Genomic DNA, 50679 nt, shown 5'->3' with positions numbered 1-50679 from the left:
TCTGTTTCGGTGGTGCCGGAATGTCACGCGCCTCGGTCCAGCCTCCCAGCGGCCCGGGCAGCGTCGTGATCTTCCCCTTCCTCCCGGCGAGGAGCCGGCCGAGTCCGACGGCCTTCTGCGCGGCCGTCCACCGGCGCGACGACGACATCGCCAGCGAGGCCGCCTTCATCGCCGCGGCCTCGACCCCGAACGGCGCGTGCTCGACCTTCTGGTGCCGCAGTTCGACCAGCAGCGACGGGATGTCGATCTTGACCGGGCACGCGTCGAAACATGCTCCGCACAGGCTCGACGCGAACGGCAGGGTCGCGTTGGGGTCACCCGGTGTGTCCATGCCGGCGAGTTGCGGGCTGAGCACGGCGCCGATCGGCCCGGGATACGTCGAGCCGTAGGCGTGCCCGCCGGTGCGCTCGTACACCGGGCACACGTTCAGGCAGGCCGAGCACCGGATGCAGTGCAGCGCTTCGCGTCCCACCCCGTCGGCGAGCGCGGCGGTGCGGCCGTTGTCGAGCAGCACGAGGTGGAACTCCTGCGGTCCGTCGCCGGGGGTGACGCCGGTCCACATCGACGTGTACGGGTTCATCCGCTCCCCCGTCGACGACCGCGGCAGCAGTTGCAGGAACACCTCGAGGTCCCGGAAGGTGGGCAGCAGCTTCTCGATGCCCATCACCGTGATGAGGGTCTGCGGCAGGGTCAGGCACATGCGACCGTTGCCCTCGGATTCGACGACGGCGAGCGTGCCGGTCTCGGCGATCCCGAAGTTCGCGCCCGACACCGCGACCGGCACGGTCATGAACTTCCGGCGCAGGAACTTGCGGGCCGCGGCCGCGAGATGTGCCGGGTTGTCGTCGAGATCGGGGTCGACATCGGGCATCTCGCGCAGGAAGATCTCGCGGATCTCGGCGCGGTTGCGGTGGATGGCGGGGACGAGGATGTGCGACGGCTTGTCGTGACCCAGCTGGACGATGAGTTCGGCGAGATCGGTCTCGTAGGCCGTGATCCCCTGGTCCTCGAGATGCTCGTTGAGCCCGATTTCCTGCGTGGCCATCGACTTGACCTTGATGACCTCGTCCGAGCCGGTCTTGCGGACCAGGTCGGTGACGATGGCGTTGGCCTCGGTGGCGTCGGCCGCCCAGTGCACGACGCCACCGCGGGCGACGACCGCCGCCTCGAGCTCGATGAGCAGTTCCGGCAGCCGGCCGAGCACGTCGCGCTTGACGGCGGCGCCGGCGTCGCGGAGCTGCTGCCAGTCGGGCAGTTCGTCGGTCACGTTCAGCCGCTTGGCCCGGATGGTGTGGGTGGCCTTGCCGATGTTGCGGCGCAGCTGGGTGTTCGCGAGTTCGTGATGCGCTGCGGCGGGGAATTTCTCGGTGCCGCGCAGATTGCCGGAGCCGCGCGGGGGGACGGCAGGCATGCCGAGGACGGTCATGCGGGCACTCCCTTCGGCGCGACGGCCGGTTCGACGGAGGCGAGGATCTCCGCGAGGTGGATGGTGCGGGCCCCGGTGCGCAGGCGCGAGAGCCCACCGCCGATGTGCATCAGGCACGACGAGTCGCCGGCGCTGCAGTATTCGGCTCCGGTCGCGGTGATGTTGCACAGCTTGTCCGCGAGCATCGCGGTGGAGGTCTCGGCGTTCTTGATCGCGAACGTGCCGCCGAATCCGCAGCAGGAGTCGGCCTCGGGCAGTTCGACGAGGTCGATCTCGCGGACCGCCCGCAGCAGTTGCAGCGGTCTGTCGCCGACGCGCAGCATGCGCAGCGAATGGCAGGTGGGGTGATAGGTGACCCGGTGCGGGAAGTAGGCGCCGACGTCGGTGACGCCGAGGACGTCGACGAGGAACTCGGACAGCTCGTACGTCTTCGCCTTCACCGTGTCGACGCGGCCGCACAGCGCCGGCGAGCCGTAGCGGGCGGCGACGATCTCGTGCTGGTGCCGCACGGAACCGACGCAGGACCCGGACGGCGCGACGATCGCGTCGATGTGGGTGTCGCCGAAGGTGTCGGCGTAGTTCTCGACGAGGGGCAGCGCGTCGGGTTGGTAGCCGGTGTTGACGTGCATCTGGCCGCAACAGGTCTGGCCTTCGGGGAAGACGACGTCGTGGCCGAGCCGGGTGAGGAGCAGGGCGGTGGCCGAGACGGCACCGGGGAACATCGTGTCCCCGAGGCACGTCGCGAACAGGGCGATTCGCATGTGGATCTCCGCATCGGGTCTGTGTGGTCAGACCACAGTAACGCATGGTCGGTGCGGTGCGTCACCCCCTCGGCCGAAATTCTCCCGGATCCCTCCGGCACTCGATTGTGACCGGGGTCATGGTGTACGGTCCTGTGGTCTGACCACAGAACCCGCCGCGGTCCGCGGCGCAAACCGGGAGTTTCATGTGGAAACCGAACTGCTGGCGGTGACGTACACGCCGTCGACCACCGCCGTCGCCGGCAACCTCACCGCGACGGCCCTGCTGGGCCTGGTCCCCCTGCTGACGTTCTTCGTGCTGCTCGCCGGCCTCAAGCTCAAGGCCTGGTACTCCGGGCTCGGCGCGCTCGCCGTCGCACTCGTCGTCGCCGTCGTCGGCTTCGGCATGCCGGCGCCGCTGGCCGGACTGTCCGCGCTGCAGGGCATCACGTTCGGCCTGTTCCCGGTCATGTGGATCGTGGTGACCGCAATCTGGTTCTACGAACTCACCGTTGTCAGTGGACGTTTCGAGGACTTGCGGCACGTGTTCAACTCGGTCGGTCACGGCGACATGCGCATCCAGGCGATGCTCATCGCATTCTGCTTCGGCGGCATGCTCGAGGCCCTCGCCGGATTCGGCGCACCGGTCGCCATCACCGGCGCGATGCTCATCGCGATCGGAATGCCCCCGATCCGCGCCGCCGTCACCGTGCTCGTCGCGAACACCGCACCGGTTGCGTTCGGCGCCATGGCAATTCCGATCACCACCGCCGGCAACCTCACCGGCATCCCGTCGACCGAGATCGCGGCCGTCGTCGGCCGGCAGACGCCGGTCCTGGCGTGGTTCGTGCCGTTGCTGTTGCTGCTGCTGGTCGACGGCCGGCGCGGCGTCCGGCAGGTGTGGCCGATCGCGCTGGTCACCGGTTTCGCCTTCGCGGTCGCCCAGTACTGGTGCTCGAGCAACTTCTCGTACGAACTCACCGACGTCGTCGCGTCCCTCGTCGGGCTCGCCGCCGCCGTCCTCATGCTGCGGTTCTGGCGGCCCACCACGCCCGAGGACCAGCATTCGCACGTCACAGCCGAACCGATCGGCGCCGTGCGCACGGCAATGGCCCTGTTCCCGTACCTGCTCGTCATCGTGGTGTTCGGCATCGCCAAGCTGTGGACCCTCGGCCTCGACGTGCCGAAGTGGCTGTCGGGCACCGATATCAAGATCGAGTGGCCCGGGCTGTACGGGAATCTGCTCACCGCGAGCGGGGATCCGTCGACCGGGGCGATCTACACGCTGCCGTGGCTGTCGAATCCCGGCACACTCCTGCTGCTCTCGGGGATCATCGTCGGCGTCGTGTACACGGTGCGCAGCGGCGACGGGCGGTTCCCGATGACCGTCCGGCTCACCTTCCGCACCTTCGGCGAAACACTGTGGAAGATGCGGCTTTCCATCGCCACAGTGGCGACGGTGCTCGGACTGGCGTACGTGATGAACCACTCCGGGCAGACCGTCGCGATCGGTACGTGGCTCGCCGGCACCGGCGCGATCTTCGCGTTGCTGTCGCCGATCCTCGGCTGGCTGGGTACCGCCGTCACCGGCTCGGACACCTCGGCGAACGCGCTGTTCGCGCGGCTGCAGCAGACAGCGGGCCAGGCCGCGGGTATCGATCCGACACTGCTGGTCGCGGCGAACACCTCCGGCGGTGTCGTCGGCAAGCTGATCAGCCCGCAGAACCTCACCATCGCGGCGACCGCAGTCGCCCGGCCGGGCAGCGAGCCGCTGCTGCTGCGCAAGGTCGTCGGCTACAGCGTCGGGATGCTCGCGCTGTTGTGTGTGCTGGTGTATCTCCAGTCGACTCCGGTGCTGTCGTGGATGCTGCCGTGAGCCGGCACTACCGGGGGGGGTGCAGCCCGGTCAGCTCGTAGTGCAGTGTGGGCGTGCGCATGACCTTGTGGGCGGCACGCACCAGGTAGCGCTGCAGCACCGGATACTTGCGGTCGATCGCGCGTGCCGCGGCCACCGACTCGGCGCCCGACAGCAGCCGGGCGGTGGCCTCGACCGCGGATCCGGTGACCCGCCCCCGCCACGTGCACGGGCTGATGCGTACCTCGGGAAAGTTCTTCAACCGCTTGTTCTTCGATGCCCGCCCGGGCGTACGGAAATAGGCGCGATCGCCCCGCACCGCGATGTTGACGGGGGTGTCGACCCAGCTGCCGTCCCGTTTCCGGGTCTGCAGCAGCACCACCTTCTCGGCGACGAACGGTTCGAGCTCGGGAGGAATCGGTTCGGTCATGACTGCTCCTCACGACGATCACTGCCTCCCAGGATCCGCGCGTTCGGTGCGACCGGCAAACGGCATAGGCTCGCACCATGTCGCAGTCCGAGCCCCGCGCATGGGAGACCGTGTTGAACCACCTCGAGCAGCAACTGGTCTCGGGACACCTCGCCCCCGGCCAGCGGTTGCCCGGGGAACGCGTCCTGGCCGCCGAGCTCGGGGTGGGCCGTTCGTCGGTGCGGGAGGCACTGCGCGTGATGGAAGCGCTCGGGTTGCTCACCGCGCAGACCGGCTCCGGGCCCACCGCGGGCGCGATGATCGTCTCGCGGCCCACCGGCGGCATGTCCATGCTCATGCGCCTGCAGGTGGCAGCGCAGAATTTCCCGGTGTCGGACGTGGTGCAGACCCGTCTCGTCCTCGAGACCGAGGTGATGCGCGCGCTGGCCGCGAGCGACCCCACCCCGGACCTGTCGCACGCCGAGCAACTGCTCGACGCGATGGACGACGCGACGCTCGCCGCACACGAATTCCTGGTGCTCGACGCCCGGTTCCACATCGCGATGGCGGACGCGGCCGGAAACCAGGTGATCGCGGCCATGATGACGGGCCTGCGCGACTCGATCGAAAGCTACGTGCTCGCCGGCGCCCCTCTGACCACCTGGCCCACGACGTGCACCCGGCTGCGCTGCGAGCATCGCGGGCTGCTCGAAGCCGTTCGGGCGGGCGATCCCGAGCTGGCCCGCGCCCGTATCGTCGAGCACATTCGCGGCTACTACGCGGAGAGCCTGGGGCGCCCGGACGCCCCTGAACGCGAGCACCCCCGACCTCGTGTATAGTTGGCGATGCAACGCGGGGTGGAGCAGCTCGGTAGCTCGCTGGGCTCATAACCCAGAGGTCGCAGGTTCAAATCCTGTCCCCGCTACCACCACCGGCCCGGACTCTCACGAGTCCGGGCCGGTTTCGTTGTCCCGTGCGAACCCTGTGGGCCGAGCGAATGTATCGCTCATCTCGACAGCGGTAGCGACCGATACATTCGCTCCGAGCCACGGCGGGCAGGCGAGTACATTCCCGCTGTGTACGGAACAGTCGGGCGACCGCGGAGTGTGCGATGAGCGAGGACGACCCGGGCGGGCGACCGGCGCAGCGTGAGCACGCCGGCCGGCGTGCTCCCCGCTGGCTGCGGCCGGCGATCTTGTACGTGCTGTTCGCCGTCGCCGCCTACCAGCTCTCGGGTTGGCTGTTCCACAACCTGCGCGGGTTCCTGGGCCTGCTGTTCCTGGCGTGGTTGCTGAGCATCACCCTCGAGCCGGTCGTCGACTGGCTCGAACGCGTCGGCATGCGGCGCGGCGCCGCCACCGGCCTGGTGCTCTTCTCTCTGCTGGCCTTCGCGATCGGGTTCGTCGCGCTGTTCGGCACCCTGCTCGTCGAGCAGCTGGGCCAGCTGTTGAAGGCCCTGCCGGACGCCCTCACCGCGGTCACCGAATGGGCCAACCGCGTCTTCGACACGAATTTCGCCACCGGTCCGGAGCTCCTCCGCCTGACCCCGGAGACCGTCCGGGAACTGGTCCAGCGGTTCACCCCCGGGGTCGTGGGGGTGGTGTCGTCTGTGGTGGGAGTGGTCTTCCAGGCCATGACGATGCTGCTGTTCGTGTTCTACATGTCGGCCGAGGGACCGGCGATGCGCCGCACGATCTCGAGCTGGTTCCCGGCCCGGCAGCAGCAGGTGATCTCGACGGTGTGGGAGACCTCCGTCGAGAAGGCCGGCGGATACGTCGTCTCGCGGCTCATCCTGGGTGCGGTCAGCGCCGTGGGCACCGGCATCTTCCTGATGGCGATCGGTGTGCCGTACTGGCTGCCGCTCGCGCTGTGGACCGGGGTCGTGTCGCAGTTCGTGCCCACCCTCGGGACGTATCTCGCGATCGCGCTGCCGGCGATCATCGCCGCGGCCAACCAGCCGATCGACGGGCTGTGGGTGGTGTTGTTCGGCACTGCCTATCAGCAGGTCGAGAACTACGTGCTGCACCCGCGGATCACGTCGAAGACCGTGTCGATCCACCCGGCCGTCGCATTCGGTTCGGTGATCGTCGGCGCGTCGCTGTTCGGTGCGATCGGGGCGCTGGTGTCGGTCCCCGTCGTCGCCGTGCTGCAGGCGTTGGTCGAAACATACGGACGCCGGTACGAACTCGTCGTCGACCCCACCGGCAGGACGAAGCCCGAGCCGGAACCCCGCGACGACGAGGACGGCTGAACGTTACTGCCGCGGCACCCGGCCCATGAGATAGAACTCGGGATTGGGCATCATCCCGGTCACGCTGGCCATCTTGTTGCTCAGGCCGAAGAACGCGGTGATCGCGGCGATGTCCCAGGCGTCCTCGTCGGTGAAGCCGTGGGCGTGCAGGGCCGCGAAGTCGGCGTCGTCGACGTCGTAGGCACGCTCGTTGACCTTGGTGGCGAAGTCGAGCATCGCGCGCTGCCGCGGTTCGATGTCGGCGGTGCGGTAGTTGACCGCCACCTGGTCGGCCACCGTCGGCTTCTTCTCGTAGATCCGCAGGATCGCGCCGTGCGCCACGACGCAGTACAGGCAGTTGTTGGCGGCGGAGATCGTGGTGACGATCATCTCCCGGTCGCCCTTGGTCAGGCCGGAGTCCTCCCGCAACATGATCGCGTCGTGGTACGCGAAGAAGGCCCGCCACTCGGCGGGACGTCGCGCGAAGGTGAGGAACACGTTGGGCACGAACCCCGACTTCTCCTGCACTTCGAGGACGCGCTCTGCGATGTCCCCGGGCAGATCCTTCAGTTCCATGGCGGGAAAGCGCGTGCTCACTAGGTCTCCTGGGCCGGTCGGGACAACGGACCCTGAAGTTAACCGGAATTAACCGAGTTGTCCAGATCGCCGCGCCACGGCGGTCACCGGTCGAACCACGCCTGCGCATCGAGACGGAAGCCCTCGGCGCCGGCGACCGTGCGCAGATCGGCTTCGAGCTGCCGCAGGCGCTCGGAGCCCAACGTCCGGCCCCACCTGCCACGGAGTTCGTCGAAGATCGCCGCGGAGCGCCGGAGGCAGTCGAGGCCTCGGTCGGTGAGGACGACGGTCTTCGCGCGCGCATCGGACGGATCCGCCTCCCGCCGCACGTACCCGAGTTGCTCGAGCCGATCCACCGTCTTGCCCGCCGCCTGTTTGGACACGCCGAGACGGCGGCCGATCTCGCTGGCCGAGGCGCCGGCGGTTCCGATGGCCTGCATCGCGAAGCCGTGCGCGGGGCGCACGTCCGGATGCCCCTCCTCGGCGAGCTGCCGATGCAGAGCGTCGACCAGGGCACGGAATCCCGCGAACAGCAGGAGTGGCAGCTCGTAGCCGGGGCCTTGCGCGGATTCGACAACTTGGTTTACCGTTCCGTCAACCATGTTGTCTATCTTAACGGAGGACGGTTCGATGCCCACCACCTTCACCCGCCACAGCCCCGAGACCGCGCCGCCCGCAGCCCGGCCGATCATGTCGGCGATCGGACGAGAGTTCGGATTCGTGCCCGACCCCGTCGCGCTCATGGCCGAATCCCCCGAACTGCTGTCGGCCTTCACCCGCGCCAACGCACTGTTCGAGCGCAGCAGCCTCGGCGAGATCGAACGGGAGGTGCTGGTGCTGACGATCGCCACCCGCAACGAATGCCACGTGTGTGTCGCCCTGCACAGCGCGAAGCTCACCAGGATGGGCGCACCCGGGGACCTCGTCGACGCACTGCGCACCGGCCGGGCCCTCGCCGACGAACGACTCGAGGTCCTGCGGAGGTTCACCCTGGCGGTACTCGATTCGGCCGGTGCGTGCCCGACGACCGGTGGGCCGAGTTCACCGCGGCGGGGTTCACGGCGCGCAACGCCCTCGAGGTGGTCCTCGGCGTCGGCACCTTCACCCTCTCGACGCTCGCCAACCGCCTCACCGCCGCCGAGCTGGACCCGCCGCTCGCGCCGTTCGCGTGGCGACGCGAGGAGGTCGCCCCGTAAACGCAGACGGCCGAATGTCACACGGGTTCAGTCAGATCGAACCCGTGTGACATTCGGCCCGTCAGGGGAGGAAGGGTCAGACGATGAGCTTCGCGGCGGTCGCGGCCAGAACGTCGTCGACACTCACGCCGGGCGCGGTCTCGACGAGCTTCAGGCCCTCGTCGGTGACGTCGATGACCGCCATGTCGGTGATGATCCGCTGGACGCAGTGCTTGCCGGTGAGCGGCAGGGTGCACTCCTCGAAGATCTTGGGCTCGCCCTTCTTGGTGACGTGCTCCATCATCACGATGACGCGCTTGGCGCCGTGGACGAGGTCCATCGCGCCGCCCATGCCCTTGACCATCGCGCCGGGGATCATCCAGTTGGCGATGTCGCCCTTGGCGGAGACCTGCATCGCGCCGAGGACGGCGACGTCGATCTGTCCGCCGCGGATCATGCCGAAGGACTCCGCCGAGTCGAAGAACGAGGCCCCGGGGATGACCGTGATGGTCTCCTTGCCGGCGTTGATGAGCTCGGGGTCGAGTTCGTCCTCGGTCGGATACGGCCCGACACCGAGCACGCCGTTCTCCGAGTGCAGGATCACCTCGACGTCCGGGTCGAGGTAGTTGGGCACCAGGGTCGGCATGCCGATGCCGAGGTTGACGTACTGGCCGTCCGAGAGTTCCGCGGCCACGCGCGCGGCCATCTGCTCACGGGTGAGCTTCTGGATGGTGGTGGCTGCCTGGGTCATGAACGGACCGTCCGATTCTCGATGCCGACAGTGACGGGGCCGACGTGCACGACGCGCTGGACGTGGATGCCGGCGGTATGGATCTCGTTGGGGTCGAGCTCGCCGGGTTCGACGAGGTGCTCGACCTGCGCGATGGTGATGCGGCCCGACGTGGCGGCGGGCGGGTTGAAGTTGCGGGCGCTCGTGCGGTAGACGAGGTTGCCGTGCCGGTCGCCCTTCCAGGCGTGGACCAGGGCGTAGTCGGCGACGATTCCGCGTTCCATGACGTAGGTCTCGCCGTCGAACTCGCGGGTCTCCTTCGGCGGGGACGCGACGGCGATACCGCCCTTGCCGTCGTAGCGCAGCGGCAGGCCACCCTCCTCGACCTGGGTGCCGACACCCGCGGGGGTGAAGAACGCGGGGATGCCGGCGCCGCCGGCGCGCAGCCGCTCCGCGAGGGTGCCCTGCGGGGTCAGCTCCACCTCGAGCTCGCCGGAGAGGTACTGCCGCGCGAACTCCTTGTTGGAGCCGACGTAGGAGGAGATGGTGCGGCGGATGCGGCCCTTCTCCAGCAGCACCCCGAGGCCGAAGCCGTCGGTGCCGCAGTTGTTGCTGACCGTCTCGAGGTCGGTGGCGCCCTGCTCGAGCAGCGCGTTGATCAGGATTTCCGGGACGCCGACCAGACCGAATCCGCCCACGGCGATGGTGACGCCGTTCGGGATGTCGGCTACGGCCTCGGCGGCGGTGGCAACGACTTTGTCCATGCCTCTACGATAGCGGCAGTTGTGCGTAATGTGAACCCCCGTCCGTGATACGAACCATTTCTAGACTGTTTCATTTTGGAATATTGATTCGGCCAGGACGACCCACTAGCCTCGTACGCATAGCGTCCTTCCGTCCATATCGCGAACACGCATCGAACACCGAGGTCCCATGCTTCACCTGCCACCCCGCTTCGCCCGCCCCGACGGCGTGCACCCGCCGCTCGACTTCCCCGACTACCGGACCACCGCGCTGCGCCGCCCGGCGCAGCCGCTCACGCTCGTCCCACAGCGGCTCGGCGAGCTCACCGGGCCGGTCTTCGGCGAGGACCGCGTGCAGGAGGGGGACGCAGACCTGAGCATCGCCAACGGCGGCGAGGCCGCCGGCCAGCGCATCATCGTGCACGGCCGCGTCCTCGACGGCGACGGCAAGCCCGTCCCCCACGCGCTGCTCGAGGTGTGGCAGGCCAACGCCGCCGGCCGCTACCGGCACGTCGACGACAACTGGCCCGCCCCGCTGGACCCGTTCTTCAACGGCGTCGGCCGCTGCGTCACCGACGCGGCGGGCCGATACCGGTTCACCACCGTCAAGCCCGGGGCCTACCCGTGGCGCAACCACCACAACGCCTGGCGTCCCGCCCACATCCACTTCTCGTTGTTCGGCACGGCGTTCACGCAGCGGCTCGTCACCCAGATGTACTTCCCCGACGACCCGATGTTCTTCCAGGACCCCATCTACAACGCGGTGCCCGCCGAGGCGCGGCACCGGATGGTCAGCGTCTTCGACTACGACGCCACCGTCGACAACTGGGCCCTCGGCTTCCGCTTCGACATCGTCCTGCGCGGACGCGAGGCCACCCCCTTCGAGAACGAGGAGGACGACGATGAGTGAGTTCGCTCCTCGTTACCCCGTCACCCCGGGCGACCAGAGCACCGCCGCCTTCGGTCCCACACCGTCGCAGACCGTCGGTCCGTACTGGAAGATCGGCCTCGAGTGGGCCGACGGCGCGGACGTCGTCCCCGCCGACACCCCCGGCCGGATCACCGTGCGCATCACCGTGATCGACGGGAACCGCGAGCCGATCGCCGACGCCATGGTCGAGACCTGGCAGGCCGACGCCGAGGGCCGGTTCGGCGCCGAGGGCTTCCGCGGCTTCGCCCGCAGCGCCGCCGACGGCACCGGCACCGCCGCGATCCACACGATCAAGCCCGGCGCCCACGAGTCCGACACCGAGGCCGACGAGGCGCCGCACCTGAACGTCGGGATCTTCGCGCGCGGCATGCTCGACCGCCTCTGCACCCGCATGTACTTCCCGGAGGACCTCGCCGCGCACGCCTCCGACCCGGTGCTCACCGCACTACCGGAGTCGCAGCGGCACAAGCTGATCGCCGACAAGTCCGACGACGGCTACGCCTGGACCGTGTACGTTCAGGACCTCGATCCGAACGGTGTGGAGACGCCGTTCTTCGCGATCTAGACGGGAGCGTGCCTTGACCGTGCCGGCGCAGTCCGACAATACCCGCGGCGCCCTCTTCGACCCTGTGTTCGGGGCCGGCGACCTCGCAACGCTGCTGTCCGACCGGGCGTGGATCGCCGCCCTGCTCGACGTCGAGGTGGCGATCACGCGCGCCGCCGAGAAGCACGGTCGCGCCACCGCCGCCGACGTCACGGCCGTCGCCGCGGCGGCCGGGGAACTCACCCGCGAACTGGACCCGGCCGAACTGGGCCGGCTCTCCGCGGCCGGAGGCAATCCGGTGATCCCCCTGGTGAAGATCCTGCGGGAGCGCGCGCAGGCCCCTGCCGCCGCGGTGCACGTCGGGGCCACGAGCCAGGACGTCCTCGACACCGCGCTGATGTTGCTGGCGCACAAGGCCGGCCGGCTCGTCGTCGCCGAGTTGCGCGGCGCCGCCGAGGCGACGGCACGCCTGGCCCGCCGGCACCGTGACACCCCGATGGTCGCGCGCACCCTCGGGCAGCAGGCGCTGCCCACCACGTTTGGGGCCCTCGCCGCGACGTGGCTCGTCGCGCTCGACGACGCCACCGCCTCGCTCGACCGCGCCCTCGTCTCGCTGCCCGCCCAATACGGCGGCGCAGCAGGCACTCTCGCCGCAGTGCACCCGGACGGCCTCGCGTTCGCGGACACCCTGGCGGACCAGCTCGGGCTGGCCAGGCCCCTCGTGCCGTGGCACACCGCACGTACCCCCGTGACCGGGCTCGCGGCCGCCCTGGGGGTCACCGCGGGCTCGGTCGCCAAGCCCGCCACCGACGTCGTCCTCATGGCCGCAACCGAACTCGGCGAGGTCAGCGAGGACGCGCCGGGCGGATCGTCGGCGATGCCGCACAAGCGCAATCCGGTCGCGGCGATCACAGCCCGGGCGGCCGCGCGGCGCGTGCCCGGCCTCGTCGCGACCGCCCTCGCGTCGACAGACCACGAATTCGCCCGCGCCGCGGGCGCCTGGCATGCCGAGTGGGAGACGCTCACCGACCTGCTCCGGTTGACCGGCGGTGCGGCCCATCAGCTTTCGGTCAGCCTGACCGGGCTGCACGTCCACGCCGACGCGTTGACCCGCAACCTCGAACTCACCGGCGGGGCGATCCTCGCGGAGAAGGTCGCCGCGGCGCTGTCCGAGCACACCGGCTCGGCGCGCGAGATCGTCACCGCGGCGGCTCGCGCCGGCACTCCGCTCGACCGCGATCCCGGCATCGTCGAGCACCTCGGCGCCGACCGGGTCCGCGCCCTGCTCGACCCCACCCGCTATCTCGGCCACGCCGGCGACCTCGTCGACCGTGCCCTGGCCCACCACGACACCACCGCCGACCGGCCCCTTGGAGGACAGGCATGACCGTCACGCTCAACTACGAACAGCACGGCGACCCCACCGCTCCCCCGGTGGTGCTGCTCGGGTCGCTCGGCTCCGACCTCTCGATGTGGGCGCCGCAGATCACCGCGCTGTCCCCGATCGCCAACGTCGTCGCCGTCGACCACCGCGGGCACGGCAAGTCCCCCGTCGTCGCCGGTCCCTACACGATGGCCGATCTCGGCGGTGACGTCGTCGCGCTGCTCGACTCGCTCGGCCTCGGCTCGGTGCACTTCGTGGGCCTGTCGCTCGGCGGCGCCGTCGGCCAGTGGCTCGCCGCGCACCACCCCGAACGCGTCCGCACCCTGACCCTGCTGTGCACGTCCGCCGCCTTCGCCCCGGCCCAGCCGTGGCTCGACCGCGCCGCCACGGTCCGCGCCGACGGGCTGGCGTCCATCGCCGAGTCCATCGTCGGCCGCTGGTTCACCCCGGGCCTCGCCGAACGCGACCCCGACCTGGTCGCGCGGCACGTCGAGATGGTGGCGGGCACCAGCGACGAGGGCTACGCCGCGTGCTGTGAGGCGCTGGCCACGTGGGACGGGCGCCCCGACCTCGCCCGCATCGTCGCGCCGACCCTCGTCGTCGCCGGCGAGCAGGATCCGGCCACCCCGCCGGCCGTCATGGAGCAGATCGCCGACGGCATCGCCGGCGCCGCCTTCCACGTCGTCGACCCGGGCGCGCACCTGGCCAACGTCGAACAGGCGGGCCGGATCACCGCCCTGATCCGCGAGCACATCGCCCGCGCCACCCCGGCCGGCGCGCAGCGCACCGCCGCCTTCGAACAGGGCATGCGGGTCCGGCGCTCGGTGCTCGGCGACGCGCACGTCGACCGGGCGATGTCGGCGGCCACCGCGTTCACCGAGCCGTTCCAGGACTTCATCACCCGCACCGCGTGGGGCGACGTCTGGTCCCGGCCCGGACTGGACCATCACACCCGCCGGCTGCTGACGCTGGCGATCCTCACCGCCGTCGGCAACGAGCACGAACTCGACATGCACATCCGGGCGGCCCTGCGCGCCGGTCTCGACCCCGACGAGCTCGTGGAAGTATTCCTGCACACCGCGATCTACGCGGGAGTGCCGAACAGCAACCGGGCGTTCGCGCTCGGCAGGCAGGCGCTCGCAGACGGCGAGGGGAGCACCACACCATGACGATCACCGACGGCGACCCGATCGCGGCGACCGCAGCGTCGCCGGACTACGTGCAGTCGCTCGCGCGCGGACTGTCCGTCATCAAGGCGTTCGACGCCGAGCACCCCCGGCGCACCCTCAGCGAGGTGGCCAGGGCCACCGACCTGACCCGGGCCACCGCGCGACGGTTCCTGCTCACGCTGGTCGAGCTCGGATACGTACGTACGGACGGCTCCCAGTTCTGGCTGACCCCGCGCGTGCTCGAGCTCGGCTACAGCTACCTGTCGAGCCTGACGCTGCCGGAGGTGGCACGCCCGCACCTCGAGGCGCTGGCGAAGAACGTCCACGAGTCGACGTCGGTGTCGGTGCTCGACGGTGGCGACGTCGTCTACGTCGCGCGGGTTCCGGTCAGCCGCATCATGACCGTCTCCATCACCATCGGCACGCGCTTTCCCGCGCACGCCACCTCGATGGGGCGCGTCCTGCTCGCCGGGCTCTCCCCCGCCGAACTCGACGCCTACCTCGCCACCGCGACGCTCGAGCCGCTCACCTCCCGCACCCTGATCACGGCCGACGGGTTGCGCGCCGAGCTCGACCGGATCCGGCGCGACGGCTACTGCATCGTCGACCAGGAACTCGAGGAGGGGCTCCGCTCGCTGGCCGCGCCCATCCGCGACGCCTCCGGCGGCGTCGTCGCCGCCGTGAACATCTCCACCCAGGCCGCCCGCTACAGCCTCGACGCCGTGCGGAGCGAACTCGTGCCCGCCGTGATCGAGACGGCAGCGGCGATCTCGGCCGATCTCGCCCGGACCCAGAAGCACTGACCCCGAATATCGACAAGGAAACTGCCATGCGCGACGTAGTGATCTGCGAACCCCTCCGTACCCCCGTCGGCCGCTTCGGTGGCGTCCTGAAGGACGTCGCACCGGAAGACCTCGCCGCCACCGTGATCCGCGAGCTCGTCGCCCGCACCGGTATCTCCGGCTCCGACGTCGACGACGTAATCCTCGGCCAGGCCTCGCCCAACGGGGAAGCTCCCGCCCTCGGCCGCGTCGCCGCCCTCAACGCCGGTCTCGGCGTGGAGGTTCCGGGCCAGCAGGTCGACCGGCGCTGCGGCTCGGGCCTGCAGGCCGTCCTGCAGGCCGTCATGCAGGTCCAGTCCGGCGGCAGCGACCTGATCCTCGCGGGTGGTGCCGAGTCCATGAGCCAGGCCGAGTTCTACGCCACCGGCATGCGCTGGGGTGTCAAGGGTGAGTCCGTGGCTCTGTCCGACCGTCTGGCCCGCGCCCGGGTCACCGCCGGCGGCCGGGACTTCCCCGTGCCGGGCGGCATGATCGAAACGGCCGAGAACCTGCGCGCCGAGTTCGCCATCAGCCGCGCCGACCAGGACGCCCTGGCGGTCCAGTCGCACCAGCGCGCCGTGGCCGCGCAGAAGGACGGCGTGTTCGCGCAGGAGATCGTCCCGGTGGCCGTGCCCCAGCGCAAGGGTGATCCGCTCGTCGTCGACACCGACGAGCATCCGCGCGCCGACACCAGCGTCGAATCCCTCGCCACGCTGCGCCCGATCCGCGGCAGGATCGACCCGGAGTCGACCGTCACCGCCGGCAACGCCAGCGGTCAGAACGACGGTGCCGCGCTGGCGATCGTCACTACCGCCGAGAAGGCCGCGCAGCTGGGCCTGCGCCCGCTGGCCCGGCTGGCGAGCTGGGCGGTGGCCGGGGTGCCGCCGCGCACCATGGGCATCGGCCCGGTCCCGGCCACGGAGAAGGCCCTCGGCCGCCTCGGCCTGAGCCTGGCGGACATGGACGTGATCGAGCTCAACGAGGCGTTCGCCGCGCAGACCCTCGCCGTGACCCGCAGCTGGGGCCTCGAGCCCGACGATGCGCGCCTGAACCCCCACGGGTCGGGCATCTCGCTCGGCCACCCCGTCGGCGCGACCGGCGGCCGCATCCTCGCCACCCTGCTGCGCGAGCTCGACCGCCGCGAGGGCCGCTACGGCCTCGAGACGATGTGCATCGGCGGCGGCCAGGGCCTGGCCGCGGTGTTCGAGAGGGCGTAAACGCCCGTGTGTCCTTCGGGCTGTTCCAGCAGCCCGAAGGACACACCGGCCGCGTCAGCGGCCTGCGGGCACGGCCGCCGGTGCCGACTTCGAGAGGGTCTTCGGAGCGGTGATCCAGCCGAGCACCGCGATGAGGACCAGGGCGGCCAGGACCGGAACGCACGCCACCAGCACGATGGTGCCGGTCGGGACGCCGAGGCCGATGAGCGCGCCGCCCACCACCGGGCCGACGACCGAGCCGAGCCGTCCCATGGACGCGGACCAGCCGACCGCGGTCGTCGCAGTCCCCTGCGGGTACATCGACACCGACAGCGCGGTCTGACCGATCATGCCGGCCTGGATGCCGAGACCCACGCCGCCGAACACGATCAGCAAGAGCACTTTGTCGGGACCGAGGAACGCGGACACGACGAGGAAGACGATCGCCAGCGACGTGGTGACCAGGAGCACCGACGACATCCGGAACCGCAGCGCACCGATCATGAGGACCGCCGCACCGACGATGCTGCCGACCCCGAGCGCGGCCGAGCCCAACGGTGCCAGCCCCGCCGAGAACCCGTAGCTCGTCAGCAGCGTCGGCAACCACGACGAGAAGACGTAGTACACGGTGAACATCAGGAACGAGAAGCCCCACAGCAGCAGCGTGCGGCTCCGCAGCCCCGGGTCGAACAGGCGCGCGACGGACGCCTCGCGCACCGCCGACGCGGTCGCGGCGGCGGCCGGCGCGGGCTCGCCGGCGGCGCGTCCGTCGGGGAGGCCGATCCACAGCAGCGGCAACAGGACGGCCGAGGCCGCGGCGCCGACGAGGAACACCGATTCCCAGCCGAACGCGCCGATCAGGCGCGTGCCCAGCACCCCGGCGATCAGCGCACCGAGGGAGATGCCCATGGTGACGAACACGGCGATCGACTGCCGCAGCCGGGCGGGATTGAGGGCCGTCGCGTGGGAGACGGCCGCCGGCAGGACCGCACCGAGGCCGAGGCCGGTCAGCACGCGCAGGGCGGTGAGTTCGGTGATCGTCGACGCGAACGCGGTCAGCAGCGAGCCGACGGTGAACACCACCACCGCGGCCAGCACGACGCGCCGGGCGCCGAACCGTGCGACGATCCGGCCGCAGGCGAGGTAACCGAGTGCCACGCCGACGCTGGTCAGGGACAGTGCGGGGGTGAAGTGGGACGGGGCGACGTCCCAGTCCTTCGCGAGCGCCGGGACCGACAGGCCCAGGGCGATCGTGTCGTAACCGTCGAGGACGACGGCGACGAAGGTCAGGACGAGGACGGGCCAGTTCGGCGCTGCCTCGTCGGTTCGGGAAGTGGACGATGTGGTGTTGGGTCCGCGCATGGTGGCGTCCTCGGGTCGGTCGATGCCCTGCCAGGGGCGTCGAATCAGAAGGTTACGCGTCCGCCGTCGCGGCCGCCGAGATGATTCCCTGTGCTTCGACCTCGACGCTGAGGCCGTCCTCGACCAGGGCCGACACCGCGACCAGGGTCGAGCACGGGAAGTCGCCGCGGAACACCTCGGCGCGGGCCCGCCCGACGGCGGCCTTGGCTCCGATGTCCGTGACGTAGATGCGCAGCGCGAGGATGTCGTCGACCTGCGCGCCGCAGGCTTCCACCAGCGCGCGGGTGCGTCGGAACGCCTCCCGCGCCTGGCGGTAGACGTCGGCACCGCCGACGGGACCGTCGGGGGTGCCGGCGTGCATGCCGGAGACGAAGAAGTGCCGGCCGACGACGCGGGCGTTGCTGAACATGTCCGGCCGCGGCGGCTCCGGGACGGCCGGGTGACCCACCCGGGTCATCGGAGCACCGCGCCGCGACGTTCGTCGGATTCGCGGGTCAGCCGCTCCCGCACCGGCACGAAGTCGTAGGTCGGGTAGCACTCGGTGCGGAACACGCCCCACGCGCGGCGCTCGAGTTCGACGTTGACGGCGGCCAGCCGATCGGCGGGCAGCCGCAGGGTCACGATCTGCCCGATCCCCATCGCGACCACCCACGAGACGACCTCGCACCCCTCGGGCGGGAACCCGTGCCACCAGTCCGCGTCGTCGAGCCGGCCCTGCAACTGTTCGAGGTTCCGGCTCTGATCGTGCCGCAGGACCACGGTGAGCATCATGGTCCCGCCGCTCACGCCGGCACTCCCGCGAGCACCGCCGCCTGCTGCTTCGCGTCGGCCCGGTAGATCCGGCGGATCCGGGAGACACCGAGGTCGTGCTGGTAGAGGTGTTCCTCGACGTCGGCATCCGCGGCCAGCGCCTCCAGGACGGCACGGTCCTGTTCGAGCACCTCCCAGTGCCGTTCCTCGAGCCGGGTCCGGTACAGGAAGCGCCACGCCTCCCGTTCCCAGCCCGACACCCGCCGGGTGCGCCAGTGGAAGATGGCGGAGTGGTCCCGGTCGATCGGGGTGCACATGCCGACGATGCCGAACACGCCGCCGGGACCGGCATTGGGGGCGTAGGGGATCTCGAGGTCCACGTAGTCCATCGATCCGCGCACGAACTCGACCCAGTCGAAGTTCACGCCGCGCTGGTCGGTCTTCTCGAAGAAGAACCCGCGGTCGGTCTCGCGGATCCGGAACCGCGCCGAGGTGTCGCCCCCGAACATCGAGTGCGAGTTGCGGTGCAGGAAGGCCCCGTGCATCGGGTCGAGCACGTTGTCCATGTAGAAGCGCCACGGCCCGGCCCACTCCGCGTAGTTGGGGAACCACGACACCTCCTCGTCCGCGAGCCGGTCCGGCAGGACGAACGGCGTCGGCACGGAGTCGTGGGTCAGGGGCACGAACGCGAAGATCGTGTCGGCGGCCTCGACCACCGACAGCGAGGCGGTCGCGCGTTTGCCCTCGAGCGCGCACCCGGGCATGCCGGGCACGGAGACGACGGTGCCGGTTCCGTCGACCTGCACGCCGTGGTACAGGCAGGCGACGCGGTCACCGAGGTGCTGCCCCACCGACAGCGGGGCGCTGCGGTGCGGGCACCGGTCCTCGAGCATGTGGACCGCGCCCCGGGCGTCGCGGAACAGCAGCCAGTCCACGCCGAGGCGGGTGACCTTGACCATCGCGCCCGGTTCGACCATGCGCGACGGAAGGATCGGGTACCAGCGGTCGCGCAGGCCGGTCGCCGCGATCTCGTCGGCGTCCATCGGCCGGCGGGTGCCGACGGCGAACCGCGGTCCGGCCGGGCGCGGGGCGCCGCTGGTGGTGGTCTGTGCAGTCTCGAAGGTGGTCATGTCATCTCCCCAGTCGTCGCATTTCGGCGCGGAAGGTGTCCTCGGTCCAGGGCCGGCCGTCGGGGCCGTGCAGGCCCAGGCCGTTGAGTCCCTCGACGACACCGGGCAGGTCGTGGGTGCCGGTCCCGAAGATCTCCATGAGCGACCCGGCGAGCTTGTCCTCGTAGGGGGTCAGCGGATCGGGATGGGTCTGTCGTGGTTCCAGGTACGGTTCTGTGAATCGTGCCGTCGCAGTGCGGTTCACGCGAGAACTCCTTCGATGTGGGGGGTGGGGGCGGCGAGCCCGGACCGGTAGCGGGCGGCGAGTCCCTCGGCGATGGCGGCGAAGGCGCTCGCCCATTCCGTGAAGGACTCGGGCCGGGTGAGGTGGACGGGCGCCGGACATCCGTCGACGACGACGAAGACTCCGTTGTCGATCTCACCCGCGAGCCGCTGCGGTACGGACAGATCGGTGTCGTCGCCGAGAGCGGAGGCCACCACCAGCGTGGGGACGGTGATCCGGCCCAGGAGGCCGGCGACGGCGTCGACGTCGCACACGGGATCGGCCAGGATCAGGCTGCGCAGCAGGGCGCCGTGACGATCGGCCGCGCGCAGGGCGGGTTCGGCGTCGGCGCCCGCGGCGTACAGGTGCACCGCGCGGCCGTCGCGCAGCGCGGCGGCGGCCTGCCCGTCGGTCCACCAGGCCGCCTCGGCGCGAATCAGCGGGGTCATCGGGCACCTCCCGTCGGCACGTGCACCGGTGGCACGAACGGTCCGGGCTGCGGGTCGAGGGCGGTCACGTCGACCTCGACCAGCGCGGGCCGGCGCGTCGCGATCGCCTCCCCCAACGCGGACTCGAAGACGCCGGGCCGCTGCACGAGGGTGTACGGCATGCCCATCGAGGCGGCGAGCAGATCGAACCGCGGCGTGTGCAGGTCCACCCCGGACCGACGAAAACCGTTGGCCTCCTGCATGTTCCGGAGAACGCCGTAGCCGCCGTCGTTGAACACCAGCACGACGCACCAGGCGTCGGACCCGGCGAGCGAGGCGAGCTCGCCGAGGTGCACGGCCAGACCCCCGTCCCCGGCCATCACGACCGTCGGAACGTCCCGGCGGGCATGGGCCGCGCCGAGCCCCATGGCGAGGCCCTGCCCGATGCCGCCGCCGAGCGGGAAGATGTTGGTCTCGCGCTCGTAGAACGGCAGCAGGCGGTTGCCCCACTGGCTGGACGGGATCGTCACGTCGCGGGCGACCACCGACCGACGGGGCAGCACGCGGCGCATGCCCTCGCAGATCTCGGCGTAGCCGCCGATGTATGCGGTGAGCGCGGCCCGGCTGCGCTTCCGCGCCGCCTGAACCCGGGCCGCCCACTCGTCGCGCCGGACGGTGCCGTCGAGCGCGTCGAGGATGCCGCGCAGTGCCGTGCGGGCGTCGGCGACGATTCCGACCGTGGCCGGATACACCCGTCCGATCGCGGCGGGATCGATGTCGATCTGCACCTGCGTCGCAGGCAGCGCGAGGTGGTAGCTCTTGGTCTCGTTGGACCGGAAGTGGGTTCCGACGGCGAGCAGGACGTCGGCGTCGGCGAGGAGCCCGGCGACCTCGGGGGACGCCGCGAAGTTCCCGACGACGAGGTCGTCGTCCTCGGACACGATGCCCCGCCCGGAGTTGCTGGTGAGAATCCCCGCCCCGAGCCGGTGGGCGAGGGCGCGCAGTTCGTCGCCGGCGCCGGCGGCGCCCCCACCGAGCCACAGCAGGGGCCGCTCGGCGGAGGCGAGCACCGCGGCGGCGCGGTCCAGCGCAGCAGCATTGGGGGCCGGTGGCTGTGCGATCCGGGCCTCCGCCGCTCGCTGTTCGTCCGGCGACGCCAGATACTGCAGGTCGGTGGGCCATTCGACGCTGGCGGGTCCCTGCGGTGCCGACAGGATGCGGGCGATCGCAGCCTCGAGTTCCGCCTCGGCGTCCTTGGCGTCGGTGATCGTCGCCGCGTACCGGGAGACGGCGTCGAGCATCTGCCGTTGCCGGGGGAATTCGTGGATCACGCCGCGGCTCGACGCGGCCGGTTCGGGCGTGAGGTATTCGCTTTCGATCTGGCCGGTCACGTGCAGGACGCGGCTGCCGGCGGTGAGGGCCTCGATCATCGATCCGGCGGCGTTGCCGGCGCCGGTGCCGGTGCTCGTCAGCGCCACGCCGATGCCGCCCGAGGCGCGGGCGTACCCGTCCGCGGCGTTGACCGCGGCGGCCTCGTGCCGCACCTCGACGAAGTTCAGGTCGCGGGCGACGGCCTCGACGAGGGGAAGGTTGTGGATGCTGACGACGCCGAACGCGGTGTCGATGCCGTGCCGGCGCATGACCGACACGAGGACGTCGCCGCCGGTGGCGCGCCGACCCGGCGCGGATGAGGGGGTGTCCATGTTTCCTCCGATGCAGATGACCACTGGCGGGTCAGACGTAGCGCCCGACACCGCCGCCGACGTCGACGGTCGCGCCGGTCACGTAGCTGTTGCGGGGCGAGAGCAGGGTGGTGACGGGGAAGGCGACCTCGTCCGCGATTCCGAAGCGGCCCAGTCCGATCCCGCGGTCGGCGGCGATCTCGGCGCTCCACTCGTCGAAGGCGCGGCCGTCGCCGGATTCGGCGTGGCGGCGCTGCCACTGACCGGTGTCGACGAGGCCGAGCAGCACGGAGTTGACGCGGATGCCGTCGGGTGCGAGTTCCCCGGACAGGGACTGCGCCAGGTTGAGCAGTCCGGCACGGGCCGCCGAGGTGACGGCCAGCCGCAACTCGGGTTGCCGCGCGAGGATCGCGTTGACGATCACCACGGAGGCCGCATCGGACTTCGCGAGCGCCGGCCGTGCCGCGCGGATCAGATGCAGCGCGCCGAAGATCTTGAGTTCGAACTCGTCCCGGATCTGCTCGTCGGTGGTGTCGGTGAGCGTCGACATCAGCGAGCGCCCGGCGTTGCACACCACCCCGTCGATCCCCCCGAACCGGTCGACGACCGCATCGGCGAAGGCCTGCACGGAGTTCCGGTCGGTGACGTCGCACGCGACGGTGAGGACATCGGCCGGGTCGGCCGCCAACGTGCCGGCGGCGGCGCGCAGGCGGTCGAGGTCCCGCGCGCACAGTGCCACTCGGGCGCCTTCGGCGGCGAGCATCCGGGCGGTGGCGAGGCCGACACCGGAACTCGCGCCGGTGACGATCACCGTGCGTCCGGTGAGGTGCAGGTCCATGGGATCTCCGTGGGGTTCGGGTGCTCGCCGGGCGAGCAGGTCAGTTCAGGACGAATCCGCCGTCGACGACGACGGTCTGGCCGGTGACGAAGGCGGCGTCCTCCGACAGGAGGAACCGGACGACCCCGGCGACGTCCTCGGGGGTCTGGTCACGCGGGAGGGCGCGGCCCTGCGCGTAGGTGGCATAGCGGGCGGCGGGAACGGATTCGGTGGCCTCGACCCGGACGAGCCCGGGGGCCACGGCGTTGACCCGCACCCCGTGCGGGCCGGCGTCCCGGGCCATCGAACGGGTCATCGCGACGACGGCGCCCTTGGAGGCGACGTAGTGGATCAGCCGGGGCGATCCGTAGAAGGCCACGTCGGACGCCATGTTCACGATCGCGCCCCGGTTGGCGGCGAGCAGCGGCCACAGGTGCTTGGTCACCATCCAGGTGCCGCGCACGTTGACCGAGGTGATGCGGTCGAATTCGCTCTCGGACAGTTCCCAGAACGCGTCCCCGCCGACGCCGTCGGCGATGGCCGCGTTGTTGACCAGGCCCGTCAGCGGCCCCTCGTCCGCCAGTCGCGACGCGAGAGCGCGCACGGAGCCGGCATCCGCGATGTCCGTGACCACCGCGATCGCGTCGCCGCCGCGTTCGCGCAGGGCACGGGCGGCACCCTCGGCGGTGTCCGCGTTGCGCTCGGCGATCACCACCCGGCGTCCGTCGGCACACAACCGCTCGGCGATGCAGTAGCCGAGGCCGCGGCCGGCCCCGGTCACCACGACGGTTCCGCTCATCACGCGGCTCCTTCCCAGAATCGGACGAGTTCGCAGGCGACCGTGCGGGGCTGCTCCTGGATCGCCGCGTGACCCGCATCGGCGACGACGACGAGCCGCGCCCCGGGGATCGCGTCCGCCAGGAGCTGCGATTCGGCGACGCCGGTGACGACGTCGTGTTCGCCGACGAGGACCAGGGTGGGGACGGTCAGGGTGGGCAGGATGGGCCCGTGGTCGGTGGTCGCCATGGCTTCCGCGGCCGCCGCGTATCCGGCGAGGCGCACGGCGGCCATGTCGGCGGCGACGCGTGAGCGGACGTCGCCGGGCGCTCCGGGCGCCGTGAGTTTCGGTGCCCGCTCCGCCGCGAACCGGTCGGCGCCGGCCTCGCGCAGGGCGCGGACACGGTCGCGCATGGCGGCGGCGCGTTCGGGCGACGTGCCCGAGCCCCGGGTGCTGTCGGCGAGGATGAGCGTGCGCACCCGGTCGGGCCGGCGCCGCGCGACCTCGAGTGCGACGACTCCGCCCCACGACGTGCCCACCAGGTGCAAGGGCCGGACCGGGTCGATGTCGTCGAGGACGTCCAGGACGTCCGTCGCGTGGTCGTGCCGGACGTCGACCGGGTCGGCGGAGCGGCCGTACCCCGCGGCGTCGAGCCGGTACGTCGCGTGTCCGCGGGCGGCGAGTTCCGCCGCGAGCGGTGCACACGAGTTCGCGTTGCCGCCGATGCCGTGCAGCAGGAGCACCGGCTCCCCCGTCCCGAGCCGCGCGACGTGCAGGTGCCCGGTCACCGCGGCGTCCGCGGTCACGACGGCGCTCCGGCCGCGACGCCGGCCCCGTAGAAGTAGTCGGCGTCGCGGGCCTCGACGCGGTCGCGGTGACCCGGGTCGGGGCTGCCGGCCATGGCGGCGCGCACGGTCGTGGTGGGTGGCCCGGCCGTCCCCCACTGGTCGGACAGTTCCGGTGTGCGCTTCCACGTGCGGCACAGCCAGGCGTCCTCGTCGATCTGGGCGACCTCGGAGGTGTACTCGCACACCAGGCCCGCGGGGTCGGTGAAGTAGGAGAAGGTGTTGTCGCCGGGGCCGTGCCGGCCCGGGCCCCACTGCGGCGCGATGCCGTGCGCCCGGAGCCCGCCGATGCCGCGCATGAAGTGATCGAGGCTCTGCATCTCGTACGCCACATGGTTGAGCGAGGGCCACGACGCCCGGTTGAGCGCAATGACGTGGTGGTCGGAGTTGCAGCGGAGGAAGGACATCTGCCGTTCCGACCAGTCGGAGACCCGCATGCCGAGCACCTGCGTGTAGAAGGCGGTGGTGCGTTCGATGTCGGTCGTGTTGAGCACGACGTGGGCGATCTTGCGGGGGATGGCCCGGCGGCCGGCCGGTTCCTGCTCGGTCACCGCGTGGGTGTCGGCCGACAACTCGAGGCACCGCCCCTCCGGATCGACCAGTTGCAGGCCGTAGCCGCCCCCGGCGTCGTCGAGCGGGCCCGGCGTGCGCAGCAGCGGGATGCCGAGCCGGTCGAGGGCCAGTGCGGCGGCGTCGACCTCGCGCGGGGTGGCGAGGGCGAAGCTGATCCGTCCCAGCGCGTTGACGTCGGCCCGTTCGACCGCGAGCACGTGGTGCTCGGGTCCGGTGGCGCGCAGCCAGAATCGGTCGCCGTCGGCCTCGACGGTCGTCAGTCCCCAGGCCTCGTGGTAGAAGTCCCGCGACGCGGCGGGGTCCGGCACCGAGAGGGTCACCGAGCGCAGGGCGCGCAGCCGGCAGACGGGCGAGTCGCTGTAGCGCGGAAGTTGGTGGTGGTACATGCGTTCCGGTTCCCTTCTCACAGATCCAGTACGAGTTCGGCGGAGCGGCAACGGGACACGCACGGGAACATCGTCGATCCGGCGGCGTGTTCGGACTCGGTGAGCAGGAAGTCGCGGTGGTCCACGTCGCCCTTGATCACCCCGACCTCGCACGTCCCGCAGATGCCTTCGGTGCACGAGCTGGGTACGGGCACACCGGCGGCGGCGAGGGCGTCGAGCACCGACACGGTCGGCGGCACCGGGATGCGGCGGCCGGTGCTCTCGACGATCACGTCGAAGGCGGTGTCCTCCCCCGAGCGCGGCGCCGGTTCCGGGGCCGCGAACCGTTCGGTGCGCACCTGACCGGGGTCCGGGACGGTCGCGGCCACCGCGTCCATGAGGGGGGCGGGACCACAGCAGTAGACGACGGCGGTCGGCGGCAGGCCGGACAGCAGCCCGGCGAGGTCCGGCAGGCCCCCGGCCTCGTCGTCGGCGTGGACGGTCACCTGCTCGGCGGGATGGGCGGCGATCTCGTCGACGAACGCCATGGCCTGCCGGGAGCGTCCGGCGTAGAGCAGGCGCCACGGCCGTCCCGTCGCCCGCAGCTCCCGCATCATCGCGACGATCGGGGTGATGCCGATGCCGCCGGCCACGAGGACGTGGTCGGTCGCGGCGGCGTCGAGGGCGAAGGCGCTGCGCGGTCCGTCGACGTCGATCTCCGCGCCGATCTGCAGCGACTCGTGCACGTAGGCGCTGCCCCCGCGGGAGCGCTCGGCGCGCAGCACGGCGACCGTCCAGCGCGTGGTGTCCCGCGGATCCGAGCACAGCGAGTACTCGCGCACCACACCGTTCGGCAGGTGCAGGGCGAGATGCGCGCCCGGCTGCCACTGCGGCAACGGCGCACCGGTCGGATCGACGAACGTCACGCTGGTGACTCCGTCTGCCTCCCAGGTCTTCTGGTGGACGCGGAGGCGACGTCGGACGGACTGCTCCATCGGTGATCTCCCTGTCGGTGGAGGGTCTTCTCGGCGGCGTCAGCGGGTGACGCCGTACATCTCCGAGCTCGGCGGGTAGGTGGGCAGCTGCGGCTTCGCGGCGCCGATGATCACGCAGAACAGGGCGTCGGTGTCGCCCACGTTCGCGAGGCTGCGCGGCACGCCGGCGGGAACGCGGATCATGTCGCGGTAGCCGAGCCGGCGGACGGCCTTCCGGGTGCCGTCCTCGACGTCGTGGACCGCGACCTCGAGCTCACCCTCGAGCACGAAGAACACCTCTTCGACGTCGTGGTGGGTGTGCTCGGGGCCGACCGCACCGGCGGGCAGCCGCATGTTGGACAGGGTGAAGTGCTCGGCGGGCAGCGTGCGGGCGTCGCCCTCGTGGTTGCCGGTGGCACCGGAGCCGATGTAGCGGATCTGGGCACGCTTGAAGCGATCTCCGCCCTTGGCGGCCTGGAAGCCGAGGGTGTCCCAGTCCTCGTAGCGGCTGTCGCGGCTGGCGATGCAGGAGTCGATGAGGGCTTCGAGGTCGACGGTGGTCTTCTCGGGTGCGGCCATGACGGTGGGTCCTTTCGTGCGGTGGGGGTTCAGGCGCGATGCGCGACGGCTTCGATCTCGACGGTGGCGCCGTAGGGCAGGGCGGCGACCTCGACGAACGAGCGGGCGGGCCGGGGCTCGGCGAAGACCTTCTCGTAGTGGCGGTTCGCCTCGTCGCGGAGCGTCACGTCGGTCACGAAGTACGTGGTCTTGACGACGTCGGCCAGGGTCATGCCGATGGTCGCGAGGCGCTCGCCGAGGCGGGCGATCGCGGCGTCGAGGGCGGGGGTCGTACCGTCGACGGCGATTCCGCGCTCGTCGACCGACAGGGCGCCGGAGACGAACCCGAAGCCGGCGACGGCGTAGGCGGGGCTGTACGGGTGGGCGGTGCGGTCGTGGGTCGCGGTAATCGAATCGGTCACCGGGAAGCGTCCTTTCGGGTTTCTGTCGGGTCGGGGGTGGCCCAGGCGATCGGTTCGCCGGACAGGTCGAGGTAGATGCTCTTCTGATCGCAGTACTGGCGGATGCCCTCGCGTCCCTTCTCGGTGCCGAGACCGCTGTCGCCGAGACCGGTGAAGGGCGTCGAGATGCTGAACTGCTTGTAGGTGTTGATCCAGACGGTGCCCGCCTTCACCGCGCCGGCCACGCGCCACGCCCGCCGGTAGTCGGAGGTCCAGATGCCGCAGGCCAACCCGTATACCGAGTCGTTCGCCTGCGCGATCAGGTCCTCCTCGTCGTCGAAGGGCAGCACGACGGCCACCGGACCGAAGACCTCCTCGCGGCAGATCGTCGCGGCGTTGTCGGCTCCGGTGAGCACCGTGGGCGGGTAGTACGCGCCGGACGAGAGCCGTTCGTCGGCCGGGATCGCGCCCCCGCACAACGCCCGGGCCCCGGCGGCGACGGCGTCGTCGACCATCGCGGCCACCCGGTCCCGGTGCGCGAAGGTGACCATCGGAGCCACCCGGGTGCGCGGGTCCGTGCCGGGGCCGAGACGCAGGGCCGCTGCGCGCCGGACGAGTTCGCCGGTGAAGGTCTCGGCGATGCTGCGGTGGACGAAGATCCGGGATCCGGCGATGCAGCTCTGCCCGGACGAGGAGAAGACGCCGTAGAGGACGCCGGCGAGGGCCTGTTCGAGATCGGCGTCCTCGAACACGATCGTCGGGGACTTGCCGCCGAGTTCGAGCGTGATCGGCATGAGCTTGTCGGCGGCGAGATGCGCAAGGTGACGGCCGGTTTCGGTGCCGCCGGTGAAGGTGACCTTGGCGACGTCCGGGTGCCGGACCAGCGCCTCGCCGACGGTGCGCCCGGATCCCGGCAGGACCGAGAGCACCCCCGCGGGCAGCCCGGCCGCCTCGCAGATGCGGGCGAGACGCAGCGTCACCCACGGCGCCCACACCGGCGGCTTGCTCACGACGGCGTTGCCGGCGGCGAGGGCCGGGGCGATCTTCTGGGCGTCGGACGCGATCGGTGAGTTCCACGGCGTGATCGCGGCGACGACGCCCATCGGCTGGTACGTCGACATGGTCAACCACGGCCCCCGGGGCGTGGTCAGTGCGGAGTCCATCGTCTCGAGTGCGGCCGCGGTGTAACGAAACGTGTTGGCGGCGCTGGCAACCAGGGCCCGGGTCTCGGTCAGCGCCTTGCCGGTGTCGAGGGTCTGGAGCCGTGCCACCCGTTCGGCCTCGTCGTCGAGGGCGTTGCCGACGCGGTGCAGGACCCGTGCACGCTCGTGCGGGAGCAGTGCCGACCACCCGCCGCGGGCGGCGCGCAGACCTTCGGTGACGGCCCGGTCGACGTCGTCGACGGTCGCGGTGTGCAGGCTCGCGAAGACCCGGCCGGTGGCGGGGTCGACGGACTCGATGCACTCACCGAGTCCACGCTGCCATCGGCCGGCGACGAGGATCTCGTCGACCGTGTCGACGGACTCGGGCTCGTGCTCGGCGGGTCCCACCTGGAGAGGGGACGCGTACGCAATGGGCATGAGGGAGGTCCGTTCGGTCGGGACGGACGCGGACCACGCTGCTCGCGGAGCCGGAGGGTGGTGCGCGCCGAGTCGATATCTTTGCACTAAGAGATTTGTATCGTCTTAGCGCAAAGAGGTCAATAGCCGAATGCCCAGATCAGCCGGTCGTTACGCCGGATTTACGGGGCCGAAACGGAGGAGACGCAGGTCACAGCGGTGTGGCGGGCGCCATAGAGGTCCCGAAATTTTTCTCGGCGGACGTCCGACTGCGGCGTCAGACCGGCCGATCGGCGTCCGAGTCCACGCCCACACCGGTGCCCGAGTCCTCGAACTCGGCCGCTCGGGCGGAGTGCTCCAGACGGGCGAGCAGGCGCGCCAGCGTCTCGCGCTCGTCGGTGTCGAGGTCGCCGAGCATCGCGCGCAACTTGGCGAAGTGCGCGTCGGCGACCGAGTCGACGAGCGCGGCACCGGCGGGTGTGAGCTCGACATACACCACCCGGGCGTCCTGACTGTCCTTCGATCGGGTCACCAGGCCCGCCTGCTCGAGCCGATTGACGCGCAGCGACAGCCCGCCGGTGGTGACCAGCGTCTGGTCGGCCAGCTCCCCCGCGGTGAGCCGATGATGCGGCACGGCGCGGCGCAGGCAGGCGAGAACGTCGAACCCCGAATCGTTGATCCCGTGCTCCTCGAACGTGGGCGCGATGCGGGACTTGTAGACGAGGAAGCTCCGGTGGAGACGACCGAACACCTTCAGCCCCGACACGTCGAGTTCGGGACGGGCCACGGCCCAATGCGCGACGATGGCGTCCACGGCGTCGCGATCCCCAGGCTCTCCCACAATGCCGGGAGTCTACCCCCGGCACGACCGGGATCCCGTCCGGCCACGCACGGCGGGCCGCACCGTGCGGGCGCGACGGAGGGGACGCCGAACGAATCGCCGCCGTTCGCCGGCGACGTCACTTCCTCTCGCACAAGCCGATTCGACCCGCCGATCGTCCATGTCACCGAATACCCGCACGGCACGCCGGATCGTCGCCACCACGGGAGACCTGCACACGTCTTCCGCGAGCCGGATCTACCGGCAATCCCGTTCCGGTGCCGCACCGGTGCTTTCCGGATCGCGGTAGCGGCCGGTGAGCTCCGCGCCGATCCGCGCGAGTTCCGCCCGGACGGAAGGCGGTTCGGTCACCTCGATCATCGCGCCCCAGCCGGCGAGAGTGCGAGCGATGTCCAGCGGCGTCGGTGCGGCGACGCGGACCCGGACGCGCCCGTCGCCGAGTTCGCCGGCGGCGTGGCAGTGCCGGCCGAAGTGGTCGCGCAGGATCGGCACGAACCGGGCCGCGAGCAGGACGGTCGCCCAGGTACGTGACCGCCGCTGCTCGACCTCGCCGACGACGTGCCGCCACGCGGCGTCGAGCGCGAAGCCGTCCGGGCGCGCGGCCGGTTCGTCGGTCGGTTCGGCCCGGACGATCCGATCGACGCGAAAGGTGCGCTGGCCGCGATCGGTCCCCGCGATCAGGTACCAGATGTCGTCCTTGTCGACGAGACCCCACGGGTCCACCAGCCGCTCACTACGCTCGCGCGCGCTGTCGGTGTAGACGAGGCGCACTCTCCGTCGCCGCACGACGGCGGCCTGCAGAACATCGACCGTCTCGGGCCGGTGCCGGTCTCGCGCGCCCCACCGGGTGGGATCGATCATCGTGGCGTCCGCAGCGGCCTCGGCGTCGGCCCGGAACGTCGACGGCAGCGCCCGCACCAGCTTGCGCAGGGCGGTCTTGACCTCACCGGAGACGGCGGCCGCGGGGCCGACGAGCAGGAACAGTGCCTGCGCCTCGGCGGCGGAGAGCCCGCTGAGGTCGGTGCGGGCGCCGCCGACGAGCGACCACCCACCGCCGCGTCCGGGCTGCGGATACACCGGGATCCCCGCCGCGGACAGCGCCTCGAGGTCGCGGCGAGCAGTGGCCACGGACACCTCGAGTTCGGCGGCGAGCTCGGCGGCGGTCACCCGCCCACGGCTCTGCAGGAGCAGCAGGACGGCGACGAGACGGTCGGCGCGCATCCCCGAAATGTCTCACGAAAAGTGCTCGGAAGGTGAGCGCTTTCGCCCGCAGGATGGATGTCGACACCCCCCGAGGAAAGGAACGAGCCATGTTGCGAGGACTCTCCACCGTCAGCTTCTTCGCCGACGACCTGACGGCCGCCGGTGCCTGGTACACCGAACTGCTCGGCGTCGAGCCGTACTTCCGACGCTCCGTCGAGGGCAGGCTTGCATACCTCGAGTTCCGCACCGGCGACTACGGGCACGAACTCGGGATCGTCGACGGCCGGTTCGTCGCCCACGAGCGCCCCGGGCAGCCCGGCCCCGCGACGACCTACTGGCACGTCGACGATCCCGCGGCCGCCCTCGAGCGGCTCGAATCGATGGGCGCGACGGTGCACGACAAGCCGGTCGAGCACGGCCCCGGATTCGTCACCGCCTCGGTGGTCGACCCGTTCGGCAACGTGCTCGGCGTGATGTACAACCAGCACTACCTGGACGTGCTGGCGGCGCGGACGGAGCCGTGACGGACGATCGTCGGCGGTCGCCGAGCGGTGCGGAGTGGGACGTCGGCGGAGTCACCCGGCCGGCGAACGCGCGCTGCGCGATCGTTCAGCGCCACCGCCCCAGCAGCTCACCCGCCCGCTCGGCCAGGGTGGCCTGCAGCAGCGGCCCGAAGCTGATCCGGGCGACGCCGAGGGCAGCTAGCGACGCGAGATCGTTCTTCGCCGGGTGGGCGATCGCATTGACCGGCAACGGCAGCTCCGACGTCAGGCGCCGCTGGACCTCGTCGCTGTGGAAGCCCACCGGATAGAGCACATCGGCGCCGGCATCTGCGGCCAGCTTCAGGCGGTCGATCGCCCGGTCCACCCGGTCGGACTCGGCACCGATCTTCTTGACGAACAGGTCGGTGCGGGCGTTGACCACCAGGTGCACACCGGCGGCGTCGGCGGCGGCACGCAACCCGGCCACGTACTCGGCGTGCTCGGCCGGCTCGCGCAGCCGGCCGCCCTCACTGTGCACGGTGTCCTCGACGTTCAATCCGACAGCGCCCGCCCCGAGCAGCCCCTCGACGATCCGAGCGGGGGCCTCGCCGTAACCGGCCTCCACATCCACCGAGATCGGGACGTCGACCGCTGCGGTGACCTGCCGGACCCGGGTCAGCAGCTCCTCGAACGTCATACCCTCGTTGTCCGGCTTGCCGACCGAGTCGGCCACCGGATGGCTGCCCATCGTCAACGCGGCGAAACCGGCCTGCACCGCCAGGTTCGCCGACCAGGCATCCCACACGGTCGGCAGCACCACCGGGTCACCCGGAACGTGCAGAGACTTCAGCGCTACGGCCTTCTCGGCAAGAGTCGTCATGCCGCATCCAACCACACACGTCCCCCGGCATTCCCGGCGAACACACTGCACCCGGGTGCGGATGCGCGACGGGTGCCGCGGCAGAGGCCGGGGGCAGGGGGCAGGGGCAGCGAGAAGACCGGGCCCCGTGCCGTTCGCAGTGAACGGCACGGGGCCCGGTTCTCGTCGAGTCGTCCTATCGGACGCTGACCTTCTCGGGTTCCGGCTTCTTCTCGGGAGCGCGGTCGACCCGGGCAGGTACAGCGGTGACGGTCACGTCGTCGGGGACATCGGCGTCGAGCCGGTGCTGCTCCTGCGCGTAGTGGAAGTGCGGGCGCCGGTGACCGAGGAAGGATCCGAACCACGACATCACCGCGACGTAGCGGTTGCGGAAGCCCACCATGTAGACCAGGTGCACGGCCAGCCACAGCACCCAGGCGATGAAGCCGCTCAGCTCGATCTTTCCGACGCGGGTGATCGCGCGGAAGCGGTTGATGATGGCCATGCTGCCCTTGTCCCGGTACTTGAATCGGGTGCCCACCGGCTGCTTGCCGAGGATGGTCCGCGCGACGTGGCGGCCGCCCTGCATCGCGACGGGCGACTGCCCGGGCAGGTTGTTCAGCGACGTCATGTCGCCGATGGCGTACACGTCGGCGTAGCCGCCCACGGTGAGGTCCGGGTTGACCAGCAGCCGGCCCGCACGGTCGGTGGCGCAACCGGTGCGCTCGGCGAGGACTCCGGCGAAGTCGTTGGCGCGCACGCCGGCCGACCAGATGATCGTCTCGGCGGTGATCCGGCGCTCCTCGTCGCCCGCCTTGAGCGTGGCACCGTGCTCGTCGATGTCGGTGACGAAGGTGCCGAGCACGACGTCGACACCCGACTTCTCCAGCGACTGCTTGGTGTATTCGCTGAGCTTGCCACCGAAGGCCGGGAGGGCCTCGCCCGCGCCCTCGACGAGGGTGACGGAGACGTCGTCGGCGCTGATGTCGTGGAACGACTGCTCGAAGTAGCGGCCCGCGAGTTCCTTGATCTGGCCGGCGAGCTCGACGCCCGTCGCGCCGGCACCGATGACCACGAAGCTCAGCAGGTTGCGGCGGCGCTCCGGGTCGGTGGTGGTGTGCGCCTCCTCGAAGCACCGCAGGATCTGCCGGCGCAGCCGCTCGGCGTCCTCGACGGTCTTGAGGGCGTAGGTGACCTTCTCGAACTCGTCGCGGCCGAAGTAGGCCTGGCGCGCACCCGTCGCCGCGACGAGCGAGCGGTACCCGACGGTGTGGACGACGCCGCCGGCAACGTAGTCGACCTCGTGCACGTCCGGCCGCACGTCCACGACCCGGCCGAGGCGGACGTCCGCGCTGGGGTACTTGGCGAGGATGGAGCGGATCGACGGGGCGATCTCGCCGGCCGAGAGCACGCCGGTGGCGACCTGGTACAGCAGGGGCTGGAAGAGATGTTCGGTGGTCTCCGAAATCAGGACGAACGGCGTCCCGGCCTTGGCGAGCTTCTTCGCCGTTGCCAGCGCGCCGAAGCCCGAACCGACGACGACGACCTCGGTCCGATCGGTCACTGCTGTGCTGCCCACGATTACCTCTACCTCCACCTTGAAGTCGATGTATGACAACCACCGTATGGAGACGGCAGACCGATGGCCACCAACCTGCCGTATTCGCGGAAGTCTTATCTCGATCGCTCATAAGTAGGATTGGGGGCATGGACTTCCGGCAGCTGCGTTACTTCCTCGCCGTGAGCGAGGAGCTGAGCTTCAGCAAGGCCGCGCAGAAGTGCTTCATCTCCCAGTCCGCCATCAGTCACCAGATCACCCGGCTCGAGAAGGAACTCGATACGTCGCTGTTCGAGCGGTCCACCCGGGTGGTGCGGTTGACCCCCGCCGGTTCGCGGCTGGTCCCCATCGCGCAGCAGGTGCTCAGCCTCGAGGCGCAGGCGTATGCGGTGGCGCGCGAACCGCGCAACCGCATCCGCATCGCCGCGAACATGACCTTCGCGTCCCAGAGCCTCGATGCCATCGCCCACGTCCGCGAGCAGTACCCGGCGATCGACATCGAGTTCGTCATCAAGAGCTTCGCCGACCGGATCGACGCCGTCGCCGGCGGCGACGCCGACGTCGCCCTGATCCGCGGCGGCGTCGACCGCCCGGGTCTCGAGACCGTGGAACTGGGGATCGAGGACCTGGTCATCGTCACGTCGAGCCGGCACCCGCTTTCCGCGTTCTCCACCGTCGACCTCGGCGACCTGGCGCCCTACCCGCTGCTGCTGCCGCCCCGGCCCAGCCAGGTGCTCATCCACACGGTGATCGAGGACGCCTTCCGCGCGGTGGGACGCCGGGTGCAGCTCGGGCCGTCGATCGCGAGCGACCACACCGCCACCCTCGACGTCATCACCAATCCGCGGGCGTGGACGGTCCTGTACCCGAGCACCGCCGCGGAGACCCCACGGACGGGCCTGGCCTACATGCGCGAGGCGCGCAATCGCCTCAGCGTCCCGGTGTGCGGCGTGGTCCGCAGCGACGCGCCCCGCTCGTCGGCGATGTCGAGCCTGATCCTCGCGCTGCGACGGTCGATGACCAGCGAGGCACCGCCGGGACCCGAGGACTGAACACACAGCCGCGCGGTCGCCGCAATGCGCACCGATCCGGCGGCGTTTCGTGGAAGGATGACCCGATCCGGCGGCGGATCCACGCGGTGAGGAGCGATCATGCAGCGAACCGAGACTTCGTTCACCAGTGCCGACGGCACCCGCATCGTCTACGACGTGTGGTCGCCCGGCGGGGACCCGACCGGCGTGCTCGTGCTGTGTCACGGGTTCGGCGAACACGCACGTAGATACGACCACGTGATCGAGCGCCTCGGTGATCTCGGCCTCACGGTGTACGCGCTCGACCACCGCGGACACGGCCGCTCCGGCGGCAGGCGCGTATATCTGCGGGAGATGGCCGAGTACACCGGTGACGTGAACCGGCTGTTCGGCATCGCCTCCTTCGACAATCCCGGCCTGCCGCGGTTCCTGCTCGGCCACTCCATGGGCGGGGCCGTCGCCCTGGCCTACGCGCTCGAACACCCCGACGAGCTCACCGCCCTCGTCCTCTCCGGCCCCGCGGTCGACGTCACCTCCGGCACGCCGCGCGTCGTCGTCGAACTCGGCAAGCTCATCGGGCGCGTGCTGCCGCAGCTACCGGTGCAGAAGCTCGACTCCGCGGGCGTCTCCCGCGACCCCGACGTCGTCGCCGCGTACGAAGCCGATCCGCTGGTGCACCACGGGCTCGTGCCCGCCGGCATCGCGCGGGCCCTCGTCGTCACCGGGGAGAGCCTCCCCGACCGGCTGCCTGCGCTGAACCTGCCGATCCTGCTGCAGCACGGCGCCGAGGACCGGTTGACCGCCCCGGCCGGCAGCCGGCTCGTCGCCGAGCGGGTCGGGTCGCCGGACGTGACCCTGAAGTTGTACGACGGCCTCTACCACGAGGTGTTCAACGAACCGGAGAAGAAGCAGGTCCTCGACGACCTCGTGGAATGGCTCCGGCCGAGGCTCGTCTGACGTGGCCGCCGAACCGTCCGCGCGCATGCCGGCCGCGTTCCTCGGGCACGGCAGCCCCCGCAACGCGCTCGACGCGAACCGCTACACCCGGGCGTGGCGGGAGTTCGGGCGCGCGGTCCCCACGCCGCGTGCGATCCTCGCGATCTCGGCGCACTGGTTCATCAACGCCACCGCCGTCACCGCCATGCCCAGCCCGCGCACGATCCACGACTTCTTCGGCTTCGAGCAGCAACTGTTCGACGTGCAGTACCCGGCGCCGGGGCTGCCCGAACTGGCCGAGGAGATCGCCGACGTCGTGCATCCGACCTGGGTCGGCGCGGACGTCGACTCGTGGGGCATCGACCACGGCACCTGGTCGGTGCTCACCCACGCCTTCCCGGCCGCGGACGTGCCGGTCGTGCAGCTGAGCCTGAACGCCTACCAGGATTTCGACTACCACCTCGAACTCGGCGCGAAGCTCGCGCCGCTACGCGAACGGGGCGTTCTCGTCGTGGCCAGCGGCAACATCGTGCACAACCTCGCCGGCATGGATCGGCGCCTCCCGGACGAGGGATTCGACTGGGCGCACCGGTTCGACGCGGCGGCGCGGGTCATGATCATGGACCGCCCCGACGGTGTCGCGAGTCTCGACGGGCACGCCGACTTCGAGCACGCGGTCCCCACCACGGATCACTTCCTCCCGCTGCTGTACCTCGCGGGCCTGGCTGGTGTGGGCGACGATCTCGTCGAACCCCTGGTCGACGGCTTCGCGTACGGATCGCTGTCGATGAGCGCCTACACCCTCGGGGTCACGTGCACGGCCGGCGAGGACGGCCCCCCGTCCGCCGGGTTCCCCGACACCCCGAACCCGTCCGACACCAATACCTGACCGCTCGGGCACGCGGCCGAATGTCACACCGCGTCACTCAGATCGAATGGATGTGACATCGGGCCGCCACGACGGGGTCATGCCGTGTGGCGACGCTCCTGCGCGACGACGGTGCGCCGCACGAAGTCGATGCTGTAGTGCAGCAGCGTGCGGGCCTCGGGCAGCACCTGCCCTATCACCGGGAAGGCGTGCACCTGACCGGCCCACAGGTGGGTCTCGACCGTCGCGCCCACCTCGTCGAAGGCGCCGGTCATGATCTCGACGTCGGGTCGGGTGATCTCGTACTCGGCGACGGAGAAGAACACGGGCGGGAACAGCGCCGGATCGGCACGGACGGGCGACTCCTCGCCCTCGATGTAGTCGGGACCGGCGAGCCAGCGGTCGCGCAGCTTCTCGACCTGCCGCATCGGCAGGTACGCGTCCCGCTTCATGAAGTCGGGGTCGTGCTCCTCGAGTTCGAGGTTGAGCAGCGGCGAGTAGCCGATCACCGCGGCCGGCCGGATCATGCCGCGCAGCGCGGCGATCTCGGCGACCTTCATCGCCAGGTAGCCGCCGGCCGAGTCACCGGCGACGACGATGCGGGTGGGGTCCTCGACCGTCTCGAGCAGCGCGGTGTACGCGGCCATCGCGTCGATGACGGAGGTACCGATCGAGCCCACGGGAAGCTGCCGGTAGGCGACGGAGTACACCGGAACCCCCGACTCGGCGGCGAGCAGTGAGCAGTGAGCAGACGGTACGGTGGGTGGCGAGGCCGCAGAACACGAAGGCGCCGCCGTGGAAGTACAGGATGGTGACCCCGGCGAGCGAGCCCCGGGCGGGTCGCGGCGGTTCGATGCGCTCGCTGGGCACCCCGCCGAGGGTCAGGGGGTCGATGTCGACGCCACGCGGTCGGGGCAGCAGCTTGTCGACGCGACGGTCGAGCCGGCTGAGGGTCTCGATGCCCCGGTCGGTGGCAGGCCACCAGGTGAAGAGCGGCTTCACGAAGATCCGCACGAACCAGAAGACGAGGATCGCCCGCAGGCTCACCGTCCAGTGCCAGATCGTCGATCCGTGGGTGCGCATGTACGCCACGATAGGACGAGGCCGGTACCCGGTCGAGGTACTCTCCGTCACACGTATCTTCCGGACCCTCAGCCCTCAGACCTGCAGCAACGGCACCAGCAGCTCCTCCTCGGTCAGCGCACCGTGCTGGCCGGGCAGCTGCGACATGACCAATTCGCCGTCGGAGCGGATCACCGTGGACTCGCCGAGGCCGATCGCGACGACGTCACCGATGCGTCGGCACGCGGCGGGCGACGGGTCCGGGCCGAACAGGCCGCCGGCGATCACGTCGTCGCGGGTGCCGATCCACATGTCGTCGCCGAGTTCGTTGCGCCACCGCTCCAGCACTGCGTCGGGCCGCCGGGTGTGCACGTGCCGGCAACGGGGTTCGCCCGCGATCGCGTCGACGTCCTCCGAGAGGCCGGAGATGTGGTCGAAGTCGGCGCGACGGCCCCGGGAGGCGTCGACCATGCCGTGGTCGGCGGTGATCAGCAGCCGCGCCCCGGCGGGCAGGGCCGCGACGAGCTGCTCGACGAACCGGTCGACGACGGTGAGCTGCGCGGTCCAGGACGGGGACTCGGGTCCGTAGAGGTGGCCGATCGTGTCGACCTCGCCGAGGTAGCAGTAGACGAGGGTGCGGTCGCCGGCGGCGACGGCAGCGACGACGTGGGCGAGCAGGTCGCCGTAGGCGGAGACACCGACGAAGTTGCCGCCGCGCAGCACGGCCCGGGTGAGCCCGCTGCCGTCGAAGCTGCGGGGCACGACGGTGGTCACGGTGAGCCCGGCGGCGTCGGCGCGTTCGAACGCCGTCGGGTGGGGCTGCACCCATTCGGGGACGAGCCGCTCACGCTGGTCGACCGCGGTCCCGGCGAGGGTCCAGCGCAGCCAGTTGAACGGGGCGTCGATCTCCTCGACGTAGGACTGGTAACCGGTGATGGCGTGGGCGCCGGAGGCCAGGCCGGTGCCCAGCGACGCGATGCTCACCGCGGTGGTGGTGGGGAATCCGGCGCGGATCGGCCGGCCGTCGAGTCCGGTGAGAAACGGGGCGGCTGCGGCATTGCGCCGCAGCAGGTTCCACCCCATGCCGTCGACGAGCAACACGACGGTGCGGGACTGCTCGTCGAGCGCGAGACGGTTGGCCTCGCCGGGCACCCCCGCGGACGCGAGCACGGACGGCATCAGGTCCGCGAGGGTCGGTTCGGCGTAGACGTCGTGCAGCGGCAGGTCCATTACCCGAGTATGGCCTGCCGGCGGCCACTAGTCCTTGATGTCGGATCCGTGCTTGGTCAGCGGCATGATCTCGATGTTCATGTACGGGAACAGCGGCAGGTTCCACAGGATCTCGTGGAGTTCGTCGGCGGAGTCGACGTCGAAGATGCTGATGTTGCTGTACTTGCCGACGATGCGCCAGATCTCCCGCCACTTGCCCTCGCGCTGCAGTTCCTGGCTGTAGGCCTTCTCCCGCGCGACGGTCTCGGCCCGCACCTCGGGATCGAGGTCGCGGGGGATGTCGACGTCCATGCGAACGTGGAACAGTGCCATGGTGCGTACTCCTTTCGGGCCGTGCGCGGTTTCGGTAGCTGCTTCTACCGAAACCGCGCACGGGTGTGGTCAGTCGCGGGCGAGGTGCTTGACGACGTCCATGTCGAGTTCGACGCCGAGGCCGGGCCCCTGCGGGAGGTGCACCTGCCCGTCGGAGTAGTCGAGCGGGGTTTGCAGCAGCTCGACGGCGAACAGCTGCGGCCCGAACAGCTCGGTGCCGTAGTTGATCCCGGGCTCGGCGCAGGCGAAGTGAATGGACGCCGCAGTGCCGATGGGCCCCTCGATCGAGGTGGCGCCGTGGCAGCGGATTCCGGCCGCCTTGGCGACGGCCACGACCTCCTTGCTGCGTTGCAACCCACCGCACTTGGTGGTCTTGAGGGCGATGACGTCGGCGGCGCCGAGCTTGGCGATCTCGAGCGCGTCGTGCGGCGTCTGCACGGACTCGTCGGCCATGACCGGGGCGGACACCAGATGGTTGATCTCGGCGAGGACCTCGCGCTGCTCGCCGGGAGTCGGCTGTTCGATGAGTTCGACGCCGCCGTCGACGAGTTGCGGGACGTACCGCAGCGCGGTGAACCGGTCCCAGCGGGCGTTGACGTCGATGCTGACGCCGGCCTTGCCCTCGAGGGCCTGCGCGATCGTGACGACACGTTCGGTGTCGACCTTCGGGTCGAGCGCGCCCATCTTGAGCTTGAACGCGAAGTTCAGGCGGGCCGCCATCTTCTCCTCGACCTCCTCGAGGATCTCCTCGACCGGCGCGGCGCCGAGCGCCCAGCGCACGTCGACCCCGGTGCGGAAGGCGCCGCCGAGCAGGGCGTGCACGCCGACGCCGAGGGCGCGGGCCCAGGCGTCGTGCAGGGCGACGTCGACGGCGGCCTTGGCGAACCGGGCGCCGGAGACGACGCGTTCGATGTCGACCATGATGCCGCTGATCTCGTCGACGCCGCGGCCGGCGATGTAGGGGGCGATGTAGCCGTCGACGATCGCCTTCATCGTCTCGACGGATTCACCACCCCACCACGGACCGCCGGGCACGACGCCCTCGCCGTAACCGGTGACGCCGCCCGCGGTGGTGATCGCCACGAGCAGGATGGGCTGCTTCTCGGCGGTGGTGGTGGCGAACTTGTGCGGACGTACCAGCGGCACGTCGATGATCGTCGTGTCGATCGAGACGATCTTCAGGTCGGGGTCGGACATCGAACAGCTCACAATCGGATATCGGCGGTGATGCGGGCAACAGTGGACCCTCGGGGACGACGAATGCCGGTGTCCTCTTGGTGGACACCGGCATTCGTCAACTCACGTGGACCCGGTCCATGGAGACGATCAGGCCTCGGGGTCGAGCACGAAGTTGTAGGTCACCTCGTCGACACCCTCGGCGTTCGGCTGCGGGTCGAGGATGAGCTCGGGCTTGGTCGCGGTCGCGACGTCGTCCTCGACCCACTCGCCACCCTGGAAGTACAGCTGGGTGGTGATCGAGCGCTTGCCGGGGGCCTTCACCATCAGGTGCAGGTGGGCGGGGCGCCACGGGTGTCCACCGTAGGACTCGATGAACCAGCCGGTCGGTCCGTCGGCGGGGATCTTGTAGGGGGCGGGCTTGAGGGTGGTGATCTCGAAGTTGCCCTCGTCGTCGCACTCGACGGTGCCGCGCAGGTTCCACTCGGGGATGCCGGGGGCGAACTGCGAGTAGAGGCCCTCCGCGTCGGCGTGCCACAACTCGATGGTGGCGCCCTGCAGTCCGTTGCCCTCGAGGTCGGTGACCCGGCCCTTGAAGATCAGGGACTCGGCCGCCTTGTCCTGCTCACGCATCGGCATGGTGCACTTGGCCGGCAGCTTCGGGGAGTCGGCCACGTAGTACGGGCCCTCGATGCTGCCCTTGGTGCCGGTGAAGTGCTTGCGGTTGTAGTGCACCTCTTCGATCTCGTGCTCGACGAAGACGTCCAGCCACAGCGGCCACTCGCCGTACTCGCCCACGTCGATCATCCACTGCTTGAGCACGCGGTACTCGTCGTAGGTGACCTCGTGCTTGTGGATGATCTCGGCGAACGCCCCGAGCACATCCTTGTAGATGGCGGCGGCACGCTCGACCGACGTGTCCGACGAGACGCGCTCGTTCTTGAACTTGTCGGTGGCCGCATTGCCGGACGCGTGGGCGGTGGGATTCTCGGTGGTGGTCATGTGTCCTCCTCGGCGAGGCTCGAACGATGGTCACGAAAGCTGTCGTGGTGATCGCGGGGCTGGCGCTCTCGCCACTCGAGTTGTACGCTGTGCGTACTTCTGTATCGCAGTGCGTACACACACTGTGCGTCCAGTCACAGGTGATTGTCAACACCCGGGTGGCCCCGGGCGCCGAAACCGCAGGTAGGAGCCAGCAATGCCTAGCCAGGACCGGGATTTCGTCCAAAGCATCGAGCGCGGCTTTGCCGTGCTGCTCGCGTTCGACGAACAGCACCCCAACCCGTCCCTCGCCGAACTGGCAGCGAAGACCGACCTGTCCCGGCCCGCGGTCCGCCGCATCCTGCTGACCCTGCAGAAACTCGGCTACGTGAGCAACACGGGCAGCCGATGGTCGCTGACCCCGCGCGTGCTCAGCATCGGTCAGCACTACTCCGCCTCGCACGCCCTGGTCGAGGCCGCCATGCCGCGGCTGGTCGAGATCTCCGAGTACACCGGCGAATCCGCCTCCCTCGGCGTTCTCGACGGCGCCGAGGTGGTGTACGCCGCCCGGGTCCCGGTGCGGCGCATCATGAGCATCAACGTCTCGGTGGGCACCCGGGTCCCCGCATACGCGACGTCGATGGGCCGGGCGCTGCTGGCGTGGGCCCCCACCGACACCGTCGAGCAGGTCGTCGCCGACACGAGTTTCGAGAAGCTCGCCACCGCGACCGTCGGCAACGCGGACGAACTGCGGGCCGAGCTGGCCCGGGTGCGCGCCCAGGGCTACGCGCTCACCTCCGCCGAGCTCGAGGAGGGCCTCATCTCGGCGGCGGCGCCGGTGCGCGACGCCGCCGGCACCGTGGTCGGTGTGCTCGCCTGCTCGACGTCGGCGGCCCGGCACACGCCCGAGGAATTCCGCGCGCTCGCCGTGGACTGCCTGGTGAAGTCCGCGAACGACCTCAGCGCCGACCTCGGGTACCGCGGGTAGGTCTCGTCAGCCGCGCAGGGTCGCGGACGGGGTCACGCCGTACTTGCGGCGGTAGGCGGCGGCGAAGCGGCCGGTGTGCGTCATCCCCCAGCGCATGGCCACCTCCGTGACCGACGTCGCCGCCGGGTCGCCGGCCGCGAGCTCCTCGTGGATCCGCTCGAGGCGCAGGTCGAGCAGGTAGTCGCGGGGACAGACCCCCAGATACTCGCGGAATCCCTCCTGGAGGCGGCGCACGCTCACGCCCGCCAGCTCGGCCATGTCCGCCGACGTCCACGGCTGGGCCGGATCCTCGTGGATGCGGTCGAGGACCCGCTTGACGATCCGCGGTCGCGCCGCGGTGCCGGTTCCGCCGTCGGGCATCACCGCGAGCACGAACGCCGAGGTCAGGGCGCCGGAGAGCTGCTCGGCGACCAATGGGTTGCGCCACAGCTCCTCGTCCGCGCGCAGCTGGTCGACCACCGAACGCAGCAGGGTCATCCAGCTCTGACCGGCCTCCCCGGTCAGGTCCACCTGCTCCGGCAACTGCAGGTCGGGACGTCCCAGGATCCGCGCCAGCTCACGGTCCAGGTAGTCGCGGTCGAGCTTGACGCCGACGATCTCGCAGTCGTCGGTCCAGCGGGTGATGGTGGCGGCGGTGTCCGGCCGGAACACCGATGCCTGTCCCTGCACCGAGACCACCTCGCGGCCCGCCGTCACCGATTCGATGCGCCCGGACAGGGGGATGTTGACCGCGTAGGCACCCGGATGGTCCGACTGCACCGTGACCTCGGCGCCCCATCCGATTCGCGCCAGCCGCAGCGGACCGAGCTGCAGCGCGCGGACATCGACGTGCGGTTCCGTACCGGCGGCCAGCGGAGCCAGGGTGTGCGGGAAGTATGCGTCGGACACCACATGCTCGGCTTCGTCCCAATCGGCCGGATCAGGCGTCGACCTCACCCTGTACCTCCGTTTCCGTCCCCGGGACCTTCGGCGCCGTTCGCCATTCGGGACCTTCGTCCCGGTATACCCGGGACCCACTGTCCAGTGTGATGGGCAACACGTCTCCGGGCAAACGAGGCCCATCGGTCACGCCGACCGCGCTAACCGGATAGCGACCGCGTTCAGCGGATCGCAGCCGGCACCCACCCGCTCCTATGGTCTACATCACACCAGCACGGATCGACCCGGGAGGAGCGCCGAAATGGAACAGCGTCGGCTCCGGAACATCTTCGGACAGTTCGCAAGTGGCGTCACCGTGATCACCTGCGCCAACCGCGAGGGCACACCCCACGGCGCGACGGTCACCGCGTTCACCGCCGTCTCCCTCGAGCCCCGGCTGTGCCAGGTCACCCTGACCCGCACGTCGAAGGCGTGCGGCTTCCTCTCCGGCGCACCGTTCGCGGTGAACATCCTCGCCGCGGACCAGGTCGACACCGCCCTGCACTTCGCCGGCCGGCCGCAGACCCCCGGCCCGGTGTTCGAGGACGGACCCACGGCGCCGGTGCTCGCCGGGGCCGCGGCGACCCTGTCCTGCGTCCCGTGGCGCGAGTACGACGGCGGCGACCACGTGATCTACATCGGCGAGATCGTCGACGCCCAGTGTCGCGACACCGCCCCGCTGCTGTTCTACCGGAGCACCTTCCACGAACTCGGCGCACCGAGCGCCTCCGCCGCATGGAACGGCTCGATGGACGATCCGCACAGCGGCTGGTTCGACGCCCGGACCCGGTTCACCCCGCTCCACCTCGATGCCGCGGTGAACTGACCACCGCCCGGAACCACTTACCAGTTCCCTTCACCCGCAAGGAGATATCCATGACCACTCTCGAGTCCCGTCCCGGCGAGAACACGATCGACCGCTCCACGGTGAACGTCGCCGCCGATTCCCCGGCGAACCGGCAGCAGAACTTCGCCACGCGGCCGATGACCGGGGACGAGTACATCGAATCGATCAAGGACGGCCGCGAGATCTGGCTGCACGGCGAGCGCGTCGAGGACTTCACCAACCATCCGGCGTTCCGCAACTCCATCCGCATGACGGCGCGCCTCTACGACGCGCTGCACACCGGCGAGCACGTCGGCACCCTCACCTGTCCCACCGACACCGGCAACGGCGGGGTGACCATGCCGTTCTTCCGCACCCCCACCTCCGCCGACGACCTGCTCGCCGAGCGCGACGCCATCGCCACCTGGGCGCGGATGACCTACGGCTGGATGGGCCGGTCCCCCGACTACAAGGCCTCCTTCCTCGGCACCCTCAACGCCAACAGCGAGCTCTACGCCCCGTTCCAGGACAACGCCAAGCGCTGGTACCGCGAGTCGCAGGAGAAGGTCCTGTACTGGAACCACGCGATCATCAACCCCCCGGTGGACCGGCAACTGCCGCCGGACCAGGTCGGCGACGTGTTCATGAAGGTGGAGAAGGAGACCGACGCGGGCCTGATCGTCTCCGGCGCCAAGGTCGTCGCCACCGGCTCGGCGATCACCAACTACAACTTCATCGCCCACTACGGCCTGCCGATCAAGAAGAAGGAATTCGCCCTGATCTGCACGGTGCCGATGGACGCGCCCGGCATCAAGCTGATCTCGCGGGCCTCCTACTCGCAGAACGCCAACGTCGTCGGATCCCCGTTCGACTACCCGCTGTCCTCGCGCATGGACGAGAACGACGCGATCTTCATCTTCGACAAGGTGCTCGTGCCGTGGGAGAACGTGTTCATGTACGGGGACGTGGAGAAGATCAACGCGTTCTTCCCGCAGTCCGGATTCCTGCCGCGGTTCACCTTCCAGGGCTGCACCCGTCTCGCCGTCAAGCTCGACTTCATCGCGGGCCTGCTGCTCAAGGCCCTCGACGCCACCGGCGCCGGCGGTTTCCGCGGGGTGCAGACCCGCGTCGGGGAGGTCATCGGCTGGCGCAACCTGTTCTGGTCGCTCACCGAGTCGATGGCCCGCGACCCCGAGCCGTGGATCGGCGACACCGTCATCCCGAAGCTCGAGTACGGCCTGACCTACCGGATGTTCATGATCTCCGGCTACCCGCGGATCAAGGAGATCATCGAGCAGGACGTCGCGTCCGGCCTGATCTACCTGCCCTCGTCGGCGGCGGACTTCAAGAATCCTGAGGTGCGCCCCTACCTGGACAAGTACGTCCGCGGCTCCGACGGCATCACCGCCGTGGACCGGGTCAAGGTCATGAAGGCCCTGTGGGACTCGATCGGCTCCGAGTTCGGTGGCCGCCACGAACTGTACGAGCGGAACTACGCCGGCAACCACGAGAACGTCAAGGCCGAGCTGCTGTTCGCCGCAGAAGGCCGTGGGGACGTGTCCGCCATGAAGGGCCTGGCCGAGCAGTTCATGAGCGAGTACGACCTCGACGGCTGGACCGTGCCCGACCTCGTCGGCAACGACGACGTGTCCCATTTCCGCCGTGCCTGACCACTTCCCGGGAGACACCATGACCATCACCGAAAACCCCACCGCTGCCGCATCCGGCACCGCCGCCACCGACAAGTTCAAGGGCGAACGCTGCACCGCCGACACCTCACCGGAGCGTCTGTCCGCCATCGCGACCGAAGCCCTCGCGGGATTCGGTGCGCTGATCCGGAAACATGCCGTCACCTACGACGAGTACCGCGTGCTCAAGCAGTGGCTCATCGACGTGGGCGAGGGCGGCGAGTGGCCGCTGCTGCTGGACGTGTTCGTCGAGCACGAGATCGAGGACGTCAACTCCCGGAGGTTCCGCGGCACCAAGGGCAGCATCGAGGGGCCGTACTACGTTCCGGGCGCACCGGAACTACCGGCGCAGTGCACACTCCCGATGCGCGACGAGGATCGCGTCCACCCCCCGCTGGTCCTGCGCGGACAGGTCACCGACCTCGACGGCCGGGGCCTCGGCGGGGCCCGGATCGAGATCTGGCACGCCGACGACGAAGGCTACTACTCCCAGTTCGCCCCGCACCTTCCGCAATGGAATCTGCGCGGCACCGTCGTCGCCGACGCCGAGGGCCGCTACGACATCACCACCATCGAGCCGGCTCCGTATCAGATCCCCACCGACGGGCCCACCGGACAGTTCATCGAGGCAGCCGGATGGCACCCGTGGCGCCCGGCGCACCTGCACCTGCGGGTGACCGCACCCGGCAGGCAGCCGATCATCACCCAGCTGTACTTCGCCGGTGGTGAGTGGCTCGACGACGACGTCGCGACCGCGACGAAACCGGAACTCGTCCTCGAACCACAGGTCGACGACGCCGGCCGCAAGGTGGCCACGTACGACTTCGCGCTCGACCCGCTCGCGGACTGACGCGGCTGCGCCGCCGGTGCGTCTTTTGGGTTGCTCCCACCGCCCAGAGGACGCACCGGCGCAGCGTTAGGGTGTGAGCCATGAGCGCCGCCGCCGAGTCCGTGTCGAGTATCTACATCGCTGCGCCGGAGGGCGACACCGGCAAGTCCACCGTCGCGCTCGGCCTGCTCCAGGCGCTGTGTGCCTCCGCCGCCCGGGTCGGCGTCTTCCGCCCCATCGCCCGCTCCGACGGCGACACCGACTACATCCTCGAACTGCTCCTCGAGCGCATCACCGTCGACCTCGACTACGACGAGTGCGTCGGCGCCACCTACGACGACGTGCATGCCGATCCCGAGGCCGCCCTCAGCGAGATCGTCGTCAAGTACCACGCCGTCGCGGACCGGTGCGACGCCGTCGTCATCGTCGGCAGCGACTACACCGAGATCGCCAACCCCAGCGAGCTCGGCTACAACGCGCGCATCGCCGCGAATCTCGACGCGCCCGTTCTGCTCGTGTTGCGCGGCTCCCGGCGCACCCCCGACGAGGTGGCGCAACTGACCAGCGTGTGCACGGCCGAACTCGCCGCCCAGCACGCCCACCTGACCGGAATCGTCGTCAACCGCTGTCCCTCCGACCGGCTCGACGAGATCGCCGCGGCCGTCGGGGACCGGGGTGTGCCGCTGTGGACGCTGCCGGAGGTGCCGATCCTCGTCGCGCCGACCATGGGCGAACTGCTGACCGCGATCGACGGCGAACTCTACAGCGGCGATCCCGAGCTGCTGCACCGCGAGGCGCTGCGCGTCATGGTCGGCGGCATGACCGCCGAACACATCCTCGAACGCATCACCGAGGGGGTCGTGGTGATCGCCCCCGCCGACCGCTCCGACGTGCTCCTCGCCCTTGTGAATGCCAATGCCGCCGAAGGATTTCCGTCGCTGGCCGGCATCATCATGAACGGTGGGCTCCTGCCGCACCCGGCGATGGCGCAACTCGTCGCCGGACTCAGGCCCAGCCTGCCGATCCTGACGACCACCCTGGGGACGTTCGACACCGCGTCGGCCGCCGACCGGACGCGCGGCCGCATGGCGCTCGGCGCGCACCGCAAGATCGACACCGCCGTCGCGCTGATGGAACAGCACGTGGACACGGATCGGTTGCTGAGCCGCCTCGACGTGCCCCGGCCGTCCGTCACGACCCCGCAGATGTTCGAGTACCAGCTCATCGACTGGGCCCGCCGTCAGCGCCGGCACATCGTGCTGCCCGAAGGCGACGACGACCGGATCCTGCGCGCGGCGGGCCGCGTCCTGCAACGCAAGATCGCCGACCTGACGATCCTCGGCGACGAGACGCAGGTGCGGCGCCGGGCGGCCGAACTCGGGGTGGACCTGAGTGCGGCGACCGTGCTGGATCCCAGGTCGTCCGAACACGCCGAGCCGTTCGCCGAGGAGTATGCCCGGCTGCGTGCCCACAAGGGGATGACGATCGAACGCGCCCGCGAGATCATGAGCGACATTTCGTACTTCGGCACGATGATGGTGCACCTCGGCGTCGCCGACGGCATGGTCTCCGGTGCCGCGCACACCACCGCGCACACCATCCGGCCGTCCTTCGAGATCATCAAGACCGAACCCGGCGTGTCCACGGTGTCGAGCATCTTCCTCATGTGCCTGTCGGACCGGGTGCTCGCCTACGGTGACTGCGCGGTGGTGCCCGATCCCACCAGCGATCAGCTCGCCGACATCGCGATCTCCTCCGCCGCCACCGCCGCCCGCTTCGGCATCGAACCGCGCGTCGCGATGCTGTCCTACTCGACCGGCGAGTCCGGTTCGGGCGTCGACGTCGACAAGGTCCGCGCCGCCACCGCCCTGGTGCGCGAGCGCCGGCCGGACCTGCCGGTGGAGGGACCGATCCAGTACGACGCCGCGATCGAACCGTCGGTGGCCAGCGCCAAGCTTCCCGACTCGGAGGTCGCCGGCCGGGCGACCGTGTTCATCTTCCCGGACCTCAACACCGGCAACAACACCTACAAGGCCGTGCAGCGCAGCGCCGGAGCCGTGGCCGTCGGTCCGGTCCTGCAGGGCCTGCGCAAGCCCGTCAACGACCTGTCGCGTGGGGCGCTGATCCAGGACATCGTGAACACGGTGGCGATCACCGCCATCCAGGCGCAGGAGGCCGGCGAATGAGCTCCCAGACGGACGGCACCGTGCTGGTGCTCAACTCCGGCTCGTCGTCGATCAAGTTCCAGCTCGTCCACCCCGAGACCGGAGACTCGGTGGCGCACGGGCTCATCGAGCGGATCGGTGAGCCCGAGGGCAGGGTCGTGTTCCACCACACCACCGGCACCGAGGAACACGTCGGTCCCATCGAGAACCACCGCGCCGGACTGCGGATCGTCCTCGACTGGGTGGAGGCGCTGGGCCGCCCCCTGCGCGAGGCCGGCATCATCGCCGTCGGCCATCGCCTCGTACACGGCGGCGAGGTGTTCCACGAGCCGACCCTCGTCGACGACGACGTGGTGCGCACCGTGAAGGAACTGGCCGTTCTTGCGCCGCTGCACAATCCGGCGAACGTCATCGGCATGGAGGTCGCGCGGGAGGAACTGCCCGGCATTCCGCACGTCGGGGTGTTCGACACCGCGTTCTTCCACGCACTGCCCGCCGCGGCCGCCACCTACGCGATCGACCGGGACGTCGCCCGGGCGCACGGCATCCGGCGGTACGGCTTCCACGGGACGTCGCACCAGTACGTGTCCGAGCGCGCCGCCCGGTTCCTCGGACGTGAACTGTCGGAACTGAACCAGATCGTGCTGCACCTCGGCAACGGTGCGTCGGCCTCCGCGATCGCCGGCGGCCGGCCCGTCGACACGTCCATGGGGTTGACCCCGCTCGAAGGACTCGTCATGGGAACCCGGTGCGGCGACATCGATCCCGGCGTACTGCTGCACCTCAACCGCAGCGCCGGGATGGACGTCGATTCCATCGACGATCTGCTCAACCGGCGCTCCGGGCTCAAGGGCCTCTCAGGGGTCAACGACTTCCGCGCCCTGCTGCGGCTCGTCGCCGAGGGCTCCGAGGACGCGAAGCTCGCCTACGACGTCTACGTGCACCGCCTGCGCAAGTACCTCGGCGCGTATCTCGTCGAACTGGGCGGCGTCGACGTCGTCGTGTTCACCGGCGGGGTGGGAGAGAACAACGTCGACGTCCGCCGGGACGCCCTCGCCGGCCTCGAGCGTCTCGGCATCGCCGTCGACGAGACCCGCAACGCCGCCTCCGCACGCGGCGAGCGGCGCATCTCGGCGGACACGTCGCAGGTGGAGATCCTCGTGATCCCGACCAACGAGGAGCTCGCCATCGCGCGCGCGGCCGCGGCGCTGGTGTAGGCGGGAGTTTCTCGCGTCCAGCGGGAGGTTGTCGTCGGTGCCACTCGGCGGATGGCCCAGCCACAGCCCGATCGTCGCGCCAACCTCCCGGTCGAATCTCACAACCGAGCGCCAGCGGCATGCAGCGCCGCCCGGACCCGATCGAGGACGACCTGCGGACGTCCGGCGAGCAGTTGAGCACTCACCCGGACAATCCGCCATCCGGCCGCCTCGAGTACGGCGTACCGGTCGATGTCCCGGGCGCGCTGGGTGGGATCGGTCCAGTGTTGGCCGCCGTCGTACTCCACGAGGACCTGCCAGCGCTTCCAGCCCATGTCGCCGCGCGCCAGCACGCTGCCGTCCGAGCCGTAGACGAGCAGCTGGGTTTCCGGCGGCGGAAGTCCATCGCGGACCAGCAACAAACGGGTGCGGGTTTCGGGTGGCGACTCCGCGCCTGCATCGACGAGGAGCAGTGAACGGCGCAGATCGCTGATCCCGCGCGCCCCCGGATGGCAGCGGGCGACGTCGAGGATCGCCGCGGGCGTGATGTCCGTTGCGTTGCACAGTGCGTCGAGGATCTCGACTCCGCGATCGCCGGGGTGCGCTCGTCCCAGGTCGAAGGCGGTCCGTGCCGGTGATGTCACCACCATCCCGTCCACGGGGCACAGTTCGTCGTCGGGGATGCAGCCCTGCCGGACGACGATTCCGGCCGGGGCCCGGACGTGTCCGAGGCGGAGGATCTCGGCCGGGGCCGTATCGTCGATCCAACGGGTGCCGTGTACCGCGGCTGCCGAGAGGCCCGTGAGGACGCCCTTTCCGCGTGCCCACAGCCATGCCGCCATCGCTCGGTTCCGGGCAGTGGGTGCGACGCCGCGTCGGACGTACACATTGCGGTGGAGACGAACGAATCCGTGCCGAAGTTCGTATGCGGTGAGCGCGCCGGCGGCGATCGCTTCCGTGCCCAGGAAAGGTGCGTCGAAGGTGTCCATCCGGTCCACGATGTAGGACGAACCGCACTCCCGGAAGACCCGCTGCCGCGGTTGTGGAGAAGTCGCGAGTTATCCACAATCGGACCGAGCGGGGCCTTTTCGTTACCGGCGGGAGGTTGTTGTCGGTG

52 protein-coding genes, 1 tRNA gene and 2 pseudogenes are annotated in these 50679 nt (G+C 70.4%); 22 read left to right on the top strand and 33 right to left on the bottom strand.

The window, feature by feature from the left end; translation table 11 throughout:
• Together AIIKEEIJ_RS17395 and AIIKEEIJ_RS17390 are read right to left on the bottom strand one after the other, a co-directional pair.
• Positions 1–1426, bottom strand: a 1426-nt coding sequence (locus tag AIIKEEIJ_RS17395; RefSeq protein ID WP_161996227.1) for a LutB/LldF family L-lactate oxidation iron-sulfur protein, incomplete at its 3' end; no start/stop codon positions are given.
• On the bottom strand, positions 1423–2187 hold the full coding sequence (locus tag AIIKEEIJ_RS17390; RefSeq protein ID WP_050036037.1) for a (Fe-S)-binding protein: 765 nt from the start codon (positions 2185–2187) through the stop codon (positions 1423–1425). The genes AIIKEEIJ_RS17390 and AIIKEEIJ_RS17395, both read right to left, overlap by 4 nt.
• A gap of 187 nt (positions 2188–2374) precedes the next feature.
• Between AIIKEEIJ_RS17390 and AIIKEEIJ_RS17385 the strand changes: the two genes are divergently transcribed.
• Positions 2375–4042, top strand: coding sequence for an L-lactate permease (locus tag AIIKEEIJ_RS17385; protein ID WP_006940638.1), 1668 nt, complete (start codon positions 2375–2377; stop codon positions 4040–4042).
• A 7-nt stretch (positions 4043–4049) separates the two neighbouring features.
• On the opposite strand, the gene AIIKEEIJ_RS17380 is transcribed toward AIIKEEIJ_RS17385, so the two are convergent.
• Complete coding sequence (locus AIIKEEIJ_RS17380) at positions 4050–4451, bottom strand: PPOX class F420-dependent oxidoreductase (protein ID WP_006940636.1); 402 nt, start codon at positions 4449–4451, stop codon at positions 4050–4052.
• Between the two features lie 77 nt (positions 4452–4528).
• Here AIIKEEIJ_RS17380 and AIIKEEIJ_RS17375 point away from each other — a divergent pair, with 77 nt between their 5' ends.
• The 3 genes from AIIKEEIJ_RS17375 (at position 4529) to AIIKEEIJ_RS17365 (ending at position 6681) form a co-directional block, all read left to right on the top strand.
• On the top strand, positions 4529–5269 hold the full coding sequence (locus tag AIIKEEIJ_RS17375) for a FadR/GntR family transcriptional regulator (RefSeq protein ID WP_029546476.1): 741 nt from the start codon (positions 4529–4531) through the stop codon (positions 5267–5269).
• Between the two features lie 12 nt (positions 5270–5281).
• Positions 5282–5358, top strand: a tRNA-Met gene (locus tag AIIKEEIJ_RS17370).
• A gap of 183 nt (positions 5359–5541) precedes the next feature.
• Positions 5542–6681, top strand: a complete 1140-nt coding sequence (locus AIIKEEIJ_RS17365; RefSeq protein WP_161996226.1) for an AI-2E family transporter — start codon at positions 5542–5544, stop codon at positions 6679–6681.
• A 3-nt stretch (positions 6682–6684) separates the two neighbouring features.
• Here the strand turns inward: AIIKEEIJ_RS17365 and AIIKEEIJ_RS17360 are convergent, their stop codons facing one another.
• Together AIIKEEIJ_RS17360 and AIIKEEIJ_RS17355 are read right to left on the bottom strand one after the other, a co-directional pair.
• Positions 6685–7236: a peroxidase-related enzyme gene (locus AIIKEEIJ_RS17360; protein WP_037201207.1), complete on the bottom strand. Its 552-nt coding sequence runs from the start codon at positions 7234–7236 to the stop codon at positions 6685–6687.
• 104 nt (positions 7237–7340) lie between these two features.
• Positions 7341–7676, bottom strand: a complete 336-nt coding sequence (locus AIIKEEIJ_RS17355) for a MarR family winged helix-turn-helix transcriptional regulator (RefSeq protein ID WP_238406449.1) — start codon at positions 7674–7676, stop codon at positions 7341–7343.
• 160 nt (positions 7677–7836) lie between these two features.
• Here AIIKEEIJ_RS17355 and AIIKEEIJ_RS34060 point away from each other — a divergent pair.
• Positions 7837–8127 (top strand): annotated as a pseudogene (locus AIIKEEIJ_RS34060) (hypothetical protein); the annotation flags it as partial.
• 125 nt (positions 8128–8252) lie between these two features.
• Positions 8253–8432, top strand: coding sequence for a hypothetical protein (locus AIIKEEIJ_RS33125; protein WP_238406447.1), 180 nt, complete (start codon positions 8253–8255; stop codon positions 8430–8432).
• Between the two features lie 76 nt (positions 8433–8508).
• Here the strand turns inward: AIIKEEIJ_RS33125 and AIIKEEIJ_RS17345 are convergent, their stop codons facing one another.
• Together AIIKEEIJ_RS17345 and AIIKEEIJ_RS17340 are read right to left on the bottom strand one after the other, a co-directional pair.
• Positions 8509–9162 carry a CoA transferase subunit B gene (locus AIIKEEIJ_RS17345; protein WP_043802432.1) on the bottom strand — a complete coding sequence of 218 codons (654 nt, stop codon included), beginning with the start codon at positions 9160–9162 and terminating at the stop codon, positions 8509–8511.
• Positions 9159–9905, bottom strand: a complete 747-nt coding sequence (locus AIIKEEIJ_RS17340; RefSeq protein WP_029546482.1) for a CoA transferase subunit A — start codon at positions 9903–9905, stop codon at positions 9159–9161. The genes AIIKEEIJ_RS17345 and AIIKEEIJ_RS17340 overlap by 4 nt, the downstream gene beginning before the upstream one ends.
• Positions 9906–10074: 169 nt before the next feature.
• Between AIIKEEIJ_RS17340 and pcaH the strand changes: the two genes are divergently transcribed.
• The 6 genes from pcaH to AIIKEEIJ_RS17310 are packed head-to-tail and all read left to right on the top strand — an operon-like array spanning position 10075 to position 15950.
• Complete coding sequence (pcaH, locus tag AIIKEEIJ_RS17335) at positions 10075–10794, top strand: protocatechuate 3,4-dioxygenase subunit beta (RefSeq protein WP_029546483.1); 720 nt, start codon at positions 10075–10077, stop codon at positions 10792–10794.
• The gene (gene pcaG / locus AIIKEEIJ_RS17330; RefSeq protein ID WP_029546484.1) at positions 10787–11380 is read left to right on the top strand and encodes a protocatechuate 3,4-dioxygenase subunit alpha; all 594 of its coding nucleotides are present in this window, start codon (positions 10787–10789) and stop codon (positions 11378–11380) included. The genes pcaH and pcaG overlap by 8 nt, the downstream gene beginning before the upstream one ends.
• Before the next feature lie 13 nt (positions 11381–11393).
• A complete protein-coding gene (locus AIIKEEIJ_RS17325) occupies positions 11394–12746 on the top strand; it encodes a lyase family protein (protein WP_161996225.1) in 1353 nt (450 codons plus the stop codon).
• Entirely contained in the window at positions 12743–13912 is a 1170-nt protein-coding gene (gene pcaDC, locus AIIKEEIJ_RS17320) for a bifunctional 3-oxoadipate enol-lactonase/4-carboxymuconolactone decarboxylase PcaDC (protein ID WP_043802446.1), read from the top strand. Before AIIKEEIJ_RS17325 ends, pcaDC begins: the two co-directional genes overlap by 4 nt.
• Complete coding sequence (locus AIIKEEIJ_RS17315; protein WP_050036044.1) at positions 13909–14715, top strand: IclR family transcriptional regulator; 807 nt, start codon at positions 13909–13911, stop codon at positions 14713–14715. Before pcaDC ends, AIIKEEIJ_RS17315 begins: the two co-directional genes overlap by 4 nt.
• Before the next feature lie 26 nt (positions 14716–14741).
• Positions 14742–15950, top strand: a complete 1209-nt coding sequence (locus AIIKEEIJ_RS17310) for an acetyl-CoA C-acetyltransferase (RefSeq protein ID WP_029546488.1) — start codon at positions 14742–14744, stop codon at positions 15948–15950.
• Positions 15951–16004: 54 nt separating this feature from the next.
• Here the strand turns inward: AIIKEEIJ_RS17310 and AIIKEEIJ_RS17305 are convergent, their stop codons facing one another.
• The 17 genes from AIIKEEIJ_RS17305 to AIIKEEIJ_RS17225 form a co-directional block, all read right to left on the bottom strand.
• Positions 16005–17291 (bottom strand): MFS transporter, encoded by a 1287-nt coding sequence (locus tag AIIKEEIJ_RS17305; protein WP_029546489.1) that lies wholly within the window; start codon positions 17289–17291, stop codon positions 16005–16007.
• Between the two features lie 52 nt (positions 17292–17343).
• Entirely contained in the window at positions 17344–17748 is a 405-nt protein-coding gene (locus AIIKEEIJ_RS17300; protein ID WP_202917175.1) for a RidA family protein, read from the bottom strand.
• Entirely contained in the window at positions 17745–18062 is a 318-nt protein-coding gene (locus AIIKEEIJ_RS17295; protein ID WP_043802519.1) for a hypothetical protein, read from the bottom strand. Before AIIKEEIJ_RS17295 ends, AIIKEEIJ_RS17300 begins: the two co-directional genes overlap by 4 nt.
• Positions 18063–18073: 11 nt before the next feature.
• Positions 18074–19171, bottom strand: coding sequence for a Rieske 2Fe-2S domain-containing protein (locus AIIKEEIJ_RS17290; protein WP_029546492.1), 1098 nt, complete (start codon positions 19169–19171; stop codon positions 18074–18076).
• 1 nt (position 19172) lies between these two features.
• Positions 19173–19415: a recombinase-like helix-turn-helix domain-containing protein gene (locus AIIKEEIJ_RS17285; RefSeq protein WP_029546493.1), complete on the bottom strand. Its 243-nt coding sequence runs from the start codon at positions 19413–19415 to the stop codon at positions 19173–19175.
• The gene (locus AIIKEEIJ_RS17280; protein ID WP_051359219.1) at positions 19412–19882 is read right to left on the bottom strand and encodes an alpha/beta fold hydrolase; all 471 of its coding nucleotides are present in this window, start codon (positions 19880–19882) and stop codon (positions 19412–19414) included. The genes AIIKEEIJ_RS17285 and AIIKEEIJ_RS17280 overlap by 4 nt, the downstream gene beginning before the upstream one ends.
• Positions 19879–21564 carry a thiamine pyrophosphate-binding protein gene (locus AIIKEEIJ_RS17275; protein WP_161996224.1) on the bottom strand — a complete coding sequence of 562 codons (1686 nt, stop codon included), beginning with the start codon at positions 21562–21564 and terminating at the stop codon, positions 19879–19881. Before AIIKEEIJ_RS17275 ends, AIIKEEIJ_RS17280 begins: the two co-directional genes overlap by 4 nt.
• A 31-nt stretch (positions 21565–21595) precedes the next feature.
• Positions 21596–22381 carry an SDR family oxidoreductase gene (locus AIIKEEIJ_RS17270; protein WP_029546496.1) on the bottom strand — a complete coding sequence of 262 codons (786 nt, stop codon included), beginning with the start codon at positions 22379–22381 and terminating at the stop codon, positions 21596–21598.
• 40 nt (positions 22382–22421) lie between these two features.
• The gene (locus AIIKEEIJ_RS17265) at positions 22422–23159 is read right to left on the bottom strand and encodes an SDR family oxidoreductase (protein WP_029546497.1); all 738 of its coding nucleotides are present in this window, start codon (positions 23157–23159) and stop codon (positions 22422–22424) included.
• On the bottom strand, positions 23159–23944 hold the full coding sequence (locus tag AIIKEEIJ_RS17260; protein ID WP_338020971.1) for an alpha/beta fold hydrolase: 786 nt from the start codon (positions 23942–23944) through the stop codon (positions 23159–23161). The genes AIIKEEIJ_RS17265 and AIIKEEIJ_RS17260 overlap by 1 nt, the downstream gene beginning before the upstream one ends.
• Positions 23941–24942 (bottom strand): VOC family protein, encoded by a 1002-nt coding sequence (locus AIIKEEIJ_RS17255; RefSeq protein WP_161996223.1) that lies wholly within the window; start codon positions 24940–24942, stop codon positions 23941–23943. Before AIIKEEIJ_RS17255 ends, AIIKEEIJ_RS17260 begins: the two co-directional genes overlap by 4 nt.
• Positions 24943–24959: 17 nt before the next feature.
• Positions 24960–25847, bottom strand: a complete 888-nt coding sequence (locus AIIKEEIJ_RS17250; protein WP_161996228.1) for a 2Fe-2S iron-sulfur cluster-binding protein — start codon at positions 25845–25847, stop codon at positions 24960–24962.
• A 108-nt stretch (positions 25848–25955) separates the two neighbouring features.
• On the bottom strand, positions 25956–26474 hold the full coding sequence (locus AIIKEEIJ_RS17245) for a cupin domain-containing protein (protein WP_006938328.1): 519 nt from the start codon (positions 26472–26474) through the stop codon (positions 25956–25958).
• 29 nt (positions 26475–26503) lie between these two features.
• On the bottom strand, positions 26504–26875 hold the full coding sequence (locus AIIKEEIJ_RS17240; RefSeq protein WP_102800015.1) for a RidA family protein: 372 nt from the start codon (positions 26873–26875) through the stop codon (positions 26504–26506).
• Complete coding sequence (locus AIIKEEIJ_RS17235) at positions 26872–28434, bottom strand: aldehyde dehydrogenase family protein (RefSeq protein ID WP_161996222.1); 1563 nt, start codon at positions 28432–28434, stop codon at positions 26872–26874. The genes AIIKEEIJ_RS17240 and AIIKEEIJ_RS17235 overlap by 4 nt, the downstream gene beginning before the upstream one ends.
• A gap of 256 nt (positions 28435–28690) precedes the next feature.
• The gene (locus AIIKEEIJ_RS17230) at positions 28691–29227 is read right to left on the bottom strand and encodes a MarR family winged helix-turn-helix transcriptional regulator (RefSeq protein WP_043802471.1); all 537 of its coding nucleotides are present in this window, start codon (positions 29225–29227) and stop codon (positions 28691–28693) included.
• Between the two features lie 264 nt (positions 29228–29491).
• Positions 29492–30475 carry a WYL domain-containing protein gene (locus AIIKEEIJ_RS17225; protein ID WP_161996221.1) on the bottom strand — a complete coding sequence of 328 codons (984 nt, stop codon included), beginning with the start codon at positions 30473–30475 and terminating at the stop codon, positions 29492–29494.
• A gap of 89 nt (positions 30476–30564) precedes the next feature.
• Between AIIKEEIJ_RS17225 and AIIKEEIJ_RS17220 the strand changes: the two genes are divergently transcribed.
• On the top strand, positions 30565–30981 hold the full coding sequence (locus AIIKEEIJ_RS17220) for a VOC family protein (RefSeq protein WP_006938318.1): 417 nt from the start codon (positions 30565–30567) through the stop codon (positions 30979–30981).
• Between the two features lie 85 nt (positions 30982–31066).
• Here the strand turns inward: AIIKEEIJ_RS17220 and AIIKEEIJ_RS17215 are convergent, their stop codons facing one another.
• A complete protein-coding gene (locus AIIKEEIJ_RS17215; RefSeq protein WP_006938316.1) occupies positions 31067–31819 on the bottom strand; it encodes an isocitrate lyase/PEP mutase family protein in 753 nt (250 codons plus the stop codon).
• Between the two features lie 175 nt (positions 31820–31994).
• Entirely contained in the window at positions 31995–33362 is a 1368-nt protein-coding gene (locus AIIKEEIJ_RS17210; RefSeq protein WP_029546503.1) for an NAD(P)/FAD-dependent oxidoreductase, read from the bottom strand.
• 143 nt (positions 33363–33505) lie between these two features.
• Here AIIKEEIJ_RS17210 and AIIKEEIJ_RS17205 point away from each other — a divergent pair, with 143 nt between their 5' ends.
• The 3 genes from AIIKEEIJ_RS17205 to ygiD all read left to right on the top strand — a co-directional run bounded on the left by AIIKEEIJ_RS17205 (position 33506) and on the right by ygiD (position 36212).
• Entirely contained in the window at positions 33506–34408 is a 903-nt protein-coding gene (locus tag AIIKEEIJ_RS17205) for a LysR family transcriptional regulator (protein ID WP_029546504.1), read from the top strand.
• Between the two features lie 99 nt (positions 34409–34507).
• Positions 34508–35344, top strand: coding sequence for an alpha/beta hydrolase (locus AIIKEEIJ_RS17200; protein ID WP_043802475.1), 837 nt, complete (start codon positions 34508–34510; stop codon positions 35342–35344).
• Between the two features lie 25 nt (positions 35345–35369).
• On the top strand, positions 35370–36212 hold the full coding sequence (ygiD, locus tag AIIKEEIJ_RS17195; protein ID WP_029546506.1) for a 4,5-DOPA dioxygenase extradiol: 843 nt from the start codon (positions 35370–35372) through the stop codon (positions 36210–36212).
• A 77-nt stretch (positions 36213–36289) separates the two neighbouring features.
• Here the strand turns inward: ygiD and AIIKEEIJ_RS17190 are convergent.
• From AIIKEEIJ_RS17190 to catA (AIIKEEIJ_RS17170), 5 genes and pseudogenes are all read right to left on the bottom strand, one after another.
• Positions 36290–37274, bottom strand: a pseudogene (locus AIIKEEIJ_RS17190) (alpha/beta hydrolase).
• A gap of 75 nt (positions 37275–37349) precedes the next feature.
• The gene (locus AIIKEEIJ_RS17185) at positions 37350–38483 is read right to left on the bottom strand and encodes an alkaline phosphatase family protein (RefSeq protein WP_029546508.1); all 1134 of its coding nucleotides are present in this window, start codon (positions 38481–38483) and stop codon (positions 37350–37352) included.
• A gap of 27 nt (positions 38484–38510) precedes the next feature.
• Complete coding sequence (gene catC, locus AIIKEEIJ_RS17180; RefSeq protein ID WP_029546509.1) at positions 38511–38795, bottom strand: muconolactone Delta-isomerase; 285 nt, start codon at positions 38793–38795, stop codon at positions 38511–38513.
• 69 nt (positions 38796–38864) lie between these two features.
• Positions 38865–39992: a muconate/chloromuconate family cycloisomerase gene (locus tag AIIKEEIJ_RS17175; protein ID WP_029546510.1), complete on the bottom strand. Its 1128-nt coding sequence runs from the start codon at positions 39990–39992 to the stop codon at positions 38865–38867.
• Positions 39993–40121: 129 nt separating this feature from the next.
• Entirely contained in the window at positions 40122–40973 is an 852-nt protein-coding gene (gene catA / locus AIIKEEIJ_RS17170; protein ID WP_029546511.1) for a catechol 1,2-dioxygenase, read from the bottom strand.
• Between the two features lie 196 nt (positions 40974–41169).
• Between catA (AIIKEEIJ_RS17170) and AIIKEEIJ_RS17165 the strand changes: the two genes are divergently transcribed.
• Positions 41170–41940: an IclR family transcriptional regulator domain-containing protein gene (locus AIIKEEIJ_RS17165; protein WP_043802481.1), complete on the top strand. Its 771-nt coding sequence runs from the start codon at positions 41170–41172 to the stop codon at positions 41938–41940.
• A 6-nt stretch (positions 41941–41946) separates the two neighbouring features.
• On the opposite strand, the gene AIIKEEIJ_RS17160 is transcribed toward AIIKEEIJ_RS17165, so the two are convergent.
• Positions 41947–42876, bottom strand: a complete 930-nt coding sequence (locus tag AIIKEEIJ_RS17160) for an AraC family transcriptional regulator (protein ID WP_043802485.1) — start codon at positions 42874–42876, stop codon at positions 41947–41949.
• Between the two features lie 244 nt (positions 42877–43120).
• Between AIIKEEIJ_RS17160 and AIIKEEIJ_RS17155 the strand changes: the two genes are divergently transcribed.
• From AIIKEEIJ_RS17155 to AIIKEEIJ_RS17135, 5 genes are all read left to right on the top strand, one after another.
• Positions 43121–43684 (top strand): flavin reductase family protein, encoded by a 564-nt coding sequence (locus tag AIIKEEIJ_RS17155; RefSeq protein WP_072636488.1) that lies wholly within the window; start codon positions 43121–43123, stop codon positions 43682–43684.
• Between the two features lie 50 nt (positions 43685–43734).
• Positions 43735–45354 carry a 4-hydroxyphenylacetate 3-hydroxylase N-terminal domain-containing protein gene (locus AIIKEEIJ_RS17150; protein ID WP_161996220.1) on the top strand — a complete coding sequence of 540 codons (1620 nt, stop codon included), beginning with the start codon at positions 43735–43737 and terminating at the stop codon, positions 45352–45354.
• 19 nt (positions 45355–45373) lie between these two features.
• Positions 45374–46222, top strand: coding sequence for a catechol 1,2-dioxygenase (gene catA, locus AIIKEEIJ_RS17145; RefSeq protein ID WP_006938191.1), 849 nt, complete (start codon positions 45374–45376; stop codon positions 46220–46222).
• 80 nt (positions 46223–46302) lie between these two features.
• Entirely contained in the window at positions 46303–48387 is a 2085-nt protein-coding gene (pta, locus tag AIIKEEIJ_RS17140; protein ID WP_006938193.1) for a phosphate acetyltransferase, read from the top strand.
• Positions 48384–49583, top strand: a complete 1200-nt coding sequence (locus tag AIIKEEIJ_RS17135) for an acetate kinase (protein WP_006938194.1) — start codon at positions 48384–48386, stop codon at positions 49581–49583. Before pta ends, AIIKEEIJ_RS17135 begins: the two co-directional genes overlap by 4 nt.
• Positions 49584–49681: 98 nt before the next feature.
• Here the strand turns inward: AIIKEEIJ_RS17135 and AIIKEEIJ_RS17130 are convergent, their stop codons facing one another.
• Positions 49682–50551 (bottom strand): DUF559 domain-containing protein, encoded by an 870-nt coding sequence (locus tag AIIKEEIJ_RS17130; RefSeq protein ID WP_161996219.1) that lies wholly within the window; start codon positions 50549–50551, stop codon positions 49682–49684.
• Between the last annotated feature and the right edge of the window lie 128 nt (positions 50552–50679).

It is taken from the genome of Rhodococcus sp. YH1, assembly GCF_009939605.1.
GTDB classification, from domain to species: Bacteria; Actinomycetota; Actinomycetes; order Mycobacteriales; family Mycobacteriaceae; genus Rhodococcus; species Rhodococcus aetherivorans.
This window is presented reverse-complemented; position numbering and strand designations above follow the sequence as displayed.

What these genes read in the sequence shown, in the direction of transcription:
- AIIKEEIJ_RS17155 (WP_072636488.1), top strand. Translation starts at nt 43,121, where the DNA reads ATGGAACAGCGTCGGCTCCGGAACATCTTCGGACAGTTCGCAAGTGGC.
- pcaDC (WP_043802446.1), top strand. Translation starts at nt 12,743, where the DNA reads ATGACCGTCACGCTCAACTACGAACAGCACGGCGACCCCACCGCTCCC.
- AIIKEEIJ_RS17295 (WP_043802519.1), bottom strand. Translation starts at nt 18,062, where the DNA reads ATGATGCTCACCGTGGTCCTGCGGCACGATCAGAGCCGGAACCTCGAA.
- AIIKEEIJ_RS17315 (WP_050036044.1), top strand. Translation starts at nt 13,909, where the DNA reads ATGACGATCACCGACGGCGACCCGATCGCGGCGACCGCAGCGTCGCCG.
- AIIKEEIJ_RS17175 (WP_029546510.1), bottom strand. Translation starts at nt 39,992, where the DNA reads ATGTCCGACCCCGACCTGAAGATCGTCTCGATCGACACGACGATCATC.
- AIIKEEIJ_RS17200 (WP_043802475.1), top strand. Translation starts at nt 34,508, where the DNA reads ATGCAGCGAACCGAGACTTCGTTCACCAGTGCCGACGGCACCCGCATC.
- AIIKEEIJ_RS17390 (WP_050036037.1), bottom strand. Translation starts at nt 2,187, where the DNA reads ATGCGAATCGCCCTGTTCGCGACGTGCCTCGGGGACACGATGTTCCCC.
- catA (WP_006938191.1), top strand. Translation starts at nt 45,374, where the DNA reads ATGACCATCACCGAAAACCCCACCGCTGCCGCATCCGGCACCGCCGCC.
- AIIKEEIJ_RS17185 (WP_029546508.1), bottom strand. Translation starts at nt 38,483, where the DNA reads ATGGACCTGCCGCTGCACGACGTCTACGCCGAACCGACCCTCGCGGAC.
- AIIKEEIJ_RS17215 (WP_006938316.1), bottom strand. Translation starts at nt 31,819, where the DNA reads ATGACGACTCTTGCCGAGAAGGCCGTAGCGCTGAAGTCTCTGCACGTT.
- pta (WP_006938193.1), top strand. Translation starts at nt 46,303, where the DNA reads ATGAGCGCCGCCGCCGAGTCCGTGTCGAGTATCTACATCGCTGCGCCG.
- AIIKEEIJ_RS17305 (WP_029546489.1), bottom strand. Translation starts at nt 17,291, where the DNA reads ATGCGCGGACCCAACACCACATCGTCCACTTCCCGAACCGACGAGGCA.
- AIIKEEIJ_RS17265 (WP_029546497.1), bottom strand. Translation starts at nt 23,159, where the DNA reads ATGAGCGGAACCGTCGTGGTGACCGGGGCCGGCCGCGGCCTCGGCTAC.
- AIIKEEIJ_RS17220 (WP_006938318.1), top strand. Translation starts at nt 30,565, where the DNA reads ATGTTGCGAGGACTCTCCACCGTCAGCTTCTTCGCCGACGACCTGACG.
- catC (WP_029546509.1), bottom strand. Translation starts at nt 38,795, where the DNA reads ATGGCACTGTTCCACGTTCGCATGGACGTCGACATCCCCCGCGACCTC.
- AIIKEEIJ_RS17270 (WP_029546496.1), bottom strand. Translation starts at nt 22,381, where the DNA reads ATGGACCTGCACCTCACCGGACGCACGGTGATCGTCACCGGCGCGAGT.
- AIIKEEIJ_RS17245 (WP_006938328.1), bottom strand. Translation starts at nt 26,474, where the DNA reads ATGGCCGCACCCGAGAAGACCACCGTCGACCTCGAAGCCCTCATCGAC.
- ygiD (WP_029546506.1), top strand. Translation starts at nt 35,370, where the DNA reads ATGCCGGCCGCGTTCCTCGGGCACGGCAGCCCCCGCAACGCGCTCGAC.
- AIIKEEIJ_RS17365 (WP_161996226.1), top strand. Translation starts at nt 5,542, where the DNA reads ATGAGCGAGGACGACCCGGGCGGGCGACCGGCGCAGCGTGAGCACGCC.
- pcaH (WP_029546483.1), top strand. Translation starts at nt 10,075, where the DNA reads ATGCTTCACCTGCCACCCCGCTTCGCCCGCCCCGACGGCGTGCACCCG.
- AIIKEEIJ_RS17290 (WP_029546492.1), bottom strand. Translation starts at nt 19,171, where the DNA reads ATGACCACCTTCGAGACTGCACAGACCACCACCAGCGGCGCCCCGCGC.
- AIIKEEIJ_RS17165 (WP_043802481.1), top strand. Translation starts at nt 41,170, where the DNA reads ATGCCTAGCCAGGACCGGGATTTCGTCCAAAGCATCGAGCGCGGCTTT.
- AIIKEEIJ_RS17135 (WP_006938194.1), top strand. Translation starts at nt 48,384, where the DNA reads ATGAGCTCCCAGACGGACGGCACCGTGCTGGTGCTCAACTCCGGCTCG.
- AIIKEEIJ_RS17345 (WP_043802432.1), bottom strand. Translation starts at nt 9,162, where the DNA reads ATGACCCAGGCAGCCACCACCATCCAGAAGCTCACCCGTGAGCAGATG.
- AIIKEEIJ_RS17205 (WP_029546504.1), top strand. Translation starts at nt 33,506, where the DNA reads ATGGACTTCCGGCAGCTGCGTTACTTCCTCGCCGTGAGCGAGGAGCTG.
- AIIKEEIJ_RS17375 (WP_029546476.1), top strand. Translation starts at nt 4,529, where the DNA reads ATGTCGCAGTCCGAGCCCCGCGCATGGGAGACCGTGTTGAACCACCTC.
- pcaG (WP_029546484.1), top strand. Translation starts at nt 10,787, where the DNA reads ATGAGTGAGTTCGCTCCTCGTTACCCCGTCACCCCGGGCGACCAGAGC.
- AIIKEEIJ_RS17130 (WP_161996219.1), bottom strand. Translation starts at nt 50,551, where the DNA reads ATGGACACCTTCGACGCACCTTTCCTGGGCACGGAAGCGATCGCCGCC.
- AIIKEEIJ_RS17255 (WP_161996223.1), bottom strand. Translation starts at nt 24,942, where the DNA reads ATGTACCACCACCAACTTCCGCGCTACAGCGACTCGCCCGTCTGCCGG.
- AIIKEEIJ_RS17275 (WP_161996224.1), bottom strand. Translation starts at nt 21,564, where the DNA reads ATGGACACCCCCTCATCCGCGCCGGGTCGGCGCGCCACCGGCGGCGAC.
- AIIKEEIJ_RS17150 (WP_161996220.1), top strand. Translation starts at nt 43,735, where the DNA reads ATGACCACTCTCGAGTCCCGTCCCGGCGAGAACACGATCGACCGCTCC.
- catA (WP_029546511.1), bottom strand. Translation starts at nt 40,973, where the DNA reads ATGACCACCACCGAGAATCCCACCGCCCACGCGTCCGGCAATGCGGCC.
- AIIKEEIJ_RS17280 (WP_051359219.1), bottom strand. Translation starts at nt 19,882, where the DNA reads ATGACCCCGCTGATTCGCGCCGAGGCGGCCTGGTGGACCGACGGGCAG.
- AIIKEEIJ_RS17355 (WP_238406449.1), bottom strand. Translation starts at nt 7,676, where the DNA reads ATGCAGGCCATCGGAACCGCCGGCGCCTCGGCCAGCGAGATCGGCCGC.
- AIIKEEIJ_RS17340 (WP_029546482.1), bottom strand. Translation starts at nt 9,905, where the DNA reads ATGGACAAAGTCGTTGCCACCGCCGCCGAGGCCGTAGCCGACATCCCG.
- AIIKEEIJ_RS17360 (WP_037201207.1), bottom strand. Translation starts at nt 7,236, where the DNA reads ATGGAACTGAAGGATCTGCCCGGGGACATCGCAGAGCGCGTCCTCGAA.
- AIIKEEIJ_RS17235 (WP_161996222.1), bottom strand. Translation starts at nt 28,434, where the DNA reads ATGCCCATTGCGTACGCGTCCCCTCTCCAGGTGGGACCCGCCGAGCAC.
- AIIKEEIJ_RS17300 (WP_202917175.1), bottom strand. Translation starts at nt 17,748, where the DNA reads ATGACCCGGGTGGGTCACCCGGCCGTCCCGGAGCCGCCGCGGCCGGAC.
- AIIKEEIJ_RS17310 (WP_029546488.1), top strand. Translation starts at nt 14,742, where the DNA reads ATGCGCGACGTAGTGATCTGCGAACCCCTCCGTACCCCCGTCGGCCGC.
- AIIKEEIJ_RS17380 (WP_006940636.1), bottom strand. Translation starts at nt 4,451, where the DNA reads ATGACCGAACCGATTCCTCCCGAGCTCGAACCGTTCGTCGCCGAGAAG.
- AIIKEEIJ_RS17225 (WP_161996221.1), bottom strand. Translation starts at nt 30,475, where the DNA reads ATGCGCGCCGACCGTCTCGTCGCCGTCCTGCTGCTCCTGCAGAGCCGT.